This is a genomic window from Bacillus sp. ISL-4 (genome assembly GCF_018613275.1).
GTDB classification, from domain to species: domain Bacteria; phylum Bacillota; class Bacilli; order Bacillales; family DSM-1321; genus Peribacillus; species Peribacillus simplex_E.
In genome coordinates this window covers 115,343-173,013 of record NZ_JAGGQN010000007.1, presented here as the reverse complement: position 1 = coordinate 173,013, position 57,671 = coordinate 115,343, and the positions used below count along the sequence as shown (strand labels likewise).

General features: G+C 40.1%; 57 protein-coding genes, 2 pseudogenes and 1 riboswitch (2 of these 60 running past the window's edge). Of the genes and pseudogenes, 38 read left to right on the top strand and 21 right to left on the bottom strand.

Translation table 11 applies throughout. The annotated features are described in order from the left end of the window. Both J7J00_RS04225 and J7J00_RS04220 read right to left on the bottom strand, forming a co-directional pair. A protein-coding gene (locus J7J00_RS04225) for a heavy metal translocating P-type ATPase (RefSeq protein WP_214787752.1) crosses the window boundary here: on the bottom strand, positions 1-1,351 show its 5' portion. It extends 569 nt beyond the left edge of the window; the window shows 1,351 of its 1,920 coding nt (coding positions 1-1,351); the start codon lies at positions 1,349-1,351; its stop codon lies off the left edge, out of view. Between the two features lie 330 nt (positions 1,352-1,681). Beyond that, the gene (locus J7J00_RS04220) at positions 1,682-2,848 is read right to left on the bottom strand and encodes an MFS transporter (protein WP_214787749.1); all 1,167 of its coding nucleotides are present in this window, start codon (positions 2,846-2,848) and stop codon (positions 1,682-1,684) included. A gap of 192 nt (positions 2,849-3,040) precedes the next feature. On the opposite strand from J7J00_RS04220, the gene cax reads away from it, so the two are divergent. Both cax and J7J00_RS04210 read left to right on the top strand, forming a co-directional pair. Continuing rightward, the gene (cax, locus tag J7J00_RS04215) at positions 3,041-4,096 is read left to right on the top strand and encodes a calcium/proton exchanger (protein WP_214787746.1); all 1,056 of its coding nucleotides are present in this window, start codon (positions 3,041-3,043) and stop codon (positions 4,094-4,096) included. A gap of 470 nt (positions 4,097-4,566) precedes the next feature. After that, entirely contained in the window at positions 4,567-5,379 is an 813-nt protein-coding gene (locus J7J00_RS04210) for a YfkD famly protein (RefSeq protein ID WP_214787743.1), read from the top strand. A gap of 33 nt (positions 5,380-5,412) precedes the next feature. Here the strand turns inward: J7J00_RS04210 and yfkAB are convergent, their stop codons facing one another. Beyond that, entirely contained in the window at positions 5,413-6,534 is a 1,122-nt protein-coding gene (gene yfkAB / locus J7J00_RS04205) for a radical SAM/CxCxxxxC motif protein YfkAB (protein ID WP_396020486.1), read from the bottom strand. Positions 6,535-6,690: 156 nt separating this feature from the next. Here yfkAB and J7J00_RS04200 point away from each other — a divergent pair, with 156 nt between their 5' ends. Then, positions 6,691-6,876, top strand: a complete 186-nt coding sequence (locus J7J00_RS04200) for an SE1561 family protein (RefSeq protein ID WP_144527911.1) — start codon at positions 6,691-6,693, stop codon at positions 6,874-6,876. Between the two features lie 307 nt (positions 6,877-7,183). Continuing rightward, positions 7,184-8,752 carry a fumarate hydratase gene (locus J7J00_RS04195; RefSeq protein ID WP_098370502.1) on the top strand — a complete coding sequence of 523 codons (1,569 nt, stop codon included), beginning with the start codon at positions 7,184-7,186 and terminating at the stop codon, positions 8,750-8,752. Between the two features lie 50 nt (positions 8,753-8,802). Here the strand turns inward: J7J00_RS04195 and J7J00_RS04190 are convergent, their stop codons facing one another. Then, on the bottom strand, positions 8,803-8,940 hold the full coding sequence (locus J7J00_RS04190; protein WP_214787736.1) for a hypothetical protein: 138 nt from the start codon (positions 8,938-8,940) through the stop codon (positions 8,803-8,805). Between the two features lie 111 nt (positions 8,941-9,051). Here J7J00_RS04190 and J7J00_RS04185 point away from each other — a divergent pair, with 111 nt between their 5' ends. The 5 genes from J7J00_RS04185 (at position 9,052) to J7J00_RS04165 (ending at position 13,288) form a co-directional block, all read left to right on the top strand. Continuing rightward, on the top strand, positions 9,052-9,237 hold the full coding sequence (locus tag J7J00_RS04185; RefSeq protein ID WP_214787733.1) for a hypothetical protein: 186 nt from the start codon (positions 9,052-9,054) through the stop codon (positions 9,235-9,237). Positions 9,238-9,457: 220 nt separating this feature from the next. Further along, positions 9,458-10,243, top strand: coding sequence for a delta-lactam-biosynthetic de-N-acetylase (gene pdaA / locus J7J00_RS04180; RefSeq protein WP_396020480.1), 786 nt, complete (start codon positions 9,458-9,460; stop codon positions 10,241-10,243). A 122-nt stretch (positions 10,244-10,365) separates the two neighbouring features. Further along, positions 10,366-11,250 (top strand): DNA-3-methyladenine glycosylase family protein, encoded by an 885-nt coding sequence (locus tag J7J00_RS04175; protein WP_144478864.1) that lies wholly within the window; start codon positions 10,366-10,368, stop codon positions 11,248-11,250. After that, positions 11,247-12,632 (top strand): 23S rRNA (uracil(1939)-C(5))-methyltransferase RlmD, encoded by a 1,386-nt coding sequence (gene rlmD / locus J7J00_RS04170; protein ID WP_214787730.1) that lies wholly within the window; start codon positions 11,247-11,249, stop codon positions 12,630-12,632. Before J7J00_RS04175 ends, rlmD begins: the two co-directional genes overlap by 4 nt. A gap of 116 nt (positions 12,633-12,748) precedes the next feature. Beyond that, complete coding sequence (locus tag J7J00_RS04165) at positions 12,749-13,288, top strand: YehS family protein (RefSeq protein ID WP_214787727.1); 540 nt, start codon at positions 12,749-12,751, stop codon at positions 13,286-13,288. A 174-nt stretch (positions 13,289-13,462) separates the two neighbouring features. On the opposite strand, the gene J7J00_RS04160 is transcribed toward J7J00_RS04165, so the two are convergent. After that, entirely contained in the window at positions 13,463-14,347 is an 885-nt protein-coding gene (locus J7J00_RS04160) for a 3-hydroxyacyl-CoA dehydrogenase (RefSeq protein WP_214788248.1), read from the bottom strand. 302 nt (positions 14,348-14,649) lie between these two features. On the opposite strand from J7J00_RS04160, the gene J7J00_RS04155 reads away from it, so the two are divergent. Continuing rightward, positions 14,650-15,918 carry an S-adenosylmethionine decarboxylase related protein gene (locus J7J00_RS04155; RefSeq protein ID WP_214787724.1) on the top strand — a complete coding sequence of 423 codons (1,269 nt, stop codon included), beginning with the start codon at positions 14,650-14,652 and terminating at the stop codon, positions 15,916-15,918. A 573-nt stretch (positions 15,919-16,491) separates the two neighbouring features. Here the strand turns inward: J7J00_RS04155 and J7J00_RS27865 are convergent. Continuing rightward, positions 16,492-16,623 carry a hypothetical protein gene (locus J7J00_RS27865; protein ID WP_258832873.1) on the bottom strand — a complete coding sequence of 44 codons (132 nt, stop codon included), beginning with the start codon at positions 16,621-16,623 and terminating at the stop codon, positions 16,492-16,494. 375 nt (positions 16,624-16,998) lie between these two features. Here J7J00_RS27865 and J7J00_RS04150 point away from each other — a divergent pair, with 375 nt between their 5' ends. From J7J00_RS04150 to J7J00_RS04120, 7 genes are all read left to right on the top strand, one after another. Further along, positions 16,999-18,189 carry a glycine C-acetyltransferase gene (locus tag J7J00_RS04150; protein ID WP_214787721.1) on the top strand — a complete coding sequence of 397 codons (1,191 nt, stop codon included), beginning with the start codon at positions 16,999-17,001 and terminating at the stop codon, positions 18,187-18,189. Positions 18,190-18,233: 44 nt separating this feature from the next. Then, on the top strand, positions 18,234-19,193 hold the full coding sequence (locus tag J7J00_RS04145) for an L-threonine 3-dehydrogenase (RefSeq protein ID WP_098370510.1): 960 nt from the start codon (positions 18,234-18,236) through the stop codon (positions 19,191-19,193). A 332-nt stretch (positions 19,194-19,525) separates the two neighbouring features. Then, positions 19,526-20,923, top strand: a complete 1,398-nt coding sequence (locus tag J7J00_RS04140) for an amino acid permease (protein ID WP_214787718.1) — start codon at positions 19,526-19,528, stop codon at positions 20,921-20,923. Between the two features lie 383 nt (positions 20,924-21,306). Next, positions 21,307-21,600 carry an RNA polymerase alpha subunit C-terminal domain-containing protein gene (locus tag J7J00_RS04135; RefSeq protein WP_214787715.1) on the top strand — a complete coding sequence of 98 codons (294 nt, stop codon included), beginning with the start codon at positions 21,307-21,309 and terminating at the stop codon, positions 21,598-21,600. Positions 21,601-21,776: 176 nt separating this feature from the next. After that, complete coding sequence (gene coaA / locus J7J00_RS04130) at positions 21,777-22,697, top strand: type I pantothenate kinase (protein ID WP_214787711.1); 921 nt, start codon at positions 21,777-21,779, stop codon at positions 22,695-22,697. 232 nt (positions 22,698-22,929) lie between these two features. Next, on the top strand, positions 22,930-23,088 hold the full coding sequence (locus J7J00_RS04125; protein WP_214787708.1) for a hypothetical protein: 159 nt from the start codon (positions 22,930-22,932) through the stop codon (positions 23,086-23,088). Positions 23,089-23,295: 207 nt separating this feature from the next. Further along, positions 23,296-24,801 carry a malate:quinone oxidoreductase gene (locus J7J00_RS04120; RefSeq protein WP_214787705.1) on the top strand — a complete coding sequence of 502 codons (1,506 nt, stop codon included), beginning with the start codon at positions 23,296-23,298 and terminating at the stop codon, positions 24,799-24,801. A gap of 191 nt (positions 24,802-24,992) precedes the next feature. Here the strand turns inward: J7J00_RS04120 and J7J00_RS04115 are convergent, their stop codons facing one another. Both J7J00_RS04115 and J7J00_RS04110 read right to left on the bottom strand, forming a co-directional pair. Further along, the gene (locus J7J00_RS04115; protein WP_214787702.1) at positions 24,993-25,355 is read right to left on the bottom strand and encodes a hypothetical protein; all 363 of its coding nucleotides are present in this window, start codon (positions 25,353-25,355) and stop codon (positions 24,993-24,995) included. Between the two features lie 62 nt (positions 25,356-25,417). Further along, complete coding sequence (locus tag J7J00_RS04110; RefSeq protein ID WP_214787699.1) at positions 25,418-26,044, bottom strand: potassium channel family protein; 627 nt, start codon at positions 26,042-26,044, stop codon at positions 25,418-25,420. Positions 26,045-26,453: 409 nt separating this feature from the next. Between J7J00_RS04110 and J7J00_RS04105 the strand changes: the two genes are divergently transcribed. The 3 genes from J7J00_RS04105 to J7J00_RS04095 all read left to right on the top strand — a co-directional run bounded on the left by J7J00_RS04105 (position 26,454) and on the right by J7J00_RS04095 (position 28,670). Then, positions 26,454-27,230 (top strand): transporter substrate-binding domain-containing protein, encoded by a 777-nt coding sequence (locus J7J00_RS04105; protein ID WP_214787696.1) that lies wholly within the window; start codon positions 26,454-26,456, stop codon positions 27,228-27,230. A 64-nt stretch (positions 27,231-27,294) separates the two neighbouring features. Beyond that, positions 27,295-27,939, top strand: coding sequence for an amino acid ABC transporter permease (locus tag J7J00_RS04100; RefSeq protein WP_098370516.1), 645 nt, complete (start codon positions 27,295-27,297; stop codon positions 27,937-27,939). After that, positions 27,936-28,670, top strand: coding sequence for an amino acid ABC transporter ATP-binding protein (locus J7J00_RS04095; protein WP_048685183.1), 735 nt, complete (start codon positions 27,936-27,938; stop codon positions 28,668-28,670). The genes J7J00_RS04100 and J7J00_RS04095 overlap by 4 nt, the downstream gene beginning before the upstream one ends. Before the next feature lie 228 nt (positions 28,671-28,898). On the opposite strand, the gene J7J00_RS04090 is transcribed toward J7J00_RS04095, so the two are convergent. Continuing rightward, entirely contained in the window at positions 28,899-31,406 is a 2,508-nt protein-coding gene (locus tag J7J00_RS04090) for an NEW3 domain-containing protein (protein WP_214787694.1), read from the bottom strand. Positions 31,407-31,661: 255 nt separating this feature from the next. Here J7J00_RS04090 and J7J00_RS04085 point away from each other — a divergent pair, with 255 nt between their 5' ends. The 6 genes from J7J00_RS04085 to J7J00_RS04060 all read left to right on the top strand — a co-directional run bounded on the left by J7J00_RS04085 (position 31,662) and on the right by J7J00_RS04060 (position 38,876). Further along, positions 31,662-32,888, top strand: a complete 1,227-nt coding sequence (locus tag J7J00_RS04085; protein ID WP_214787691.1) for an ROK family transcriptional regulator — start codon at positions 31,662-31,664, stop codon at positions 32,886-32,888. Next, complete coding sequence (locus J7J00_RS04080) at positions 32,888-33,979, top strand: extracellular solute-binding protein (protein ID WP_214787688.1); 1,092 nt, start codon at positions 32,888-32,890, stop codon at positions 33,977-33,979. Before J7J00_RS04085 ends, J7J00_RS04080 begins: the two co-directional genes overlap by 1 nt. 15 nt (positions 33,980-33,994) lie before the next feature. Then, a complete protein-coding gene (locus tag J7J00_RS04075) occupies positions 33,995-35,107 on the top strand; it encodes an ABC transporter ATP-binding protein (protein WP_214787685.1) in 1,113 nt (370 codons plus the stop codon). After that, a complete protein-coding gene (locus J7J00_RS04070) occupies positions 35,104-36,792 on the top strand; it encodes an ABC transporter permease (protein ID WP_214787681.1) in 1,689 nt (562 codons plus the stop codon). Before J7J00_RS04075 ends, J7J00_RS04070 begins: the two co-directional genes overlap by 4 nt. A 16-nt stretch (positions 36,793-36,808) precedes the next feature. After that, positions 36,809-38,293, top strand: a complete 1,485-nt coding sequence (gene argH, locus J7J00_RS04065) for an argininosuccinate lyase (protein WP_214787678.1) — start codon at positions 36,809-36,811, stop codon at positions 38,291-38,293. A gap of 376 nt (positions 38,294-38,669) precedes the next feature. Continuing rightward, complete coding sequence (locus tag J7J00_RS04060; RefSeq protein WP_214787675.1) at positions 38,670-38,876, top strand: hypothetical protein; 207 nt, start codon at positions 38,670-38,672, stop codon at positions 38,874-38,876. A 185-nt stretch (positions 38,877-39,061) separates the two neighbouring features. Here the strand turns inward: J7J00_RS04060 and J7J00_RS04055 are convergent, their stop codons facing one another. The 3 genes from J7J00_RS04055 to J7J00_RS04045 all read right to left on the bottom strand — a co-directional run bounded on the left by J7J00_RS04055 (position 39,062) and on the right by J7J00_RS04045 (position 42,359). Next, positions 39,062-40,531 (bottom strand): sodium:solute symporter family protein, encoded by a 1,470-nt coding sequence (locus J7J00_RS04055; protein WP_214787672.1) that lies wholly within the window; start codon positions 40,529-40,531, stop codon positions 39,062-39,064. Beyond that, on the bottom strand, positions 40,528-40,728 hold the full coding sequence (locus tag J7J00_RS04050) for a DUF3311 domain-containing protein (protein ID WP_098370527.1): 201 nt from the start codon (positions 40,726-40,728) through the stop codon (positions 40,528-40,530). The genes J7J00_RS04055 and J7J00_RS04050 overlap by 4 nt, the downstream gene beginning before the upstream one ends. Positions 40,729-41,015: 287 nt before the next feature. After that, positions 41,016-42,359, bottom strand: coding sequence for an amino acid permease (locus J7J00_RS04045; protein WP_214787670.1), 1,344 nt, complete (start codon positions 42,357-42,359; stop codon positions 41,016-41,018). A 207-nt stretch (positions 42,360-42,566) separates the two neighbouring features. Next, positions 42,567-42,645, bottom strand: a riboswitch (glycine riboswitch). Between the two features lie 504 nt (positions 42,646-43,149). Here J7J00_RS04045 and J7J00_RS04040 point away from each other — a divergent pair. Beyond that, positions 43,150-44,535 carry an amino acid permease gene (locus J7J00_RS04040; RefSeq protein WP_214787667.1) on the top strand — a complete coding sequence of 462 codons (1,386 nt, stop codon included), beginning with the start codon at positions 43,150-43,152 and terminating at the stop codon, positions 44,533-44,535. Positions 44,536-44,592: 57 nt separating this feature from the next. Here the strand turns inward: J7J00_RS04040 and J7J00_RS04035 are convergent, their stop codons facing one another. The 6 genes from J7J00_RS04035 to J7J00_RS04010 form a co-directional block, all read right to left on the bottom strand. Then, positions 44,593-44,796 carry a hypothetical protein gene (locus tag J7J00_RS04035; protein ID WP_214787664.1) on the bottom strand — a complete coding sequence of 68 codons (204 nt, stop codon included), beginning with the start codon at positions 44,794-44,796 and terminating at the stop codon, positions 44,593-44,595. Beyond that, on the bottom strand, positions 44,793-45,020 hold the full coding sequence (locus J7J00_RS04030; protein WP_214787661.1) for a hypothetical protein: 228 nt from the start codon (positions 45,018-45,020) through the stop codon (positions 44,793-44,795). Before J7J00_RS04030 ends, J7J00_RS04035 begins: the two co-directional genes overlap by 4 nt. Continuing rightward, positions 44,977-45,144, bottom strand: coding sequence for a hypothetical protein (locus J7J00_RS04025; protein ID WP_214787658.1), 168 nt, complete (start codon positions 45,142-45,144; stop codon positions 44,977-44,979). Before J7J00_RS04025 ends, J7J00_RS04030 begins: the two co-directional genes overlap by 44 nt. Further along, a complete protein-coding gene (locus J7J00_RS04020) occupies positions 45,141-45,287 on the bottom strand; it encodes a hypothetical protein (protein ID WP_214787655.1) in 147 nt (48 codons plus the stop codon). Before J7J00_RS04020 ends, J7J00_RS04025 begins: the two co-directional genes overlap by 4 nt. Before the next feature lie 95 nt (positions 45,288-45,382). Next, positions 45,383-45,550, bottom strand: a complete 168-nt coding sequence (locus J7J00_RS04015) for a hypothetical protein (protein WP_214787652.1) — start codon at positions 45,548-45,550, stop codon at positions 45,383-45,385. Positions 45,551-45,626: 76 nt separating this feature from the next. Then, entirely contained in the window at positions 45,627-46,004 is a 378-nt protein-coding gene (locus J7J00_RS04010; protein ID WP_214787649.1) for a hypothetical protein, read from the bottom strand. A gap of 3 nt (positions 46,005-46,007) precedes the next feature. On the opposite strand from J7J00_RS04010, the pseudogene J7J00_RS04005 reads away from it, so the two are divergent. After that, positions 46,008-47,358: pseudogene (locus J7J00_RS04005) on the top strand (FAD-binding oxidoreductase). 109 nt (positions 47,359-47,467) lie between these two features. On the opposite strand, the gene J7J00_RS04000 reads toward J7J00_RS04005, so the two are convergent. Beyond that, entirely contained in the window at positions 47,468-47,680 is a 213-nt protein-coding gene (locus J7J00_RS04000) for a hypothetical protein (RefSeq protein WP_057278656.1), read from the bottom strand. Between the two features lie 404 nt (positions 47,681-48,084). On the opposite strand from J7J00_RS04000, the gene J7J00_RS03995 reads away from it, so the two are divergent. From J7J00_RS03995 to J7J00_RS27860, 10 genes and pseudogenes are all read left to right on the top strand, one after another. Continuing rightward, positions 48,085-48,996, top strand: a complete 912-nt coding sequence (locus J7J00_RS03995; protein WP_214787646.1) for a LysR family transcriptional regulator — start codon at positions 48,085-48,087, stop codon at positions 48,994-48,996. Between the two features lie 133 nt (positions 48,997-49,129). After that, positions 49,130-50,152 carry an LLM class flavin-dependent oxidoreductase gene (locus J7J00_RS03990; RefSeq protein WP_214787643.1) on the top strand — a complete coding sequence of 341 codons (1,023 nt, stop codon included), beginning with the start codon at positions 49,130-49,132 and terminating at the stop codon, positions 50,150-50,152. Positions 50,153-50,226: 74 nt separating this feature from the next. Continuing rightward, positions 50,227-51,561 (top strand): LLM class flavin-dependent oxidoreductase, encoded by a 1,335-nt coding sequence (locus J7J00_RS03985; RefSeq protein WP_214787640.1) that lies wholly within the window; start codon positions 50,227-50,229, stop codon positions 51,559-51,561. A 37-nt stretch (positions 51,562-51,598) separates the two neighbouring features. Then, positions 51,599-51,859: a glutaredoxin family protein gene (locus J7J00_RS03980; protein ID WP_214787637.1), complete on the top strand. Its 261-nt coding sequence runs from the start codon at positions 51,599-51,601 to the stop codon at positions 51,857-51,859. A gap of 298 nt (positions 51,860-52,157) precedes the next feature. Continuing rightward, positions 52,158-52,976 carry a transporter substrate-binding domain-containing protein gene (locus J7J00_RS03975; RefSeq protein WP_214787634.1) on the top strand — a complete coding sequence of 273 codons (819 nt, stop codon included), beginning with the start codon at positions 52,158-52,160 and terminating at the stop codon, positions 52,974-52,976. A gap of 32 nt (positions 52,977-53,008) precedes the next feature. Then, on the top strand, positions 53,009-53,716 hold the full coding sequence (locus J7J00_RS03970; protein ID WP_214787630.1) for an amino acid ABC transporter permease: 708 nt from the start codon (positions 53,009-53,011) through the stop codon (positions 53,714-53,716). Between the two features lie 20 nt (positions 53,717-53,736). Further along, on the top strand, positions 53,737-54,447 hold the full coding sequence (locus J7J00_RS03965; RefSeq protein WP_214787628.1) for an amino acid ABC transporter permease: 711 nt from the start codon (positions 53,737-53,739) through the stop codon (positions 54,445-54,447). Further along, positions 54,444-55,214, top strand: coding sequence for an amino acid ABC transporter ATP-binding protein (locus J7J00_RS03960; RefSeq protein ID WP_214787626.1), 771 nt, complete (start codon positions 54,444-54,446; stop codon positions 55,212-55,214). Before J7J00_RS03965 ends, J7J00_RS03960 begins: the two co-directional genes overlap by 4 nt. Positions 55,215-55,237: 23 nt before the next feature. Further along, entirely contained in the window at positions 55,238-55,747 is a 510-nt protein-coding gene (locus J7J00_RS03955; RefSeq protein ID WP_214787624.1) for a GNAT family N-acetyltransferase, read from the top strand. Continuing rightward, positions 55,726-55,863 (top strand): annotated as a pseudogene (locus J7J00_RS27860) (hypothetical protein); the annotation flags it as partial. The gene J7J00_RS03955 and the pseudogene J7J00_RS27860, both read left to right, overlap by 22 nt. 496 nt (positions 55,864-56,359) lie before the next feature. Here the strand turns inward: J7J00_RS27860 and J7J00_RS03945 are convergent. Then, positions 56,360-57,142, bottom strand: coding sequence for a glucose-1-dehydrogenase (locus tag J7J00_RS03945; RefSeq protein WP_214787622.1), 783 nt, complete (start codon positions 57,140-57,142; stop codon positions 56,360-56,362). Positions 57,143-57,153: 11 nt separating this feature from the next. After that, positions 57,154-57,671 carry the 3' portion of a GRP family sugar transporter gene (locus J7J00_RS03940; RefSeq protein WP_214787619.1) on the bottom strand. The gene runs 334 nt beyond the window's last position, so only the last 518 of its 852 coding nucleotides appear in the window; the start codon falls outside the window, past its right edge — the gene reads right to left on this strand; its stop codon occupies positions 57,154-57,156.

Genomic DNA, 57,671 nt, shown 5'->3' with positions numbered 1-57,671 from the left:
CATAAACGATTGTCTTACCTTGTTCAGCCAATGTCAGTGCAATGCCATTTTGGAATCGTTCTGCTTCACTGCGACCGACGAAATCAGCTTTTCCGACTTGCCAAAGCACGCCATTGATATAGGCTTGAACCCCATTACCTGAGATATCTTCCATGTTATTTGGTTTAATGATATCCTTTTGCAATTTTGATTTGGCATAACGTACGATCGATGTTGCCAAAGGGTGATTCGAATAATTTTCAACAGATGCAATATGAAATAAGAAATCATCTTCGTTTAAATCTTCGCGGATAATGACATCCGTTACCTCTGGTTTTCCTTTTGTCAATGTACCGGTTTTATCTAAAGCAATTGCCTGCAGATTACCTAGATTCTCAAGATGGATGCCTCCTTTAAATAAAATGCCATGACGGGCTCCATTTGAAATGGCAGAAAGTGTAGCAGGCATGATAGAGGCCACAAGGGCACAAGGAGAAGCGACAACGAGCAGGATCATCGCTCTGTAGAATGTCTCGGTCCAGCTCCACCCCAATAGGAAATGGGGTATGAACATCATCAAGGCGACAACCGTCAATACTACTTTTACATAAGTCCCTTCAAACCGTTCAATGAACAGCTGGGAAGGGGACTTTTCACTTTGTGCGGATTGAACGAGAGTGATTATTTTTTGAAATAATGTTTCACTTGCCGGTTTGGTGATTTCCACGGTAATCGTTCCACGGAGATTAACCGTTCCCGCAAATACTTCATCATCCAATGATTTACTGACTGGTATGGATTCGCCAGTGATAGCGGCTTCATCGATATTGGTACGGCCGTCCGTGATTTTTCCATCTGAAGGAACTCTCTCACCTGGTTTCACTAAAATCAAATCCCCGACATGCAGCTGTGAAACGGATACGGTTTCTTCATATCCATTAGTGATGCGCAGTGCTTCTTCGGGCTGTAAGTCCATTAGTGCCGAAATTTCTTTATGGCTTTTATTCATCGTGTATGTCTCAAGGGCACCGCTTAAAGCGAAGATGAAAATCAATATGGCGCCTTCCGTCCAATATCCGATGACCGCAGAACCGATTGCCGCAAAAATCATCAGCATCTCAACATTCAATTCCCGGTCGGCAATCGTATCTTCTATGCCTTCTTTCGCCTTGGCATATCCGCCAATCAAGAAAGAGGCCAAGTATATGACCATGGAAGAAGTTTCCATTCCGTTCTTTGAAAGGGCCCAGCCCAATACTATAAGTAATCCGCTGAATAATGCAGCAATAAGTTCTAGATGAGGTTTTGCTTTTTCCAACCAAGTGGTTTTGCATGCAGCCGGTTGGGTTAAATGTTTAGTATCTGTAGTCATAAGATTCCCTCCCACATTCTTCTCTATTTTGTGTAAATGATATAGATTATCATTTGTGTTATATCTAATTGAGAAAGATAATCAACGTCATTTCTCTGGATAAAATATGAAAGCTGCCACCGTAATTGCGATGACAGCAATGTTTTTAAAGGTTTATAAACGTGATGTTCCTTTTGTTATTATTATATTACCACATATCCTATTCAGAAATAAAGAAGAATGATTCTAATCTAGTAAAAAATATAAAGTATCTCCTAACCAATATAAAGTCTATTGATAAAAACCGTTCAAATTGAATAATAAAAGAAGTAGTCCAGATAAAAAACTATACTACATAACTGAAGCAGGCATTTTTTCCTTAAACAAGGCCAATGATATGAAGACAAGGAAAAGCATGATACTGATCATATAGAAAAAGTTCCCTCCATCAATGTGTTCTATAACCAGGCCGCCAAAGAATGGACCGCCGATGCTGCCGAGACTAAAGAATATACTGCATAATAAATTCCCGGCAGGTAATAGGTTTCTAGGCAAAAGATCTGCCATATAACTGATTCCCAGCGAGAAAGTCGAACCAACCATCATTCCGCCAAACATAAAGCAGATGAATAGGCCAAGCACTGAATAGGAATAAATCCCTGCAAGCGTGAATATGGCAAACCCTGAAATAAGAATCGTCAGCAAGGTCTTTCGCCGTCCAAAACGATCACTGACCATCCCCAAGGGTATCTGGGTAAGCAGAGTCCCTGCAGAAAATGCCGGAATGATGATGGATACTGCGGTTAAATCGATTCCGGAGCGCAGGGCGAATACAGGGAAATTGCTATTCAATGAGGCTTCAAGCACACCAAATGTAAACGGAAGTAAAAAAGCGACCCAGGCTATGCGGCTTACTTTCGTAAACCTTTTGAGTGTGCCAAGGAATGATGTGCTTTCAGAATCATCCTGTTCAGGAAGCTCATTTCTTATAAGGAAAACAGTGGACCAAGCCAGAAGGCTAAGTATGGATGTGATGATGAAAGGCAAAGACTGATTGATCTCGAGAAGCTTCGTCATCAGCGGGCCAATCATGAAGCCAAGACTGAAGAAAAGTCCATAAATGGCAAGATTCCTTCCGCGCTTTGCTATTGGTGAAATGGCAGTGATCCATGTCTGTGTAGCAAAGTGAAGTGTATGATCGCCGATACCAATGAAGAAACGCAGAACGAACCAAAACCAGAATGATTTCCAGACAGGAAATAAGGCAAGCGATACAATGACCGTTATCCCGCCAAATAATATCAATGGCTTATAGCCGTATTTACGGAGTGGGGCTTCCATAAAAGGAGAAATCAATAGAATTCCAATATAAAGGGCGGCTGCATGAAACCCGTTTAGGGATGAGCTAATTCCTTCATTTTCAAAAATGATGGCAATGATCGGCAGAAGCATCCCTTGAGAAAACCCCGATATGCCGACAATTAAGATTAAAACGCTTAAAAGCAATTTATTATTCATAAAATCATGTCTCCTAAGAAATGTATACCTTCTTGATGTTACATCTTAGGAAGAGGATTAAGCAATAGAAATTTGGGTAAATATTGTCAAGAAGAGAGGCGTTGATAAAATTTTCCTTTGTCATCACCCGAAGATTATGTATGATAGTTTTTGTTACATAAAAAGAACTATAGGATTGTGAGGAGAAGTATCGTGAATAAAATATTTTTGGGGCTTGTCCTGTTAGGCGTCCCTTTATCTGTCATTGGGTCATTATTGCATTGGCCGAGTGTAATCATGTTCGTAGTATATTGCTTAACAATCGTGGCGCTGGCAGGCTTCATGGGCCGGGCCACTGAAAGCTTAGCAATCGTTATGGGACCAAGGATTGGCGGTCTCTTGAATGCAACCTTTGGTAATGCAGTAGAATTGATCATATCCATCTTTTCATTAAAGGCGGGGCTAGTGGGTGTCGTGCTGGCGTCTTTGACTGGTTCCGTTTTAGGAAATTTATTGTTGGTGGCAGGACTTTCATTCTTTGTCGGAGGGACTAAATACAAACGGCAGAAGTTTAATGTATTCGATGCGAGGCATAATGCCGGACTATTGATTTTTGCAGTAATTGTAGCCTTCGTCATACCGGAAATATTCACACAAAACATGGGTGAAACAAGCACGATGTCGTTAAGCGTCGGAATTTCCATTATATTGATCTTATTATATCTTGCTGCATTATTCTTTAAATTGGTTACTCACCGCGGGGTATATCAGCATACAGAGAAACTCGAGGAACATGAAGAGGAAGTACCGGAGTGGAGCAGGAAAAAGGCTATTATAATACTTGCTGCCGCTACATTGGCTGTTGCATACGCATCGGAAAAACTTGTCCATACGTTTAGCGAGGTGGGGGAAGCCTTCGGATGGTCGGAGTTATTCATCGGTGTCATTATCGTTGCGATCGTCGGTAACGCGGCAGAGCATGCTTCCGCCGTCATAATGGCCTATAAAAACAAAATGGATGTCGCTGTGGAGATTGCCGTTGGTTCCACGCTTCAAGTAGCGATGTTCGTCGCTCCTGTACTCGTATTGATTTCGTTAATGTATCCAACCCGTATGCCGCTTGTTTTCACAATGCCAGAACTGATATCAATGGTTTCAGCAGTCTTTCTGGTGATCATGATTTCTAATGACGGGGAAACGAACTGGTTTGAAGGCCTTACCTTATTGGCCGCTTACTTCATTATGGGAATTGGATTTTATTTATTATAAGAATGCAGGCCTTCCGATGTGGGAGGTCTTTCTTTTTATAAAGTTAAAAAATAGAAATGACTCTGCTCAGGTTAGATTTAGCAGAGTCATTTCTATATTAGTAAATTACCATTCATAAGTTATTCCAAAATTTTTCATCATGCTTTTGAAAAAGTTGAGAAAATATTCTAGAGTGTCACACCATCCTTTTACACCAGATTTAAGTATAGGCGAATTCGTTTTTTGTCATCCTTTAAAAGGGTGTCATGGATTGTTCGATAAGCATACCTCCTGAAGGTTTAATAGGTATGAACGATTTCGCCTCCTTTTTATAATGTAAACTAAGTATAACTGATTTGAAAAGAAAAGTAAATATTCTGAACTTTACAAATTTATTACAAAGTTGAAATCGTAATGAAATGTATAGAATGTTGGCTAAAAACAAAATCTATAATCAATATGATTGAACCCCTCAAAAGGAGTGCGACAGCATGAGAAGAACTATTTTTATTACGATGATTGCCCTAATTGCCTTCATTCAGGCGAATGTAAGTTTTGCAGCTGATATACCAGAAGTCAAAGCAAATCCGAATAAGGTGAATATTCCACCTTCAGTATTGAATATTGCAAAGGAGAATACGTATCCGAACCCGACCCAGGATCTTCCGATGCTGCAGCCAAGTAATCTTGCCGAACAATTGATCGATTCGTCGGATATAAAGATTGAAAACCCAGAACTCATCCAAATGTTAAATGAATCCGCAATTGCAAAAGCCCCGCTTGCTTTTGGATACAGGGCGACCATTTACCTTGGCCATTGGGCCTTGAATTATGAGTCCTCGGAAACGGCACCAAACTGGGAATACCAAAAGATCAATACGAATTACTATGATAATCGCGGCGGTGAAGTTCCCTATAAGATCCGTTATGTCCAGGAAAGTCAGAAGGCAGTGAGTGGCGGACTGACAGCGAAAATCCCTAAGGCTGAGGATGTACAAAAGATGATGCTGCTAAAAGCCACTGAAAAAACGAATTTGCCATTGGCTTTTGAAACGATCATCGGAGCTGGTACGAAAAAAGATCAAGTATACAATGTTGCTTCAAATAGGATTGGTTATCTATCCAGTTTTGCTTCCGCCGTCAATGAAAAAGGAAAGGTCACATATGGGGAAGTATATTTGAACCTAAAAGGAAATAAAAGAACCATTACGATAAAGAACATCACTTCACAAGGCATCGGTGCATGGATACCGGTTCAGGACCATGTTTCCTTCAGCTTTACAGTCTCGCAGCAACCTAGGTAAATTGAAAAAACTCGCCGAATTGGCGAGTTTTTCTCATATGGTTGAATTCCTCATCCTGAAGTCCTCCTTCGGGTAGTAGGCATTTTTGATGAGAACATTCGGGCCCAGACATTTGACTGTGGGGCAGTGGCAGTTCAATTCATTGGCCAGTTTCGAATTCATCCATGTGTCATAGGAATCGGTCAAGGGCTGGTCTTTAATATTCCCTAATGTAGGCGCGTCCCCGAAATCGGTCACGATCACTTCCCCGGTGAAAATATTGATGTTCAACCTGGAACGTCCATCAGGGTCATTCCGTACAGTCACTTTATGTGAACCATAAAGGCGTTGAAGCAGCTTTATATCCTCTTTGTTGTTATTGCAAGGATAAAATGGCAGGGTACCGAAAAGCATCCAAACATTTTCATCACGGATGTCAAGCAAATGATGAATCGCTTCACGCATACTATCCAATGATAAAGTTTCTAGCGCCGAAGCGAAATCGCTTGGATACATCGGATGAATTTCGTGCCTTTGACATCCCATTTCATCGACGATCTGTCTGTGAATATGCTCAAGATGAGGCAATGTCCGTTTATTAAGCATCGTTTCTGCAGATACCAGCACACCAGCTTTTGTCAGGGCACGGGAATTTTCAATCATTTTATCAAATAATTTCTTCCGCTGTTCCCGAGATGGTTTTCGGTCCATCATGGCAAAGCCGATATCAATGAATTCATCGATCGTTCCCCAGTTATGGGAAATGTGCAGAACATCTAAATAAGGAATGATTTCCTCATACCGTTCCAAGTCAAGGGTCAAATTGGAATTGATCTGTGTCCGCACCCCGCGGCTACGGGCATATTTCAATAGAGGCAAAACATAATTCTTCACTTGTTTTCTTGAAAGCATCGGTTCCCCGCCAGTGATGCTGAGCGAGCGAAGCAAAGGGATCTCATCAAGGCGCTGAATCAGTAATTCCAGAGGCAGGGCATCCGGGTCCTTGGGCTGAAGTGTGTAACCGACGGCACAATGTTCACAACGCATATTGCAAAGGGTGGTGGTGGTGAACTCCACGTTGGTGAGGCTGAGTTTTCCATATTGTTCAACGTCCATATATGCTTCCCAAGGATCATACTTGGGTGTAATTGGTGTTAAAAGATCTTGCTTGATTATTGACATATTTAAAACTCCTTACGTAATAATGCACTAACCCATTATGAACAATGGGAACAAAAATTGTCAAATGGCGGAGAGCTGCATTTATAGCTTGCCATTGCACTTTCAAGCGGATTTCGTTACGATGAAAGAAGAACGGAAGGAGAGTGCCTCATGGGAAAATCCATTACAGGTAAAAACGAACAATTATCATACTTAAAAGAACGCCTCACGATGTTCATGGAAGTTCTTGATCATATCGAACCGGAAAATACGGAGTTGGAAGATATAGACCGTTTAATCGGCATGATAGATGATTTGGAAGGCAAAGTGGAACAATTCAAAACCCGGGAAGACTAATATCTGTTTCGATAGTATGACTTTTTCAATGTTAATATTCATGAAGGGATGACGAGAAACCTGCGTCATCCCTTTTTAATATCAAATCTTCTTGGAAATGATTGGTGATGATATTTTGACTTATGGGCTATTTAGGGCGCTTTGATCATTTCTCTCCAAATTGCTGTTCATTAAGAAAAATAATTACTTGTTTTCGAAAGATTATGTTAGATGTATAATAAAACGGGTGTTGAATCATTCGCTATTTATAGAGAAGCAGGGAAATGATTAAATCTAATCTAGGGGAAATAAGAGGGGGAAGAGAAATTTGGATATTCAAAAATTCCAAGAAAGTATGTACAGTCTTATCGTTGAAACTTCAACGAATCTTCCAAAGGATGTTCGTCGTGCGGTCAAAAGTGCAAAACAACGTGAAAATGCAGGTACTCGTTCTGCATTAAGCTTGGACACCATCACGAATAATATTACAATGGCTGACGACAACGTATCACCGATTTGTCAGGATACGGGTCTGCCGACTTTCAAAATAAAAACTCCAGTTGGCGTGAACCAACTTGAAATAAAAAAAGCAATCCGAAATGCGATCATTTTAGCGACTAAAGGCGGAAAACTTCGTCCAAACGCAGTTGACTCTTTATCGGGTGAAAATAGCGGGGATAACCTTGGGGAAGGTCTTCCTGTCATTAAATTCGATCAATGGGAAAATGACTATATTGATGTTCGTCTTATCTTAAAAGGCGGCGGCTGTGAAAATAAAAACATCCAATACAGTCTGCCTATGGAGCTTGAAGGATTGGGGAAAGCGGGCCGTGATTTGGACGGAATCCGTAAATGTGTACTTCACTCTGTCTACCAAGCACAAGGACAAGGCTGCAGTGCCGGCTTCATCGGCGTTGGTATAGGAGGGGACCGTTCATCCGGATATGATCTGGCTAAAGCTCAACTTTTCCGCAGTAATGAAGATGTGAATCCGAATGAAGACCTTCGTAAACTTGAAGATTACATCATGAAGACAGCTAATGAATTGGGAATCGGCACGATGGGCTTTGGCGGCGAAACTACACTGCTTGGATGTAAAATCGGTGTCATGCACCGTATTCCGGCAAGCTTTTTCGTATCCGTTGCTTACAACTGCTGGGCGTTCCGCCGTTTAGGAGTGAAAGTCAATCCTGAAACAGGTGAAATCAATGAGTGGTTGTATCAAGAAGGCGAGAAAATCGACTTTGCTTTAGAAGCAGAAAAAGCAGCGAAGGATGAAGTGGCAGCCGCTGCTGAATCGGACGTTAAAGCTTCCCGTGAAATCACCCTGCAAGCACCAATCACGGAAGAACAAATCCGTGAGTTAAAAGTTGGTGACGTAGTTCATATTAACGGAAGAATGTATACAGGCCGTGACGCTATCCACAAGCATTTATCTGAAAATCCTGCACCAATCGACCTAGATGGACAAATCATCTATCATTGTGGCCCAGTTATGCTGAAGGACGAAGAAGGTAAATGGCATGTGAAGGCTGCCGGACCAACAACAAGTATTCGTGAAGAACCATACCAAGGAGATATCATGAAACGATTCGGCATCCGTGCAGTTATCGGTAAAGGCGGAATGGGACCAAAAACACTAGAGGCACTAAGTGAACACGGCGGCGTTTATCTAAATGCAATCGGCGGGGCTGCTCAATATTATGCAGACTGCATCAAGTCCGTCGAAGGTGTGAACTTCACCGAATTTGGTATTCCAGAAGCGATGTGGCATCTGAATGTTGAAGGATTTACTGCCGTAGTTACCATGGATTCACATGGAAACAGCCTGCATAAAGACGTTCAGCAATCTTCGTTGGAAAAATTGGCACAATTCAAAGAACCAGTTTTTAAATAATTGTATGGAAAAAAGACGCTCACCAAACGGTTGAGCGTCTTTTTCATATCTTACTCTTCGGTTTCAGGCAGTGGATCGATCCTTGAAGCATCCTCTAAATTCAATCCACTTTTCAAAAAATGAATAAACACTCCGCCACCTAAACCAAGACAACCAACAAAGCCTATAGTGATAACCCATTCCAGCATTTCATTCCCCCCTTGCTAAATGTATATGGAAAAAAAGGCGATAATTAACTCAAAAAAGTACAATCTTTTGGAACGCTCGCACATACATTAGAAGAGAAAGGGGGGATTTTCATGCAGAATAGCTACATCTTATTCTTTATCGCCATGTTATCCGGTTTTGCTTTCATCAAACTTCCTGTGGCAAATACGATTTTCTCCGGTCTTGAAACATTCCTTGACGTAGTCGGAATTGTAATCGTTCTCATTTTTGCTATCGCCATTATTTGGAAGGCGGCACAAGCGTTATTTAAAGGATAAACAAAGCATGGGGGGCCAATCCTTTTTGGAGGATAGGCCTTTTTTTATGTGGATTAAGGTTTTGCGGGGAATACTTCTAATAATTCAGCCCGCGGTACTAAAATTGGTCCCTGAGCGTAGTGAATTAGATCCGTGACCCAATAATTCGACATTCACAATATGATGCATATAAATCTCCATGTTCCAAACAATAAGAAAAAAGGACATGGGGGATATTCCAATGAAAAAAATGGTGATTTTATCCGCTTTTATATGCTTGATATGCTCTTTGGCAAGCCCAGCCTTTGCAGAATCCTATAACTGGGGTTTCAATAAAGGGAAAAATGGGACACCTGCCGATGCCGGTAAAAAATTCAATGAGATGCTGCCTGAATATGAAGCGATTTATAAAGGGGATACAAAGAAAAAAGCCGTTTATTTAACGTTTGATAACGGTTATGAAAATGGCTATACGGCCCAGATTTTAGATGTTCTGAAAAAACATGGTGCTCCTGGAGCTTTCTTTGTAACAGGTCATTATTTAAAGACCGCACCTGAGCTTGTTGTCCGTATGGCTAATGAGGGGCATATCGTAGGAAACCATTCATGGAACCATCCGGATATGACCAGCGTGACGGACGATGTGATACGCATGGAGCTTGAGCGGGTAAAAAAAGCAACGGAAAAATTAACGGGGCAAAAGGGAATGAATTACTTAAGGCCGCCTCGTGGGGTATTTAATGAGAGAACAATGAGGGTCGCAAAAAAAGAAGGGTATTACCACATCTTCTGGTCACTGGCATATAAAGACTGGATTGTTGATCAACAAAGGGGTGCCGCGTTCGCACACGATGAAGTGCTTAAGCAGATTCATCCTGGCGCGATATTATTACTGCATACCGTATCGAAGGATAATGCGGAAGCATTGGACTCAATTCTGACGGATCTTGAAAAACAGGGGTATACATTCAGTAGCCTTGATGATTTAATGATTGAGAAACGGTTGCCGAATCGAATGCTTTATTAAAATGAGAAGCGGGTCCTGTAGTGATAATTCAGGTCCCGCTTTTATCCATTCTCTTCAATTTCAAGTAATATTTCTAGAAACATGCTATAATACGTGGAAAACTGCTAAAGGATGGATCGCTTGTGTGGACAGAAAAATTACAGGTTCAAGGACCCTATAATTTCGATCTAGTTCTCGAACGATTATCGTTAGACCCACTTCAGGTAGTTGATTTTACTAACAGGACGGTAAAAGTTCCGCTATATATAGAAAAAGAACCAATCGTTTTACAGGTTCAGGCAATAGGAAATATCGATGAACCATCATTTATCATCAAAGGTCATTCAGAGGTTTACAAGTCAAAAGCAATCGAACGGTTAAAAAAGGTTTTTCATTGGCATCAGCCATTAGAAGGCGTTTCCCGGCATTTCCGGGAATCAGATTTAAGGGAAATCTTTGAAGAGCACCGCGGTACTGCCATAGTCTTGGACTTCGATTACTACAGTTGCCTCGTCAAATGCATCATACATCAGCAATTGAACTTATCCTTTGCCCATACGCTCACGGAACGATTCGTTAAAACCTTCGGCTACCAGATGGAAGGTGCCTGGTTTTATCCGACACCGGAAACAACAGCCCAACTTCAAATCGAACAATTAAGAGCCATTCAATTCAGTGGCCGGAAAGCCGAATACGTCATCGGACTTTCCGAGCAGATCATTCAAGGCCATCTCAACCTTGATATAATGGAAAAGCTATCCGATCAAGAGGTTATGGATACACTAATAAAAATACGCGGTATCGGTAGATGGACGGCTGAAAACTTCCTGCTTTTTGGACTTGGCCGGCCGAACCTATTTCCTAAAGCCGATATTGGCATTCAAAATGCCTTGAAAATATTATATGGCTTACCGCAAAAGCCGACCCAAGAAGAAATGGAGTCCTATAGTGTGAAATGGGCCCCATATCTAAGCTACGCTTCCCTCTATTTGTGGAGAAGCATTGAAAAACGGAGTGAAAAGAAATGACAAACATTCAAGATACAAAACTGGAAGTAAATCAAACCCTTCCCCTTACGATTAAACGGCTTGGCATTAACGGGGAGGGAGTCGGTTATTTCAAAAAGAAAGTCGTCTTCGTCCCAGGTGCATTGCCTGGTGAAGAAATTGTAGCTTTGGTCACAAAGGTTCAGCCAAACTTCACCGAGGCGAAAATAAAAACCATCCGTAAAGAATCACCGCATCGCATTGCAGCACCATGTCCGGTTTACGCTGAATGCGGCGGATGTCAGTTACAGCATTTAAGTTATGCCCAGCAGCTTATTGAAAAACGCGATATCGTCATTCAAGCGATGGAACGTCATTCAGAATTCCCAGTTTCTTCATTAAATATAAAAGAAACGATTGGCATGGAAGATCCTTGGAATTACCGCAATAAAAGTCAGTACCAAGTCGGCCAAAAAGATGGCAAATTGATTGCTGGCCTTTACGGCTTGAATTCCCACACACTGATCGATATCCCGAATTGCCTTGTACAGCATAAGGCAACAAATAAGGTAACGCGTACAGTGAAAAAGATACTAAAGAACCTGAACATCTCGATTTATAACGAAAGAAAAAGAAAAGGTGTTATCCGTACGGTCATTACACGGGTAGGCTTTGAAACAGGTGAAGTACAGGTTGTCCTCGTTACTGGTGCGGAGGAAATTCCACAAAAAGATCAGTTGCTTAAACAAATTCGTGACCAACTGCCAGAAGTGAAATCGGTCGTTCAAAACATCAACAACCAGAACACATCACTTATCTTTGGCGAAAAAACGATTCACCTGGCAGGTGAAAAAGTCATCAACGAAACATTGGGTGACCTATCATACGAACTATCAGCCCGAACTTTCTTCCAGCTTAACCCGGTCCAAACTGTTCGCTTATATGATGAAGTGAAAAAAGCAGCAGCCTTAACCGGCACGGAAAAAGTTGTTGACGCTTATTGCGGTGTTGGGACTATTGGCCTATGGCTGTCCGAAAATGCCAAAGAAGTCAGAGGAATGGACGTCATTAAAGAATCCATTGAGGACGCCAAGAAAAATGCAAAAAAACATAAACGCAACAATGTATTCTATGAAACAGGAAAAGCCGAGAATATCCTTCCACGCTGGACTAAAGAAGGCTGGAAACCGGACGTACTGGTCGTCGACCCGCCAAGATCCGGCTGTGATCAATCATTACTGCAGACAATCTTGAAAGTTAAACCGAAAACCATTGTGTACGTATCATGCAACCCGTCCACATTGGCGAAGGACTTACAAGAACTGGGCTCTTCTTATCGCGTGGAGGCCATGCAGCCGGTGGACATGTTCCCGCAGACGAGCCATGTTGAAGTAGTAACCTCATTGAAGCTGATTAAAGAATAAGCAGAGTGATCCGGGAATCTGTAAAAGGTTCTCGGATTTTAATCTGCGTTTATTTCCATCCATTTGTGAAATAATGAAAGTACTGTGAAATCGAGAATTACATAGGAGGGTTTTGGATGCATAATCATGATATATTAATTCGATTAAGATATGCGCTGGATATTAAAAATAAAGATATGGTTGAGATATTTAAGCTCGGGGATATTGAAGTGACAAGAGAAGAAGTCCTGCAGATGCTCACAAAACCAAAAGATGATTATTATGATGAATATGATGAATATGATGATGATGATGATGATATGGATGAAGATGAAGTTGGGGTAAACTGCAATAACATGATGTTAGAGTCTTTTTTAAATGGTTTGATCATATTTAAAAGAGGGAGACAAGAGCCAAAACCTGGTCAGCCTCAAAGTCAGGCACTGGCTGTAAAGAATAAGGAAAGTGTGAATAATATCCTTCTGAAGAAACTGAAAATAGCATTGACATTAACCAGCGAAGATATGATTGATATCTTGGACGAAGCAGGTGTCATGATAACAAAAGGGGAATTGAGCGCTATATTAAGAAAAGTGGGTCATAGGAATTATAAAGAGTGTGGGGATCGATACGCCAGAAATTTCTTAAAAGGATTAACTTTGAGATATAGGGGATAAGGGTTCAGTACCTGTTTTTATCATGCACATCATTACAATTAGGCTTTGACTTCGTGAAAAGTACTTTTCCGATTTCAGGGTCTTTTTCTTTTCGTATGAACGTTATTGAAGTTATTGGAAAGTGCGAAACAGTTAAAAAACAGAAGGCGCCCTTAAGGCACCTTCGCACGTTCATTAACCTCTTAAAAAGTCTGGTTTTGCAAAATTGGGGTTGGTATATTTATAGAAGCCTTCTCCTGCTTCTCTACCGATTTTCCCTTTATCGATATACTCTGTTTTCAATAGGTTAGCCAGCTTTTCAACCTCTGGATCTCCTGTCGCTTTCGCTTTTGTAAGTGAAATATTATAAGCGGTATTGATTCCTACCACGTCTAAAATGGCGAAAGGGCCAAGAGGCGCTCCTGTTGCGACCATCCACGTTTTATCGATGGTTTCCGTATCTGCCACTCCATTTAATAAGAGCATTTGGGCAGCATCCAAAAGGGGGACCAATAGGGAATTTAAAATATAGCCTAGCTGCTCTTTATGTAAAGGCAGAGGAACCATTCCAATCGCTTTTGCAAAATCAATCACTTCATCGAACACTTCACTATCCGTTCCAGGATGTTTCATGATTTCTGCCGTATTGTTTTTCCAAATCTCATTAGCGAAGTGTAACGCCAGGAATTTTTTTGGACGGCCTGTTGCTTCGGCAAATTGGCTTGGCAATAATGTAGAAGAGTTCGTCGCGAAAATTGTTTTATCAGGAGCCACTTTTCCTAACTCCGTGTAAAAATCCGTTTTGATTTGAACCACTTCTGGAATCGCTTCAATCACAAGGGCAGCTTCGGCTACTGCAGCAGATAAATCACTGTGGAAAGAAATGCGGGCATAAGCAGTATGGAGATCTTTCTCCGTTGCGCCTATGTCTTCTTTATGGTATGGCTTCAAATTAGTGATCCTATCTTTTGCACGTTCCAATGCTTCACCATTGATGTCATATACAGATACGTTGAATCCTTTGAAGGCGGTTTGAAATGCGATCTGACTTCCTAAAACACCGCTGCCGGCAATCGTGATATTTTATACTTCACAGCCATTCTCCTTTATTTCTTTGGATATCTCTTCTAGTTAATTATTTCACTTATCTTGAAAATGGATGCAGGGATAGCTTAGGATATATATATTATTTTCCCTTTAAGGGATCCGATAAACGCATATTAAAACGTAACACCCCTTTCTTAGGTGCAGGAGTTTCTTCATAACCTTCCTATCATTTTGGATTGATGATAGCTTGTACGTATTGCTCATTTCCTCAGTTGCCCATTGCATTTCACCCGTAACCACATAGTTTATAATAAAAGGTTGGACGAGGTGCAAAAATGGATGATTACCAGAAAGTGATAACCATTCTTGGGAGTGCAGGAGGGGCCGCAAAATCAATACTTGCCATATTGAATAAATCAGCTATTGATAAAAAGGATCCAATCCATATTTTTATATCCAGCTGTATTATTCACTTAATTGATATTAAACAAAAGGAAGAAAAATATTATCATGAATTATTTCCATTGCTAAAAGATCAAATTGTACTGCATCAATTTGATTTAAAAGATAAAAAGCGGTTTATTAAGCATCTTGAAAGCACAAAAACATTATGTGTCATTGATCTTTCATGGGCGGATACGGTTGAAATGCTGCAATGCTGCGACGCATTAGGCGTTAATTATGTTAATTCCGCTTTAGAAAACACAATGATCGATGAAAATGAAGAATTATATTATGGGTTTCCTCTAATTGAACGGATCAGGCATTTTGAAAAGGTTAAAGATCAATTTTCCAATTCTACAGCTATAATTGGGTCGGGAATGAATCCAGGGGTGGTCCAATGGATGGCCATTGAGCTGTTAAAGAGTGATCCAGAGGAACGACCGCTTGGCTGTTACATTGTAGAGCATGACAATTCGTTTTTTAAGGACAAATCGAAGGCAAAGAATGACGTCATTTACACAACCTGGTCTCCCGAGTGCTTTCTGGATGAGGCTATTTCAAGCTATCCAATGTTTATGAATCACCATACACCGCTCTTTTTATATGAAAATGTTTATGATGTCGAATTTAAGGTCACATTAGGGGACAAACAGTTTTACGGTTGTTTAATGCCTCATGAGGAAGTATATACTTTAGGTAAATTGTATGATATGGAAGGCGGTTTTTTATATAAGATAAATGACCATACGACGGAGTTAATCCGCTCGAAACTGGATGACGCCGATCAATTATGGAACCATGAGATGAAGGTTCTCGATCCGCTTGAAGCCGAACTTGACGGGGAAGATCTAGTTGGTGTCCTTATTGTTTATCAAGATAAGGAGCGTTATATGTATAATACATTAAGTAATCGCGATATCTTTTCCAAATACAAAACCAATGCAACATACTTTCAAGTGGCCTGCGGGATATATGCTTCATTATCGGTGCTGCTAATGGATCAAGTCCCCAAAGGGGTATACTATGTGGATGAGTTATTGTTAAATACCAATAATCATTACGGTCAATATTTGACCTATTATATGACGAGTTTTGTAATTGGGGAAAACAATCATTCAGATGGTCCTTTACTTCACAGAATGAAAAAGATGAATCAATAATGTGAATTTTAAGTCGGCATCAATGAAGGGAGCTGGCTTAAATTTTCAACTATATAAAGTTGTGCGCAAGGTGGGGTAAAGGAAAAAGGAGAAATCCTTATTCTTCAAATTTTCCTTCTGAATGTGCATAACTTTTTGTTTTATTGATCTTCTTTTTACGTAACGTTACGTCAATATACGGAGCTGATCAGCAGCTCTTTTTTTATTGTTGTAATGGACTTTAGCGTCCATTAGTACAATGTAAAACAGACAAAAAAGAGGATTATTAATCCCCTTGCAGACTATAGACAATTTCAGTTTTTTCTTTGAAAAAAGTTCCAGCTTGATTGAAGAAATTCGCTCCCTTTCCGCCGACTGTCTGCCAAGCCTCATCTGGAAGGGGGGCGCAAATTTCTTCAATTCAGTGAGTTTTCGTCTCATTTAAAACAGTAAAAAATCATAGAGTATAACCAAGTATTGTTTTAAAAATATGGTAAAAATCACTTCGGTAAAATCGTGGAAGGGATTCGGCAGGAGAGCATTCCGGACTACCTTTTGTCGACAAATTGAAAGAGGATAATCAATCCCTTTGGTTTACTTGTCTTCATTTGTTTGTTCATCAGGTTTTTGGACGATTTCTTTTAGTTCCCCAATGTCACCTTTTGCATTGATAATCTCAAAAATCTCATTTAGGCCTTCCGAGGTTTTTTCATCTTCTGTTTTCACAATACCCCTCCTTATTTGTAGTTATTTGTTAATGTCTCCAAAAAACAGAAGATAAAACATCGTTCACATTGAAAAGTGATGATTATTTTCTCTTCGTATTTCCATTGATATAAGTGCATTTTAGGCGGATGTTTATTGTGAAACTATAAAAATTCCGATTTTTTTGTCCACACAATATGGACAACATTAAAATTATCTATTATTATGATTGTTATAACACTTAGTATAAAGGGATTTAGGTTAATCCTGTGTGTGTTTTTGGAGAAGACAGCTGTATTTTTAGAAAAAAGGAAATAAATACAATATTTTTAAAATAGGGGTAAAACATATAAAAATCCTGCATTTATTCCAGCCATCAATGAGGGGGTATATTAAATGTCAAGTGAAGTATTAAATCAATTTTTGAAAGAAAATTTGGAAGATTTAAAAGAAAAGGGACTATACAACGTTATTGATCCGGTGGAAGGTCCAAATGGTCCGGTAATCACCATTGCAGGCAGGGAGCTAATTAATTTATCATCCAATAATTATTTAGGTTTAGCAACAGATAGACGATTAATAGAGGCTTGCATAGAAGCGACGAAAACATATGGTGTCGGTGCCGGTGCCGTTCGTACAATCAACGGAACATTGGATATTCACGTCAAATTAGAAGAAAAGCTTGCCGAGTTTAAACATACAGAAGCAGCCATTGCTTATCAATCTGGATTTAACTGTAATATGGCAGCGATTTCAGGAGTGATGGATAAACACGATGCCATTCTTTCAGATGAACTGAATCATGCTTCAATCATTGATGGATGCCGATTATCCAAGGCTAAAATTATTCCCTTTATCCATTCCGACATGGACGATTTACGGACAAAAGCACGCCAAGCAAAGGAGTCCGGATTGTATAACAAAGTCATGGTTATTACCGATGGAGTGTTCTCGATGGATGGGGATATTGCCAAGCTTCCTGAAATTGTGGAGATAGCAGAAGAGTTCGATTTAATTACGTATGTTGATGATGCGCATGGTTCGGGCGTATTAGGTAATGGTGCAGGAACGGTAAAACATTTTGGGTTATCGGATAAAGTCGATTTCCAAATTGGAACATTATCCAAAGCCATTGGTGTTGTTGGAGGGTATGTAGCAGGAAAGAAAGATTTGATTGATTGGTTAAAGGTGAGAAGCCGTCCATTTTTATTTTCAACGGCTGCCACACCGGGAGCAGTTGCAGCTAGTATAGAAGCCATCCATATTTTGATGAGTAGCTCAGAACTTCAAAATAAGCTGTGGGAAAACAGCGATTACTTGAAAAAAGGCCTAAAGGAATTAGGGTTTGATATCGGGGAGAGCGAAACACCGATTACGCCTTGCATCATAGGGGATGAAGCAAAAACGCAGCAATTCAGCAAGAGGCTGAATGAAGAAGGTGTGTATGCTAAATCCATCGTATTCCCTACCGTTCCAAAGGGTACAGGAAGAGTGAGGAATATGCCTACTGCTGCTCATACAAAAGAGATGCTGGACCGTGCAATAGCCATTTATGAAAAAGTAGGAAAAGAGATGTCGATCATATAAGAGATTGCTTGTTTCAGAGTTTAAAACATAGGGAGGGATTTTTGATGAAAAAGGTACTGGTAACGGGGGCTTTAGGTCAAATTGGTTCAGAACTTACGCTGAAAATGAGAGAGATTTATGGAGCTGACAATATCATTGCAACAGATATTCGAAAAACGGACAGCGATGTTGCCCAATCAGGTCCATTTGAGATTTTAGATGTTACGGATGAAAAAGCGATGTTTAACATGGCAAAAAAACATGAAGTGGATACAATTATACATTTAGCCGCTTTATTGTCAGCAACAGCTGAAAAGAAACCTCTTTTAGCTTGGCATTTAAACATGGGCGGATTGGTCAATGCTTTGGAATCGGCACGGGAACTCGATTGCCAATTATTCACACCTAGTTCGATTGGTGCTTTTGGTCCAACCACTCCTAAAGATTGGACACCGCAAGACATCATTCAACGACCGAATACGATGTACGGAGTGAATAAAGTATCCGGAGAGTTATTATGTGATTATTATCATCATAAATTTGGGGTTGATACGAGGGGGCTTCGATTCCCAGGGCTGATTTCGTATGTCACACCTCCTGGCGGTGGAACTACCGACTATGCAGTTGAAATTTACTATGAAGCGATTAAAAACAAGCGATATACTTCTTACATTGATAAGGGAACGTATATGGATATGATGTATATGCCTGATGCTTTAGCTGCCATCATTAATCTAATGGAGGCAGATGCCTCAAAATTAAAACATCGCAATTCTTTCAATGTGTCAGCCATGAGCTTTGATCCGGAGCAAATTGCTGCCGAGATCAAAAGGCATATTCCGGAATTTGTCATGAATTATGAGGTCGATCCTGTAAGACAATCCATTGCCGATAGTTGGCCAAATACAATAGATTCAACTTGTGCAAAGGAAGAATGGGGATTCAAGGCGGAATATGATTTAGAGAAAATGACGAATGATATGTTGTTGAAGCTGAGATTAAAATCCCTTTTAGTAACAGCATGAATTAACCTGCCAGCCGAATAAAAGAGTTGCAATACTCTTTTATTCGAGTTACTTTATACAGAGGAATTTTAACGTTTAAGGGGTAGGCTGTTATAAACGATAAAAAGTAAGCGCTTTCTATGAAACCTTGAACAGAATCAAGATATAACATGAAATTTGATAGTAATCTTTCTAACTGTCAGGAATGCTTAAGAGTGAAGGATGATTTTATGAGGCAGCTTTAAGAAAGATTAAAAAAAGTGGAGCCTGCTATATCATTTCTATACTAAATAGGGAGTGTATTAAGCATCTTGTATAAAATTTCGACTATTAGTAGTGTAGGGGGAAATGGAATGGCAAACAAAGATTTGAATAGGGGCTTGAAAGGTCGTCATATTCAGATGATCGCTTTGGGTGGAACTATTGGTGTCGGTTTATTTATGGGTTCAGCCAGCACGATTCAATGGACAGGTCCGTCAGTAATGTTAGCTTATGCGATCTCTGGGATTTTTATATTCTTAATCATGCGTGCAATGGGGGAAATGTTGTATTTAGAGCCAAGTACAGGTTCATTTGCAACATTTGGTTATAAGTACATTCATCCATTGGCAGGGTATATGACTGCATGGAGTAACTGGTTCCAGTGGGTTATTGTCGGGATGGCAGAAATAATTGCAGTGGGTACGTACATGCAGTATTGGTTCCCTGATCTCCCGTCTTGGATTCCAGGTTTAATCGCAATGGTGATTCTTGGAGCAGCGAACTTAATTTCCGTTAAATCCTTTGGGGAAATTGAATTTTGGTTTGCACTGATTAAAATCGTAACGATTATATTAATGATCGTTGCAGGATTTGGACTTATTTTCTTTGGAATCGGTAACGGAGGGGAAGCCTTAGGATTATCGAATCTTTGGGAACATGGTGGTTTATTTACAGGTGGTTGGAAGGGCTTCTTCTTTGCTCTCTCACTGGTGGTTGCCGCTTATCAAGGTGTAGAATTAATCGGGATTACGGCTGGTGAAGCAAAAGATCCGCAAAAAACGATAACCAAAGCGATTCAAAGTACCATTTGGCGTATTTTAATTTTCTATATCGGTGCGATTTTCATTATTGTAACCGTTTACCCTTGGGATCAATTAAGTGCGATTGGCAGTCCATTTGTTGCCACTTTTGCGAAAGTTGGTATCACGGCAGCAGCTGGAATCATTAATTTTGTCGTAATCACGGCTGCTATGTCTGGCTGCAATAGTGGTATTTACAGTGCAGGACGTATGCTTTACACATTAGGGGTGAATGGCCAAGCGCCAAAATTCTTTGCGAAAGTATCTAATAGCGGTGTACCTTTATTCGGTACGTTCGGAGTGATAGTCGGGTTAGCAATTGGGGTTGTTTTAAGTTATATTGCACCAGAAAATTTATTTGTGCATGTATATAGTGCGAGTGTACTTCCTGGTATGATTCCGTGGTTTGTCATTCTGATCAGTCAAATTCAATTCAGGAAAATTAAAAAAGCAGAAATGCACAATCATCCATTCAAAATGCCTTTTGCACCTGTTACAAACTACCTGACCATCGCTTTCTTGATTATGGTATTAATCGGTATGTGGTTTAATGATGACACACGTATATCACTAATGGTTGGAATAGGTTTTCTGGCGATCGTTGTAATAAGTTATTTCGCTTTTGGAATAGGCAAGCGTGTACAAGCCGATGCTCAGACAACGGCTCAGAAGGAAGATAAAGTGGGTTAATCTATAATTCACTTCGGATTTTGCAAAGGGTTGCTTCGGCAGCCCTTTTCCAATGAAACTAAAAGGGCAGTTTAGTTTTAACAAGAGATGATAAAATGGTACTTGAAGATGAAAGTTGTGCTGTAGATATTGCTTGTTGGATATATGAGGTGTATAGTGACCTTGGATATCCCGATAAACAACTGAAAACAGTAAGTAATGGTTCTTGTTGAGCACCCTTAGTTAATTAAAAGTTTTCTGGGCTATGATGAATGGAAAAAGTCAGGGCAATCTAGTTAATGACATCAGGATACGTATCCGCCAAAGTTTAGCGTAAGATAACTGCGATGTTATTACTTCTTAAGATAGAATGTTAAAAATCATAAGAAAAGGAGACATTGGCTATGACAACTTCAAAGAAGAATTTGAGGACTTGCGAAAAGGGTCACAAATACTATAAATCCAGCGACTGTCCGACCTGCCCTGTATGTGAGCAAGAACGCAAACCTGACACCGGATTTCTTTCATTGCTTTCGGCACCAGCCAGACGGGCATTGGAAAATAACGGGATAATCTCTTTGCGTCAGCTATCAACATATAGTGAAAAAGAGATTTTGAAGTTTCACGGTATGGGACCAGCTTCTTTACCTAAACTTAGGGATGCTCTAGAGGCAGGTGGGTTATCATTCAAAGGTTAACCACCTAGAAAGTTTAATCTTGCAGGAACGCCTTTTATGCCAGTTGGTTCCATACATTCATTTTCTTTATCAAGTCATAGGGTCTTTATGTAAATAAGGGGTCAGGAACATCTTTTTTTATGGACATCATCCTTGTTAAACTGATAGTAACTCTAAAAAGTGAGGTAGCGAAAAACATGAGTTCCTATACTCCCTATTATGAATTCAATCGAAAAAAGTGGGCATCTTTGCGAAACCATACCCCTCTTCCTTTAACTGAAGAAGAATTGGATAACTTAAAAGGTATAAATGAAGAAATATCCATTCAGGAAGTAGAAGAGGTTTACTTGCCCTTGACTCGTCTAATCAATTTATATGTTGAAGCATCTCAGCAGCTTAATACATCCACTTCTTCATTTCTAAAAACTAATGATAAAAAAGTACCTTATATCATTGGAATTGCAGGGAGTGTTGCTGTAGGGAAGAGTACGACAGCAAGGTTGCTTCAGACCTTATTATCTAGATGGGATAATCATAGAAACGTAGGTCTTGTCACTACCGACGGTTTTTTGTACCCAAATGATCTTTTAGAAGAAAAAGGACTGATGAAAAGAAAAGGGTTTCCTGAAAGTTATGACACTCAAAAATTAATTAATCTTATCGGGGATGTAAAAGCGGGAAAAAATAAAGTGGAAGTTCCAATTTACTCACATTTGAAGTATGACATTTTGCCAAATGAAGTGCAGACTATCTGTAATCCGGATATTTTAATAGTGGAAGGTATTAATGTTCTTCAAGTTGATAAGGAAAATCAAGTATTCGTCAGTGACTTTTTTGATTTCTCACTTTATGTAGATGCAGACGAAAATGACATAGAGCGGTGGTATGTTGAAAGGTTCCTTTTACTTCAAAAGACCGCATTTCAAAGTCCCGAATCCTATTTTCATCGTTATATTGACTTGTCTAAAGAACAAGCCATTAAACAAGCGACCCAAATTTGGGAAGAAATTAATCTGAAAAATTTACATGAAAATATACTGCCGACAAAAGGACGGGCAAAACTCGTTTTAAAAAAAGGATCAGATCACAAAGCTGAAAATATCTATTTGCGAAAATGATAACTTAAATAATGTTTTTTTGTAATAACAATAAAGGATAAAATTTCATTTATAAGGGACTATGCAATAAGTCTTAAAATTAGGAATAATTTCAATGACCGTACCTAATATTGGTTTAATTATCAGTAATTATTGGTATTGTTATAATATCTAATTATTGGGTGAAATTTATGATCCAAGTTAAAAAGGTAGTAGTTTGGCAATTTCAGGAAGGTCCTTGTTTTTTCGGGAAATGGTTACAGAAACTTCTAATTCCACTTCCGATTTTGTCAATAAATGTGTATTTTCGTTACTTTTTCTGATGTGTCAATATTATTCCACTAACAGTTTCTTCCTTCAAAAAGGGAAAGCTGCTGAAGAAATCTTTTTCTTCGACTATCATGGCGGATAAGTTTAAGCTAATTTCTTCACAAAATCAATTTTTTAACAAAAAAAGTAATAGTAGAATATTTTAATCTATGAAATAATAATAATAGATTATGATATAGTTATAAGGAGACAGAAAAGGTGTGTTCCTAGTTCATGCCTGGCTTTTGGTGACACCTAAACAGGAGCGCCTACATCTTTTTTGCAAATATAGGGGATAAGGAAGGTTATAATGAGCAACATACAGAAACAAACAGACGTTATCTTAATTGGCGGCGGAGTCATGAGCGCGACTTTGGGATCATTACTGAAAGAGTTAGCACCGGAATGGGAAATCAAAGTATTTGAGAAGCTTGCAAACGCAGGAGAAGAAAGCTCTAACGAATGGAATAATGCGGGTACGGGACATTCTGCACTGTGCGAGCTTAACTATACATCCGAAAAATCTGACGGATCTATAGATATTAGCAAAGCAATTAAAATTAATGAACAGTTCCAAGTTTCATTGCAGTTTTGGTCGTATCTTGTAAACTGTAAGCTGATTGATAATCCGCAAGACTTTATCATGCCATTGCCTCATATGAGTATGGTACAAGGGGATAAAAATGTAGCATTCTTAAAGAAACGTTTTGAAGCGCTGTCAAAAAATCCTCTGTTCCAAGGTATGGAGTATTCCGATGACCCAGCAAAACTGATGGAATGGATTCCACTTATTATGCAAGAACGTCCATCGAATGATTCTATAGCGGCAACAAAAATTGATTACGGTACAGACGTTAACTTTGGTGCTTTAACACGCATGTTGTTTGACCATCTAAAGACTAAAAACGTCGATATCAAATATAAACATAGTGTTGATAATGTTAAACGTGCCAGCGATGGCTCATGGGAATTAAAAGTGCGTAATGTCGATACTGGTAGCGTAGAACGCCATAATGCTAAATTCGTCTTTATCGGAGGCGGGGGCGGAAGCTTGCATTTGCTGCAAAAATCCGGTATTCCTGAAGGGAAGCATATCGGCGGATTCCCAGTAAGCGGATACTTCATGGTATGTAATAATCCTGAAGTTGTTGAACAGCATCATGGAAAAGTATACGGAAAAGCTAAAGTTGGTGCACCGCCAATGTCTGTTCCGCATCTTGATACACGTTTTATCGACAATAAAAAATCGTTGCTATTTGGACCATTTGCGGGCTTCTCACCGAAGTTCCTAAAAACAGGTTCAATGTTCGATTTAATAACTTCCGTAAAACCGAATAATGTTTTAACTATGTTGGCGGCAGGCGCAAAAGAGATGCCATTGACAAAGTACCTGATCCAGCAGGTTATGTTATCGAAAGAACAGCGCATGGAAGAGTTACGAGAGTTCATCCCGAACGCTAAGAGCGAGGATTGGGATTTAGTAGTAGCTGGCCAACGTGTACAAGTTATCAAAGATACTGCAGAAGGCGGCAAAGGTACACTTCAATTTGGTACGGAAGTTGTCAGTGCATCCGATGGCTCGATTGCAGCATTGCTAGGTGCATCTCCAGGTGCTTCTACTGCTGTTCACGTTATGCTTGAAGTAATTAATAAATGCTTCCCGCAACGTATGAAAGAGTGGGAACCAAAAATTAAAGAAATGATTCCTTCTTATGGAGAGTCACTATTGGAAAATCCAGAGCTTCTGAAAGAAATTCAAAATTCAACTTCAGGGACACTTGGTCTAAGCAAAAAAAAAGAGCTAGTTTATAGTTAATTTTTGGAAGTTGTGTTGAAATTAAAAACAACAGAACCTTTAATCTATCTTTGATTAAAGGTTCTTTTTTTTGTCTTGAAGCTTATTCAAATAAGGATGCTTACTTCGAAAGGGAAGGTTAGACTAAAGGGCGCAGTATAGTTTAATAAGAAGAATCAATAAGGGATGCTATTATAGCATCCCCAAAGATTCTAATGTGTATTTGAATTTATTTGGGAAATGGTCTCTTTATCGCAAATGACGAAAAGCTGTGCATCGTCAGGAATTCGTTCATCTAATTTTTGGTTTATGTTAAGATCACCACGATCTGCTACCAGTGTGGCTCCTTTATTAAGAAGATCTATGAACGCATCACGATAGGTTCGCCATTCATCTTGTTTAGAAATCTCATACATGGTTTCTTCATACTTTGTGCTCATAAGTTCAGAATACATATGGATGACTCCATGAGAAAATAATGATCGTACTGCTGCGTGGGAGATCATTTCTTGTGTAGGAATAAACTCATCCACCTTTACACGCTCGAATAAACGAATATGCTTTTGATTGATCACTTCGGCGGTGACATGAATGGACGTACTCGTTTTTTCCTCAATGGCCGTTATGGCAGTGGCAACTAATAATGTCTTTCCATCGACGAGTAACGGATCTTTTGTAGCATAATTCTCTGGGTTATTTGGTCAGCAAAAATGATAACGCCTTTTGCTCTAGGCAGATTTGCACGGAGTAATGTTTCTTCATCGGTAGCATCCCCGCGAACATAAAACAGACGCTCCTCCAACATAGGAGCTTTTTCCAAGTTATCGATGATTACAATGTCAATGGATTCATCAGATTTAAATATTTCTTGGAGTGCTGATTTTGATTTATCACTCCATCCAATCAAAATGATATGATTTTTACCTGTATATTTCATTTTTCCACCAACTTTACGCTTTTCGATAAGATAGACAGATTTAATGATTTTTCCAATAAAAAGACTAACAAGCCCAATACCCGTGATGTAAAGACCAATGGTAAATGCTTTTCCAAGATCGGTGACCGGTGCATAGTCTCCAAAACCAACCGTAGCAAGCGTTGTAAGAACCCAGTAAACTGACGTTAAATATGATTCGAACGTCTGTGGCTCTATAGAATAAGCAACATACGCAGCAAGTAATATATATATAATCGCAAATGGTATAAAGATTCTACTTCTTAATTTAATCAGGTAATATATTATTTTTTTTACCGTAATCCTCATCATACCCATCCTAGTTTTCAAGTCATCATCGATTAAATTTATGTTTCCCCAATTTAACAATTAATTAAACGTAAGTTAGTCATCCCTAATAAGAAATCCCCCTTTAGTTGCATAAGAAAAAACCTAAATCAAATAACTTTTGGACGCTCATAAACTAGAATATAACCGCCCTCTAATGGTCTTGTTTTACAGGTATTGATGGCATGATCGGCTATTCTTATAGTGAAGGTTTCCATATCCTTTTTTGATTTTCCATCACTGAAACAATATTAGGAAAAACATCCATAAAAATTATTTAAAGAAAATAATATATATTCTAAAAATTCATATTATAATACTTTATTCTTATGCTATATTATAGGGAGAATTATTTATTATCACGTATAATTTAAGAATTGGAGTGATTTGAATGAAGAAACTTGGTTTATTGAGTATGTTTTTGATTCTAACTATCTTTATCTCGGCTTGTGGAACCAATGAAGAAAAAAATGCAGGTGAGAAAAAGGAACCTGAAAAGGTATATAAGGTTGGTGTGGATACAACTTATCCTCCTTTTGAATTTAAAGAGGGGAATGAATATAAAGGCATTGATATTGAATTGATCAATGCAATTGCGAAAGACCAGGATTTTAAAATCAAATTGTCTTCGATGGACTTTGGCGGCATCATTCCGGCTATGCAAGCCAATCAGCTTGATGTGGCCATTGCAGGCATGAGCATTACAGAGGAAAGAAAAAAGGTAGTAGATTTCTCAACACCATATTTTGATGCAGGATTATCAATAGTTGTTAAAAAAGATAATACAAGCACTAAAACTGTTAAAGATCTTAAAGGAAAAACCATTGCAGTCAAAAAAGGGACAACAGGTGCTAAGTATGCACAGGATAATGCTACTAAGCTAGGAATTAAAGTAGTTCAATTCAATGATAGTCCAGCGATGTTCCAGGAAGTGGCCAACGGTAATGCGGATGCTCTTATAGAAGATTACCCGGTAATCTCCTATGCAATCGCTCAAAAAGATCTTGGGTTGAAAATCGTAGGTGACCGTTTGAATGGTGACCAATATGGAATTGCTGTATTGAAAGGGCAAAACGAGGATTTATTGAAGAAAATAAATGATGGTCTTGCCAATCTGAAAAAAGACGGCACGTATGATGAAATAATTAAAACTTATCTTGGTGAATAAACAATAGATTAAAGCTCGATAGGCGCGCTTATGGCGCGCTTTCTTTTTCAAAGGGGTGAAAGAAATGGATATAATTGTTGCGGCATTGCCTATTTTATTAAAAGGACTTCAGGTGACACTTTATATCTTTGTGATTGCCATTATCCTAGGTTTTTTGATTGGTTTAGTGGTGGCTTTGCTGCGACTTGCCCCCATCAAAATCTTGAACTGGATTGCAAAGGTTTATGTGGATGCGATACGAGGGACACCGTTCATCGTGCAGTTGTTCTTTATCTATTTTGGTGTGAATTCACTGAACTTGATTTCTTTGGACAGTACAACAGCTGGAATAATTACCGTTGCAATCAATGCAGGGGCATATTTTGCTGAAATAATAAGGGCGGGGATACAATCCATCGATAAAGGACAAACGGAAGCGGCAAGATCCATCGGGTTCACCGGTACTCAAACAATGAGGTATGTCGTGCTGCCGCAAGCCTTTAGAAGGATGCTCCCAACCATTACGAATCAATCGATCATCAGCTTGAAAGACACTTCGCTATTATCCGTCATTGGTATAGCCGATTTAACCCAGCAAGGTCAGATTCAAGCTTCGGCAACCTTTGAAGCATTCAAGATTTGGCTGGCCGTTGGTGTGATTTACTTTATCATCATCTATTTGTTAACCCTAATTGCTAATTTCATAGAAAGGAGGGTACAAGTTCGATGAGCATCATTACTGTAAAAAACCTGAGAAAATCATTTGGAACTGTCGAGGTTTTAAAAGATATTAATGCAGAAGTGCAGGAAAAGGAAGTAATTTGCGTAATAGGCCCTTCTGGATCTGGAAAGAGTACATTCCTGCGTTGCCTGAATCTCCTTGAGGAAGTTACGGGCGGTGAGGTGGTCATTAACGGACATGATATAACCGACCCTAAAAGGAAAATCAATATAAACAAAGTCCGGCAAGAAGTCGGAATGGTTTTTCAACATTTCAATCTATTTCCTCATAAAACCGTCCTTGAGAACATAACCTTGGGCCCTATTAAAATTCGTGCCACCGATAAAGCGGAAGCAGGAAGGTTGGCGCTTGAGTTATTGGATAAGGTTGGCCTTAAAGAAAAAGCAAATAGCTATCCAGGGGAACTTTCCGGCGGACAAAAACAGCGGGTCGCCATCGCAAGGGCATTAGCGATGAATCCGAAAATCATGCTATTTGATGAACCGACTTCAGCCCTTGACCCTGAAATGGTCGGCGATGTTCTGGAGGTAATGAAACAACTTGCCAAGGAAGGCATGACAATGGTCGTCGTTACGCATGAAATGGGCTTTGCCCGGGAAGTCGGGGACCGGGTCATATTCATGGATGGAGGGTATATCGTGGAAGAAAATGAGCCGAATGAATTATTCGGGAACCCTCAGCACGAAAGAACGAAAGCATTCTTGAGCAAAGTGCTTTAACGGGATGACTGTAAGAGACCATGGTACATCATGAATGAAGTTGTGCATAAAGTGTGGACAAAGGAATGCGGGAAATGAGGGGAAACCCAAACGCATCACCCTTTCCCTTAACTTTGTGCATAACTTTTTTGTTTTTTAGAGCAGGAATCAGTCAGGCATGTTTATGAAATCATCGGGCAAGCATCAAAAAAACCTATGCATTTGCCACATGCATAGGTTTTTTCTTATTTACTTGGCACCGTAACTAATCAAGTTCGTCATGATTCGATATCCGCCTGGAACCTGGCCTTGAATTTGCCTGTATAGGACAAGGTTTGTGTAGAGGTAGGTGCCATTACCGTATTTAGCCATGAGGATTCCGCCATCAAATGGTTCTTCATTTGGATCGGCCATGGAAATGAATGTTTCAAACCGTTCATCCCATTCCATTGGGAAGTACAATCCTCTTTCTTGGACCCAATTGTTCCAGTCATCACTTGTTATTTTATTTGGATAGTTAAAGAGAGCGGATTCTGGTTTCGAGACGTTTACCGTGGCCTTTTCATCGGTTACCCGCCAGCGAATGGAAGGATTCCCGAGGGTAAGGGGATATGGAGCTGTCTTCAGGGCATCCCATCCATCACCCGGTTTATGGTATTGAACGACGAGATGACCGCCGTTTTCCACATATTCAAGTAAGCGCGCGTTATTTGCCTTTAAATCTTCCCTTGATAGATAAGCACGGATGCCTGTAACGATCGTGTCATATTGACTTAAATCGCCTTCAGCTAAATCGGCTGCAGTTAACTTCGTAATGTTCAGGCCTGCATTGCTCAAATAATCTGCCACTTTATCGAATCCGCTTTCAATGTACCCCACTTTTAATGAAGCTGGCTTCAAAAGCTCAAATGCAACGGTGTTGATTGCTGCGGGGTATTGGTAATAGAATGTTCCGATATGGTCATAGGAAATTTCCTGAATGGTCGAATCAAAGGTTTTCCCATTGACAGTAGCAGCTGCCTTAACATGATATTCACCTTTTTGAATTGTCTTCGGCGGTCTGAGGGTGAACTTCACTTGTTTTTCTTCTGATTTTTCTTTAAATGATACAGTGGCATTTTTTGGTTGAACTCCCCAGTTTTCAGGGACTTTTAAAGCGACCTTTGCTGATGCTTTTCCTTCTGTGTAGTTTTTCAAGGTTACGGTCACTGGGACTTTTTCTTTTACATCAGCTGTATTTACGACGATATCTTCAGGAGATAGGGTAAGGCCAACGTCGGGAAGGACAGCGATCGTTCCGTCCAATTCTTCCTTGATGGCTGTTTTTGTGCTGCCGTATTTATAAGAAATGCTCGTTGTAATGGTTGAATCATCATAGGCATGGTAATAGGCTGCATCTTCAGGGACTTCAACCTTGTAGGTGATCGTTGCTGATTTATTTGGTGCCAGATTGACATCTTTAGATTTTGTTTTGGTCTGCCATCCTTTAGGCACGTTCAATGTAGCAGCGACTTTTTTCAATGTTTGTTTCCCATTATTCTTAACCTTTACGGTTACGTTAGTACTTTGCCCTTTCGTAAGAATGTTTGAGGCTGCTTTAGCTTGAACATCCAGTCCTGAAGAGACATAACTGACGTTTTGTAATTGCTCTTCTTTTAATGAGAGTTTATGGAGCAAGTCGTTCTTAATGGCAGGGCTTAGCTTTGCCTTTTTGACTTGCGCAGTAATTGAACGAACTTTGGAAAGAGCATTTTGGGATGTTGAAAAAACACGTTTTTCATTGGGATAAGCCGCAATAACGGCGTCCAAATTCCTTTGCAGGTATTTAAATTCTGCCTTTAATTTTGAAGCCGATTGAGGGAGTTTTTCAGCCCATTCAGCGAAATTATAAGGTACACCTGCAAAAAGATCCGACTTGTTTTTTGTATCAACGGCACTTTGCTTTAAATCCAGATGGACCTGGCGAGGTGCTGCAGGGATATCGGAACCCATGCCTTGGCTTTTATGCAGATAGCGGGATTGTTCTCCAAGCTGAGGGTAAGTCATGCCGTATATTGGATCATATTTACCGATTTCAATGGAAGTGGTTGCTTGATCTGCGGAGGAAACAGGTAAATATAATTTTTTCACTTGCCATACCGATAGACCTTGTTTCAATTGTTTCGGGAAAACAGTTGGATCTGCGGCATCCTTAAAAGCACGTTCACTTAAGATTGTCATTGTTCGATGATGTCCATGCTGGGTATCATCATTTTGAAAGGATGGCATCAATATATCCGGCTGATACGTTCGAATAAAGCGGATAAGGCGTTCATATGTGAGTTCCTCGCCCCATTTTTCCAATGTTTCCTCTGGTGTTTTCGAGAAGCCGAAATCATAAATGGGATCACTGGTTGTTTCACTTAGATGATAGGCCTTAACCCCGGTAATTTTTGCAGCTTCTATCATTTCCCTCGAACGGATGATTCCAAGGGCATTGTCCAGTTCATCCCCAATTTCATTTTGTCCTCCTTCACCACGGTTTGCAATCAGGCTGGATGTCTTAACCCCTAACCCTCTCGATAGATAAGCGAGAAAGTCACTGCGTTCATCATCCGGATGGGCACCGCTGTTCAAGAATGTCACGGTCGTCTCGAGCGGCTTGACCGCATTCCATAACTCAACGTTGGCTTCCTCAGAAATTGCAGCGCTACCTCCAAGCGGCAATAATGCAAGGACCAACAAAAGGGAAAGCAACGATAACAAAGCTTTTTTCATTATTCTTTTAACCCCCTTCAATTTTATAAAAGACCTAAAAAAAATGTAGGTTAGTAATATTTGCTAACTAACCAGATGAAAAAACTTATCTAATAAATAGCACTAATGGGTATAAATGTAAATGATGCGAAGTAACTATTAAAAATTGAACATTTTAAAGGTTCTGAAAAATAACTTGTGTGCCGGATTTTTTTAAGTTATATTTTTACTTAATTAGTAAGATTTACTAACTAAATGATGTAAGGCCGTGATGTGATGAGTTTTAAAAGACCACCCAGTCATCAAAAATATGTCAATAAAAAAAGAATCATTCAATGCATCCAGGAATGTTCGCCCATTTCAAGAGCAGAAATCGCTGTTAAGCTTCAGCTAAGCAAACCAACTGTTTCTCTGGCTGTGGATGAACTTATACAGGAGAAATGGGTATTTGAGAAAGGAATAGGAGAATCCTCCTCTCAAGGAGGGAGAAGGCCTATCCAGCTATTTTTTAATGAAAAGGCTGCCTATATCATCGGGGTCGATATAGGCGGGACGAAAGTGAAAATCATTTTAAGTGATTTAAGCGGCAACATCCTTGCCGACACTAGTTTTTCAACTAACATCTATTTACAATCAGGGCTTCTTAAACAAATGGCGATTGAAACGGAACGGTTAATTGCAAAGAATCAGATTGCAAAAGGCAGGATATTGGGGATGGGAGTCGGGATCCCTGGTATAACGCAAACGGCAAGCGGATTAGTAATAGAGGCACCGAGTTTAGGCTGGGTACAATATCCGTTCATAGCCGAAGCGAAACGGTATTTTGATTTCCCCATTTTTCTAGATAATGACGTAAACGCGGCTGCGCTAGGTGAACAGTGGCTGGGTAATGCCCAAAATAAGCGGAATTTGCTGTTCATTGCGGTTGGCACGGGGATAGGAAGCGGCATTATCTTGAATAACCAGTTATACAGAGGGGCTTCAAGTGCAGCTGGGGAAATAGGATATATGGTAACGGACAAAGAGGATATGAAGCGTGAATTCAAGCCGATTTTCCATAGATACGGCTATTTGGAAAGTGTCGCAGGAGGAAAGTCGATTGGCAGTCATTTTACAAGTGAGGTTCTCAAGGATCCTCATCATTCTTTATTCGAACGGGCCAAATCTTCCGAACTATCGGGGGAGGATGCTTTTTTGTCAGCAAAAAAAGGAGACACTGCAGCTATGACCGTCATAAATGAAGCCATCGAGCATTTAGCCTGCGGCATTGTCAATGCGGCCAGTTTACTAAATCCAGAGGTGATTATTTTAGGAGGTGGTGTTTTAAATTCATCTGAATACATTTTACCTAGAATTCAGGAGATCGTTGATCGATATCTTCCTAGTTTAGTAGAAATGAAAACTTCACAACTAGGAGAAAACGCAGGAGTACTTGGAGCGGTTTCCCTTTTCTTAAGGGAACATGATGGCATTTTGAATTTTCGTGATGAGGGGGAGTATTAATGAAAAATAGGAAAAGGTCGCTCGTTTCAGTAATGGCCTTAACGGCAGCACTATTGATTTCGGGATGTAACGGTGGCGAGACGAAAACGAATTCCGATGCTGGTGGTGCCAAAGGAAAAAAGGGTGAGCTGGAAGATAAGATCGTTGTTTATTCACCGCATGGAAAAGATATTTTATCAAAATTCGAAAAACAGTTCGAAGATGAGTATGGTATTGATGTTGAGTGGCTTGATATGGGGTCTCAGGAAATCCTTGACCGCGTTCGATCAGAGAAAAGTAATCCACAGGCAGACGTTTGGTGGGGGGCACCTTCCACGAACTTCAATCAAGCAAAGAGTGATGGGCTGCTGGCTGCTTATAAGCCTAGCTATTCCGATAGTCTCGATGAAGGATTCCACGATCCGGAATGGTATTGGACGGGAACGAGCCAGACACCGGAAGTCATCATGTATAACAGCAAAGAACTATCAAAAGACGAGGTACCAAAAGATTGGGATGAGCTGCTTGATCCGAAGTGGAAGGACGAAATCATCATTCGCTATCCGTTAGCCTCCGGAACGATGAGGACGATTTTTTCTGCGATGATCTATCGTACGTATAAGGATACAGATGATCCAAAAGAAGGGTATGACTGGTTAAAGAAGCTCGACCAAAACACAAAGGAATATTCAGCAAACCCGGAAATGATGTATAACAAGGTGGCCAAAGGAGAGGGCTCACTTTCCGTTTGGGCAATGCCGGATGTTGTCATGCTTAAGGAAAATAAAAATTATCCATTTGAGTTTGTCATTCCAGAAAGCGGAACACCAGTATTGACTGAAGGTATCGCCATCGTTGAGGGTGCCAAGCATCCAAAAGCGGCAGAAGCCTTTTATGAGTTTGTGAATTCACCGGAAGCCGCAAAAACTTTGGCAGAAGAATTTTACAGGATTCCGACCAGAAATGATGTGAAGGATTTACCTAAATGGATCACGGAAACAGAAATTAAAGCGATGGATATTGATTGGAATGCATTCGAGGAAAAAAGTGACGAGTGGATGAAATATTGGGACGAAAATATTAAAAGTGGAGATAAAGAAATTAAAGAATAAGGAAGTGTCGTTGGGATGGCGTCAATAAAAATAGAGAATGTCCAAAAAGCCTTCGGGAAAACGATAGCTGTCGACCATTTAAATCTGGAAATCAAAGAAGGTGAGTTTTTTACCTTTCTTGGTCCAAGTGGCTGCGGTAAAACGACAACGCTTCGGATGATTGCCGGTTTTTATTATCCGACAAAAGGTGTCGTCCGATTTGGCGACAAAGATATGACGCGTGTACCTCCGGAGAAAAGAAACACAGGCATGGTTTTTCAAAACTATGCCCTCTTTCCCCACATGACTGTTTTTGAAAATGTAGCGTTTGGCTTGCGTGTGAGAAAAGTTTCTTCTGCTGACTTAAAGAGGAGAGTGCTGGATGCCCTCCAAAAGGTCAGGCTGGAGAGCTACTCGAATCGTCAAGTGAGCCAGTTAAGCGGAGGACAGCAGCAGCGGGTGGCCCTTGCGAGAGCACTGGTCATCGAACCGGAAATATTACTGCTGGATGAGCCATTAAGTAATCTGGATGCCAAGCTTCGTGATGAAATGAGGGTGGAAATCCTAAGGCTGCAGCGCGATTATAAGATTACCACCATTTATGTCACACATGATCAGGCCGAGGCATTATCGATGAGTGATCGGATCGCTGTGTTCAATTATGGTGTATGTCACCAGGTCGGGACGCCTGCAGAAATTTATAATCAGCCGGCCAATGATTTTGTGGCGCGTTTTATAGGCGAGATTAATCTATTGCCCGTTCAAGTCGAAAAGGTTCAACAAGAGAATATAGTGGTTGCCCTTAAAAATAGTGAACAACCGATTAAATTGAATGTAGAAAATCAAGCTAGAGAAGGAATTTCAATCTTACAGACTGATGATGACCTTGCTGTTTCGATTCGTCCTGAAGCAATCAGAATTCTGGATGTAGCCGAAGAAGGAATGAATATCTTTAAAGGTAAAATAAGTTCCGTCCAATTCTTTGGATCTGTTGTGAATGTCATCGTGGATGTTCAAGACGTGTTACTAAGGGTCGACGTATTCAACACTCAGGATTTTGGATACTTTCATCAAGGAAAGGAAGTGTATGTCCAGCTTCCTGAGAAACAGCTGCGTCTTATCCCTATCATAAGCGGTGAAGTTCCATGATTAAAAATCGTGATACGAGATTGACGATTTGGCTACTTATACCAGTTGTATTAGTGCTCGTAGCGTATGTTCTCTACCCATCGTTGAGGACCTTTATCGAAAGTCTGCAAAAAGACGGAACGATATCCCTTGGAAATTATCAGGACTTCTTCGTGCAGGAATCGAAAACGAACCTAGAGGCGCTATGGAATTCCGTTTATATATCCTTATTGAGTGTATTGGTCAGTGCCTTGATTGGCATTCCGCTCGCATTCATTTTTAGCCGTTATGATTTTCCCGGCAGAAGCTTCTTTTCATCAGCAGCGATTTTGCCGATTGTCCTTCCATCATTGGTAGGGGTCATGGCTTTTATGTTTTTATATGGAGAATCGGGATTGATTCCAAATGCCATCAAGGATCTGTTTGGTCTCGATAAAGTTCCATTTAAAATTGGCGGGGTATCGGGAATCCTTATCGTGCATGCCTATACGATGTATGTCTATTTTTATATGACCGTATCAGCTGCAATCAATAAAATAGATCCGTCCCTTGAAGAAGCTGCTTATAACTTAGGGGCAAATAAATTCAAGGTTTTTTGGCAGGTGACATTTCCATTATTGACACCTGCCATCGTTGCCGCTTCTTTGCTTGTCTTCATGATATCAATGGCTTCATTCAGTGCCCCGTTTTTATTGGCTGGCGGATACAGGGTGTTGAGCCTGCAAATTTATTTTTCAAAAATAAATGGTGATATGGAAATTGCCGCTACTCAATCCGTCATTCTATCCATCGTTTCGATTTCTTTTCTATTATTCATGCGTTGGTATCAGAATAGGAAAGATTATCGAATGGCTTCGAAAGGGATTGGGGCACACAGGAGTGAAGTGAAGAACCCGATTATGAAATGGGTGATGGTCGTAACGGGCATCATTGGCGTAATTATTTTGCTTTTACCGCACTTTACGATTCTTTTGCTTTCACTTGTGCCGGATGGAACCTGGACATTTCAAACGTATCCAACAGTATTTAATGTGGAAAATTACAGGCTTTTGTTTGAAGATCCTAATATCTTCAAACCGTTACGAAATAGTTTACTGATGGCAGTTATTGCAACGTTGGCAAATCTGGTGTTTGGGGTCATAGCGTCCTATGTGCTTGTCAAACGGAAATTCGTCGGGAAAAGCTTTGTCGATATTCTAGTCATGATTCCTTGGGCGTTGCCTGCAACGGTAATAGGGATGAACTTGATATTCGCATTCAATGAACCTAGCGTTTTTTCCTTTGGTCAAATATTGGTAGGAACATTTTGGATTTTGCCTCTTGCCTATTTCATCAGACATATTCCACTCGTTGTCCGCTCGACTAACGCCGTTCTGGAGCAGCTCGATGATTCGATTGAAGAAGCAGCCAGAAACTTGGGGGCAAAGTGGTTTTATACCTTCAGAAAGGTCATATTTCCAATTATTATGCCTGGCGTTTTATCAGGGACATTATTGGCATTTATCGAATCTGTGGGGGAATTCCCGACCTCGGTCCTGTTGTACACGATTTCAAACAGACCCATATCGATTGAAATCATGAATCAGCTTCGAATGTTCAATATGGGGCAGGCAGCTGCCTATGGGATGATTCAAATCACGCTGATTGTAATCGTTCTCTTTATTTCGAACAAGTTTTTTGGAATCAAAGCGGAAAAAGCTTTATAAATTTGGAGGTTTAAAGATGAGCAGGCTTGAAGAATTTATCAAAAATGAAGGTAGTGTCTTTCCCGGAAAAACATATGCTAGAGAGCTTCTGATGCCTGTTTTTAATGATCAAAGAGATTACTTATTTCATGCAATGTTCGATATTCATCGGGCGCATGTCATCATGCTTTCGGAACAAAAGATCATTAAAGAAGAAGAGGCGAAAACCATGCTTGATGGGATTCGGAAAGTGGCCCAAACAGATCTCAAGCAGTTGACCTATCAGCCCCAATTCGAAGACTTATTTTTCATGATGGAGGCAAAGATCGGTGAGGAAATCGGTGATGAACTTGCAGGAAAGATTCATATCGGCCGCAGTCGTAATGATATGGGAGTCGCGATGTACCGGCTTGTTTTGAGAGGCCATCTGCTCCAAATGATTGGCTATGCAAGCCATTTGAGTGAGGCATTCTTGGTGCAGGCTGAAAAACATACAGAAACTTATATAACTGGTTACACGCATACACAACCGGCTCAGCCGACTACGATAGGACATTACTTTTTAGCCATTTATGATGTGCTTCAAAGGGATATTGGCCGGTTATGGGCAGCCTATGAAACGGTTAACCAATCGCCTTTGGGTGCTGCCGCGTTAACGACCACCGGTTTTCCGATCAGCCGGAACCGTACTGCTGAACTGCTTGGGTTTGATTCGGTGATCGAGAATTCCTATGACTCGATAGGCGGGGCGGATTATTTATTGGAAACCGCAACGGCCATCATGACGTGCATGGTCAATGCAGGAAGATGGATTCAAGATTTCCTGCAGCATGTGACAAGGGAGTTTGGTACATTTCATGTGGCCGATCCTTATGTTCAAGTGAGCAGCATCATGCCGCAAAAAAGAAATCCAGTTTCCATTGAACATTCCCGTTCGATTGCAAGCAGTGCGTATGGTGATGCACTCGCTGCAATGAATATGATCCACAATACACCATTTGGTGATATCGTCGATACGGAAGATGATTTACAGCCGCATCTATATCGAGCTTTTTCGAATGCAGGACGTGTCATGAAACTAATGTATGCCGTCATATCGACTTTGAAAGTAAATGAAGAACATACAAAAAAAATGGCCGCAAAATCCAGTATAACGGTTACTGAATTAGCGGATACCCTATCAAGAGATTACGAGATATCATTTAGAAAGGCTCATTCCATAGCCAGTCATATTGCAAAACGGTCGATTGGTGAAGGAAAGGAGCTTTATGATTGGGACACACAAGACATCAACAAGATCATCAATGAATCCGTTGCAGTGAATTTAACTGAAGATGAATGGAAAAAGATCATCTCTCCCGAATACTTTGTGGAGATTAGAAGCATTCAAGGCGGGCCCAGTCCGAAAGAGGTTACGAGGATGATCGTAAATAGAAAACAAAAACTGGAGCAACAGTTGCACGAATATAAGGGAATCGTTAAAGCAATGAATGATGGCAGGAAGGCTTTAGTGGATTACTGAAGGTACGGGAAAAAAGGAAATGAATTTTAACGGGCATGAAATTCACGAGTAAAAGCGTGAAATTCACGAGTATTTGCGCCAAACTTAAGGGTATTTGCTCGAAGCTCACGAGTAAAAGCGTGAAACTTATGAGTATTTGCGCAAATCTCACGAGTAAAAGCGTGAAACTCGAGTAGTTGGCTTGGACGCAATACGATGCATTTTATCTGTTAAATGAGAAAGCTCATATTTTATAATATATAGTCATTCTTTATTAGGGTGGCTATTTATTTTGAATTTTTATTGCAACTGAGATATCCCCAACGACAATAAATGTAGATTATTTCCAAAGGCAATGTTATTATTTGTAAAATACATAATATGAGGCGGAATTTTAATGTCAAATAGATCACAGTTCGGTTTTATCCTGATTTTAATAGCTTTCGTAATATCGATTACTTTTTGCTTGAATCCGGAAGCCTTATTAAGAGGTGGATATGATTTAGCTATTGATGGTCTGGTAGTATCCAGAACCTTGATGATTATTTTTTCGTTGTATTTATTAGTTAAAATAGGGGATTTGATTATAAACAAAAAAGAATAGTAGTTTCATATGAGACATTGTTTTTTGTCCGCTATTAACTTTCTATAATCACTCTTAAGGAAAAGGACATTATGACTTTGGATGTCGATTATAAGAAAGGCTCAGTCTTTTGACTGAGCCCTTTCGATGTTCTTTTAATGTTTCTTTATCCAAAATAACCAGCATCAAGAGTGTTTCAAATATCGTTAACGGATTTTAGGTTCCAACTGAACCGCGTGCTTTCTGAAAGTAAGACTTACCGTGATCATCACAATGAAATTGACCGCCAAGGCGATGATTCCCACATTCAAATCTTTCGCGGCTTGCGGCAAGGATGGAAACAAGGTTCCTATAGTTGAAGAACTGAGTGTAATGCAGATTACGATGAATAATCCGGTGATGATGCCGGCGATTGCACCATATTTATTGATGGGATTATTCTTCTTCAGACTAAAGAGCAGGGACGGGAATAGCTGTGTAATGAGACTGTATCCCATTAGAATTAATGCTGACATCGTTTCGCCGCCGTTTAAGGTGAAGTAGACGGCTATAAGGGTAATGACTGGAACAAGGAATTTTGCCAATCGTACAACGTGGCGATCGGACACTGCAGGTGCAAATTCCTTATAGACGTTTTTCGCGAGCAGTGTAGCGACGCTCATCAAAAGCATGGATCCCGGCACCAATGCGGTCAACAATCCAGCTCCGCCGATTATGCCTATAAACCATGGATCAAAGGTCTCGATCGAAAGGCGCAGCAATGAGAGGTCTGCATCTGCCCCAACAAGTCCGGGCACTTTCAATATAGCTGTAAACCCAACGAAAAAGACGAATAACAGCATGAGTGTATATAAAGGGCTGATGATGGCATTTTTTCGAAATACCTTGCCGCTGCGTGCTGAATAGACAGCGCTGAAAACTTGTGGCCACATATAGAAACCGAATACGAGCAATATTACCGTGGAGATAAACCATGATACGCTAAGTCCCTGGTCAGGGAACTTTAGAAAACCAGGTTTGGCCGCATCAATCGCTTCAAACATCGGCTGAAAACCGCCAAAGTAATGGATCGGCAGATAAATCCCCAAAAAACCTATTATGGCGACCATCATGATATCTTTAATGACCGCTATCCAAACAGAACCGTGTATACCGGAGATCATCACATATATGGTAAGGCTGATCGCCCCCATCCAAACTGCCTCGGACATTGAGATGGCACCATAAGATGCCTCTGAGACAATGATTCCCAACCCTTTCAGCTGCACGACGATCACTGGAATCATCGACACCACACCGACAAGTGCAGCCAAAATTCCTAAACTGGGACTCTTATATTTGCTCACAAAGAAATCGGATTGAGACATCAGTTTATTATCTTTGGCATATTTCCATATTTCCGGAAGGAGCCAATAGGATAATACGTAAGACAGAGTAATGTAAATTAGAACATATAGAGCGGGTGCGCCCTTGCCATATGCCCAGCCGCTGCCGCCAAGGAAGGAGAAGGTCGTATAGATTTCCCCGGCCATCAGCAGAAAGACGAAAATCGCACCAAAACCACGTCCGCCCACCGTCCATTGTTCCAAGTCCATATCTTTTCCTTTTGAAGAGCGTATCCCTAAAAATATCGATAGAAGTAAAAATGCTAAAATGATTATGAGAGCAATATTCATTTCTGGTCACCTTCCCGATTCCTGGGATCGAGCTTATACATGATGCCCAATATAGCAGAGGTAAGGACAACCCACATAGCCATCCAGAACATATTGAAAGGCATCCCTAATACGTATGGTTCTATTTTATTAACAAAAGGTAGAAATCCTAGTATGCCTATAAAAGGAACTAGAGTAAGGATATATATAATCTTCATTAAACAAACCCCTCCGTTTTAAATAAGTGAAACGTCCATCAATGGGGTTTATTTTTCAATGCCACTGATGGCTGAGTGAACCAAACCGGGAAGGAAAATTCATGCAAGACGGATTTACCTTCTTTTAAAAAGGTCCGATGATATATAATAGCTTACACTATTTTGATATAAAATTTAATGGAGTTGGGTGATATATTTTAGCAAAAACGCGCCAACTGCCTAATCTTGATATGTTTCTTAGATGGATAAAGCCTTGAATTCGAATCGAATTCAAGGCTTTATTTCCTTTAGCTATTTTTTTTCCGATAGTTATATAGTATCACCAAGAGTATGAACCAGATTGGGGTCAAGAGCAGTGATAGTCGTGTAGCTTCAGCAAATAGCATAACAATAAGGATGAATAGGAATAATCCTAGAATGGCGTAATTGACAAAGGGTGTAAAAGGAGCCTTGAAAGTCGATTCGGCTCTTAGATCAGGCCTTGTTTTCGAATATTTGATATGGGAGATCAAGATAATGCTCCATACCCAAATGAAACAGATGGCACTGATGGTCGTCACGACGGTAAATGCCTGTTCCGGTATCAGCTTGCTTAATAATGCCCCTATTGATACAACGATTGTGGATGTAAATAAGGCATTGCTTGGAACAGCCTGTTTATTTAATTTTTCCAGTTTAGCAGGGGCTTCGCCATTCCTGCTTAACGTATAGAGTATTCGGCTTGTTGAAAATAAACCGCTGTTACATGCAGAAGCAGCGGATGTCAACACGACGAAGTTGATGATTCCTGCAGCGACAGGAATGCCGATTAACGCAAAGACCTCTACAAATGGGCTGCTTGAGGCATCAAGTTGTGTCCATGGGTTGACACAGAGAATGACGAATAGGGCACCAACATAGAAAAGTAAAATCCGGACAGGGATTTTATTGATGGCAGAGGGAATGTTCTTTCTCGGGTTCGCCGTTTCCGCTGCGGAAACCCCGACCAATTCGACACCGACAAATGAGAAGACGACCAACTGTAATGATAATAGGAATCCGGAAATGCCATTGGGGAACATGCCCCCATGATTCCATAGGTTCGTTACGGAAACCGTTCCGGTATTGGTGTTGAAGCCGATGATCAAAAGAATGATTCCTACGATGATCAAGGCAATGATCGTGATTACTTTAATGATGGCAAACCAGAATTCCAATTCGCCAAATAACTTAACGGTCAATAGGTTCAACCCTAACAGAATGACTAGACATATTAGAGCCGGAATCCATTGGGGGATATCGAACCAATATTGTATATAGACACCGACAGCTATGATATCGGCCATTGCGGTCATGATCCAACAGAACCAATATGTCCAACCTGTCACGAATCCAGCCCATGGACCGACATATTCGGTTGCAAATTCAGTGAATGATGCATAACCTGCATTGGATAATAGCAATTCGCCCAGCGCCCTCATCACAAAAAACAAAGCAATCCCTACTATCAGATAGGAAAATATAATGGAAGGTCCAGCCAATTGTATGGCTTTTCCGGATCCTAAAAATAAACCGGTGCCAATGGTTCCTCCTATTGCAATCAGTTGTACATGTCGATTCTTTAAATCTCTTTTTAATTCCTGTTTAGCCAATTCTTACGCCCCCGTTTTTTATAGTCTTGTTAGTGAATGATTTCAACCTGCATGGTCTTGGAGAGAGGGACGTGATTTTTTGCCCTGCTTGCCTATTCCATTGGTTTTCAAGAGTGTAGTTTTAAGTCCAATCACAAAATGGACAATAAAAAAAGAGATTGGATAATACCAATCTCTTAAAGGGTTCAGAATAACAATTCTATCATTCGTTACTCTTCTGTCCTTTTGCCTGAGATTGTGAATCCTTCGGCGCTGCATCTTGTACAGTCTCTCCAGAAGCTGCTCCTGCTATAGTGTCATCCATAGCATTCATCGCTTGCTTGTATGCGGTTGTGAAGAAATGTCTGTCAGTGTTAATCTTCCACTGTTGGATCATTCATTATGCTTATAAAATAATATTGGAATTCTATCATCTATTTTTCGGTAGGTCAACAAATTTTTTTGAAATGAAACAGGCATTATCTGCAGTTTAATAGTGGCGTATTTAACTTAAGGTTTAAGCAGAAGTGATAGTTTTCTGCTCTTTTTGAACGATCACTATTATAAAATACTGAACATCATTTTTTTAAAATGATATTTTTAAATTAGAAAAATCGACAAGATATTATTGGTAACTGTTTATTTCAAAAATACAATTGTATTTTTACAGAATATTTACTATTATAAGATAAGAAAACATAATTGAAGTGTTATGTAATATTGATTACGATAAAGCATTCCTAATTAAAAGAGAGTCGTTCGTGGCAAGGATGGAAAAGCATTACCGATATTGCATCTGGGGGAGTTAATCATGTCGAACAAGGAATTAAAGAGAGGGCTGGAATCAAGACATATTCAAATGATAGCTTTAGGCGGAACCATCGGGGTCGGTTTATTCATGGGTTCTGCGAGCACGATCAAATGGACCGGGCCCTCTGTTATGCTTGCTTATGCAATCGCAGGTATTTTTATATTTTTCATCATGCGTTCCATGGGTGAGATGCTATATTTAGAACCGACTACAGGTTCTTTTGCAACCTTTGCAAGCAGCTATATACATCCCTTGGCAGGTTATATGACTGCTTGGAGCAATTGGTTTCAATGGGTAATCGTCGGAATGTCCGAAATCATCGCAGTTGGGTTGTATATGCAATATTGGTTCCCGGAATTACCTGCTTGGATACCAGGTGTGGTCGCCATGATCATCTTGGGGGCGGCAAACCTTATTTCGGTTAAATCCTTCGGGGAATTTGAATTTTGGTTTGCGCTTATAAAAATCATAACGATTATATTGATGATCATTGCCGGCCTTGGCCTTATCTTCTTTGGAATAGGGAATGGCGGGGATGCTATTGGATTATCGAATCTTTGGGCAAATGGCGGCTTCTTTACGGGAGGCTGGACAGGATTCTTCTTCGCGCTTTCCCTAGTCGTGGCTTCCTATCAAGGCGTTGAGCTTATCGGAATCACAGCAGGAGAAGCGAAAAATCCAACCAAGACCATAACAAAAGCGATCCAATCAATCATATGGCGCATTTTAATTTTCTACATTGGTGCCATATTCGTCATCGTGACCGTCTTCCCTTGGGATCAACTGGATGACTTAGGCAGTCCATTTGTTTCAACCTTTGCCAAAATAGGTATCACTGCAGCGGCAGGCATCATTAATTTTGTCGTAATCACTGCAGCAATGTCTGGATGCAACAGTGGGATTTTCAGTGCAGGACGTATGCTTTACACACTGGCATTGAATGGCCAAGCTCCGAAAGCCTTTGCTAAAGTATCAAAAAATGGAGTGCCGGCATATTGCACGATCGCTGTACTTTTAGGATTGGGCATCGGGGTTATCCTGAATTACCTTGCACCGCCGCAATTATTCCTTTATGTGTACAGTGCGAGTGTATTGCCTGGGATGATTCCATGGTTTGTCATACTTATCAGTGAGCTTAAATTCAGAAAGGTGAATGCTGCCGAAATGGAGAAACATCCGTTCAAAATGCCGTTGGCCCCTTTCAGTAACTATGCGACAATTGCCTTTTTACTGATGGTGCTGGTCGGTATGTGGATCAATCCTAGCACAAGGATTTCCTTGGTTGTCGGGATCGTTTTCCTAGCCTTGGTCGCAGCAAGTTATTACATGCTGAAAATGGATAAACGAACACCATTGGATGTTAAATCCGATGATGAGATTTCCTGATAAGGTAACAAAAAGCCCTTCTCTTAATTCGAGAAGGGCTTTTTTTGTTTTTTTAGATCAATTGTGGAATTCAGGAGTAAAACAGCGAAATTCACGAGTAAAGCTGTTGAATTCACGAGTAAAGCCGTGACATTCACGAGTAAAGTAGTTGAATTCACGAGTAAAGCTGGAATTCACGAGTAAAACAGCGAAATTCACGAGTAAAGCCGTTGAATTCACGAGTAAATGCGTAAAATTCACGAGTAAAACCGATGAATTCACGAGTAAAGCTGGAATTCACGAGTAAATGCGTGGAATTCACGAGTAAAACAGCGAAATTCACGAGTAAAGCTGTTGAATTCACGAGTAAAACCGTGAAATTCACGAGTAAAACTGGAATTCACGAGTAAAACCGTGAAATTCACGAGTAAACAGCGAAATTCACGAGTAAAGCCGTTGAATTCACGAGTAAAGCTGGAATTCACGAGTAAATGCGTGGAATTCACGAGTAAAGCCGTGAAATTCACGAGTAAAGCCGTTGAATTCACGAGTAAAGCTGGAATTCACGAGTAAATGCGTGGAATTCACGAGTAAAGCCGTGACATTCACGAGTAAAGTAGTTGAATTCACGAGTAAAGCTGGAATTCACGAGTAAAACAGCGAAATTCACGAGTAAAGCTGTTGAATTCACGAGTAAAACCGTGAAATTCACGAGTAAAACTGGAATTCACGAGTAAAACAGCGAAATTCACGAGTAAAGCTGTTGAATTCACGAGTAAAGCTGGAATTCACGAGTAAAGCCGTTGAATTCACGAGTAAAGCTGGAATTCACGAGTAAAGCTGGAATTCACGAGTAAATGAGTGGAATTCACGAGTAAAGCTGGAATTCACGAGTAAAACCGTAGAATTCACGAGTAAATGGGTGAAATTCACGAGTAAAACCGTAGAATTCACGAGTAAAGCTGGAATTCACGAGTAAATGCGTGGAATTCACGAGTAAAACCGTTAAATTCACGAGTAAAGCTGTTGAATTCACGAGTAAAGCTGGAATTCACGAGTAAAGCCGTTGAATTCACGAGTAAAGCTGGAATTCACGAGTAAATGCGTGAAATTCACGAGTAAAACTGGAATTCACGAGTAAAACCGTAGAATTCACGAGTAAAGCCGTTGAATTCACGAGTAAAGCTGGAATTCACGAGTAAACAGCGAAATTCAAGAGTAAAGCTGTTGAATTCACGAGTAAAACCATGAAATTCACGAGTAAAGTAGTTGAATTCACGAGTAAAGCTGGAATTCACGAGTAAAACAGCGAAATTCACGAGTAAAGCCGTTGAATTCACGAGTAAATGCGTAAAATTCACGAGTAAAACCGTTGAATTCACGAGTAAAGCTAAATTGACCCCATTACAAGGGAGGGCCAGCAAGAGGAATGTATCTTCCTGCCAGGTTTTTTCATAGGATGTAACATATTTACCCGAGGAAGGGGTCATCTTTTGGAAAGAACAAAGCTTACCGGGCGTATCGTTACACCTAATGATGCTGAGTATGAGCGTGCCAGGATAAATAATAACTTAAGTTTTTCTAAATTCCCAAAGGTCATTGTGTTTTGTCAAAATTCCGATGATGTGTTGAATTCATTGAAGTGGGCCCGGGAAAATCATGTACCTTTCCGGGTTAGGAGCGGCAGGCATAGTTATGAAAATTTTTCATTAGTGAATGGCGGTCTGGTCATTGATATTAGTGAAATGTACAATATCAAGGTCAATCGTGAAAAAATGATCGCAAAAATTGAAGCCGGAGCTGATTTAGGGCGAGTATATAATACGTTATGGAACTATGGAACGACGATTCCAGCAGGGACCGAAAGCAGTGTTGGTGTTGTAGGTCTTACGCTCGGCGGTGGAATAGGTATGTTAACAAGGCGCTTTGGACTTACTTGTGACAATCTACTTGAAATAGAAATGGTAAGGGCGTGTGGAAAGAGGGGCGCCAAACTCATTAAAGCAAATAGGAAAATCAATAGTGATTTATTTTGGGCATGCTGCGGGGGCGGAGGGGGAAACTTTGGCATAGTCAGTTCTCTTTTACTTTCAGGGTAACCCCCGTATCAAGGGTATCCGTTTTCTCCGTCACATGGGAGTGGGAAGATTTCGAAGCGGTGTTTGAAGCCTGGCAGGATTGGGCCCCTCAAGCTGATGAATGCTTAACTTCAGAAATAGAATTCAAGGCAAAGGAAGCAAACGAAATTTTTGCTAAAGGTGAATTTGTTGGAACGTCACATAGATTGAAGCAGCTATTAAAGCCTTTGACAAAAACTGGTTCACCAATAAATGTCATGATAAAGGAAGTCCCATACATTGAAGCCGGAAGATTCTTTGATTATCCAGCTGGAAATCAACCGGCGCATCGAAAGAGGTCAGGATCTTTCATTGAAAAAGCTTTACCGCAGCAAGCAATCATGACTATGAAACATTTTTTGGGAAATGCTCCAAATGAAGATGCAGCCATTTGGCACCAATCCTTAGGAGGAGTGGCGGGCCTTAAAGATCCAAAGGAGACAGCTTTTTATTATCGCGATGCCATCATCGCCCAGGAGTATCAGGCAACATGGACCAATCCAGAAGAAGAGCGGCTAAACATTCGTTGGATCAAGGACCTGAAGCATGCCTTGGCGCCATTTACTACCGGTGACTATGTGAATTGGCCGGATACTCTAATCAAAGATTGGCCAACTGCGTATTATGGAGAAAATTTCAAACGGCTTAGGGAAGTGAAACGAGGTATGATCCATACAATGCGTTTAAGTTCCCTCAAAGCATACCGCCATTAAATAAGTGGGGTTAAAAAGCTTGGATTCACCAAAAACATTCGTTATATAAAGGCCTATTCCTAAATTTGGATATAGGCCTCTTTCTTCTTGTTTTGAATCAATTAATCGAGATAATACTCAAAATCATTCCGCTTGCTGAGCTTGTACTGTATTGTAAACCTGATTTACGGAAGATTGGGCTTGGGCGATTTCTTGAGCAGCTTGTTTAATGGCTTCTTGTGCCAAAGTTGGATCAGAGGAAGATTTTTCAATTGCTTGTGAAAGTAAGGTTTGTGTAAGGGTAACGTTTGCTTTTGCTTGATTTAATTGATTGATATCAATTTGTTGCTGAGGCATGTAGTTTCTCTCCTTATGTCATTATTGGAATTACTCCATTAGGATGACCGTTCTTTTCTATTTTATAAGGAGAAAAAAATATAACGTTGACAGGATGGACAGCTTGGAAAAGTTTTGAAACGGCAAAAAAAGTAATCGTTTTATTTACTTAGAATCCTGAAATTTTCATCTGCATAATTACTATTACGTTTCTTGAATATCATAATGTATGGAAACGCAAAAAATATATCGTAATTTTTGGTTGTTCCGTTAATTAAATTATACTTTACTTATTGGTTTTATCAGATTAAAATCGGAGAAAGAATTATTATAAGAGGATGAGCTGATTGGACAACCGAAAGCTCCTGGACGCGATAAGCGAACAGGAGCTTTTTGCGTTTATTTTGGAAAAAGGAGTTGGCAAGATGAATATTGATCATATTGAAGCTTTTATGTATGTTGTTCACCTTAATAGTTTTCATAAAGCCGCAGAGGCAATGTTTTTATCACAGCCAACGGTTTCGGCAAGAATTAAGACGCTTGAGAGTGAACTCGATTCAGTACTATTTGAGAGGCAAGGAAGAGGGATTATTTTAACCGAAAAAGGGAAAGCCTTCATTCCATTTGCGGATCAAATTATTCGTACCTTTCACCAGGGGAAAAAGCAGTTGAAAACAGGAAGCGAACTGGAGGAAATAACGATAGGGGCTAATATCATTACATCGCAATACTTTATTCCATTTGCTCTTCCTCTATGGAAAAAGGAAAACCCAAATTTACGCTTTAAATTTATTTCAGCAACAAATGAGGCATTAATGGAAAAATTGCTTCAGAAACAGGTTGATATAGCCTTTATGAAGGATGTTACACATAGTGGTCTGCAAAATTACAAAACCCTTGATAATTCGATTCGTTTAGTCGTGTATCCAGGACATCCATTTCAACTTCGAACTGGGCTAACAGTACAGGAATTAGCAATGGAGCCGTTGGTATTTTTTGAGTGTGGTGCGCTTGACTGGAACCACGTGCATAAAATTTTTGAAGTATCCAATGTAGAGCCGCGCATTGAATTTCAGGTTGATCACCTGGAAGTGGCGAAGTCGCTAATTCTTAGCAGAAGCTGTATTGGATTTTTACCGTACTTATGTATTAAAAAAGAGTTAGAACAGGGAAATTTGATTGAAGTGGATGTGTCACATTTAATCAAGATAAAGCAGCACATCTATCTGACGCATTTAAATCACGGGATGGAATCCCCTTTATTATGGAAAGACATTCTTTTATCGATTCGGAAATTTGAGAAAAACCATCAGCAATTACAGATACAATCGAATTGATAGATATTTTCTATCAATACAATATTTTTTTCTATTAGTAAAACCATTGCCATTAGCATGTTTTAGGTGATAGGATATGTCAAAATATAATTATTCGCATAAGAAAACTTTGAATTAAAGCGGAGGAGAGAATATGAGTTATAAGCTTGGCATTTTAGACCAGAGCCCGATATTTCCAGGAGCTTCAGCATTTGATGCACTACAGCAAACCATTAATCTGGCTAGGCATGCAGAAGAGTGGGGTTATACCCGTTTCTGGGTATCGGAACATCATCATGCTGAACAGTTGGCGGGGTCCTCCCCGGAAGTATTGGTTTCTTATTTATTAGCCCAGACAAAATCGATTCGGGTAGGGTCCGGAGGTGTTATGCTTCAGCATTATAGTCCATATAAGGTGGCGGAAAACTTTCACGTATTATCGAATCTTTCGCCAGGCAGGGTAGACCTTGGCATCGGAAAGGCACCAGGTGGCCTCCCCTTATCAACGAAGGCGCTACAGTTTGGAACTGTGAATGATGGAAAAGATTTCGAAGAGCGGTTATCTTTCCTGCGAGAAATAATCGAAAATTCAGTGAATGAAACTCACCCGCTTACAGGCATTCAAGCGACACCACTCCCTTCCAAAAAGCCAAAGATGTTTCTGCTTGGTGCAAGTGCTGACAGTGCCAGGCTAGCAGCCGATCTTGGTATAGCTTATGTATTTGCTCGATTTATCAATAGCAATGAGACTGTACTCGAAGATGCTTCACGCATTTACCAAAGTATCTATCCAACTGGGAGCTTTAAGGTATCGGTTTCAGTGATTGCTGCTCCTTCACAACAAGAAGCAGAACAGTTAACAGGTGACCAGAAGATTGTGAAAGTTTATCTCAAAAGCGGTCGTTCAGTCACGGTCCAAACACTAGCGCAAGCAGAGTTATTCGGGAAGCAGTCTGGGGAGCCTTACGAAATAGAAGAACAAGATTCCAATATTATTGCTGGAACTCCTTCTTATGTAAAAGAAGTCTTAGCAAATTTACATGAAAAGTACGGAGTAGATGAGTTTATCCTACATTCGCCGATTTTAAAGGAAGCAGAAAGGTTCAGATCTTTTCGATTGTTGAGTCCACTTCAATTAGTCTTATCTGAAGAGAAACACGTTACGAGCCAAAATTAAAAAGGCTTCAGCAATTAGGGAAGATGGCGGATGTCAGCAAAGCTGAAAACCGATTAATTAAAGGAGGAGTATTAATGTCTGAGCAGAGAAAGTTGAAATTTGGAGCGCTTATTCATGGAGTTGGAGGGAGTATATCTGGTTGGAGACATCCAGACATTCAAGTAGACGCCAGTGTTAGTCTTGAATTTTATAAGGAGCAGGCACAGAAGGCTGAAGAGGGAAAGTTCGATTTACTTTTCATTGCTGACGGATTGTTTATCAATGAGAAGTCAATACCGCATTTCTTAAATCGATTTGAACCACTTACCATTTTATCCGCACTCGCTGCTTTCACATCAAAAATAGGGCTTGTCGGAACAGTTTCCACCTCATACAGTGAGCCATTTACTGTAGCTCGGCAATTTGCTTCACTTGATCACATTAGTCAAGGCCGTGGCGGATGGAACCTTGTTACTACCCCTCTTGAGAGTACGGCCTTGAACTATAACAGAACGATTGAAGAACACCCTGATCATGCCAAACGCTATCGGATAGCATCAGAATATATACAAGTCACCAAAGGACTTTGGGATTCATGGGAGGATGACGCGTTTACTCGGGATAAAGAGTCCGGTGAGTTTTTTGATCCTTCTAAAATGCATCAATTAAAGCATAAAGGAGAATTTTTCTCCGTGCAAGGACCACTCAACATTGCCAGATCTAAACAGGGGAGACCTGTCGTTTTTCAAGCTGGTTCATCAGAAGCTGGCAAAAATTTTGCGGCTAAAGAAGCGGATGCAATCTTTACAGGTCAACCAACATTGGAAGATGCAAAGATTTTTTATCAAGATGTAAAAAATAGGGCTATTGCATTCGGGAGAAATCCTGATGAAATTGTTATTCTGCCAGGTATCGCGCCAATCATTGGTGCAACTGAGGAAGAGGCGGAGCACAAATATCAAGAACTCGCTAACCTAGTTTCTATAGATAAGGCGCTGGACTATTTGGGACGTTACTTCGATCATCATGATTTTTCCCAATATGAACTGGATGCCCCTTTCCCAAATCTCGGAGACATCGGAAAAAACAGTTTCCGAAGTACGACTGACCGAATTAAACAGGAAGCGAAGGAGAAACAGTTAACGCTCCGTCAAGTAGCACTTAAGGAGACAACACCCCGGACTTCCTTCATTGGAACTCCTGAGAAAGTAGCGCATCTGATTCAGCAATGGTTTGAAGAGAAAGGGGCGGACGGATTCATCTTTTCTTCAAGTGTTCCAAATGCTTTAAGTGACTTTGTAGACTATGTGATCCCTATCCTTCAAAAATGGGGAATATACCGTACTGAATATGAAGCAGAAACCTTAAGAGGCAACTTGGGGCTTCCATTCCCGGAAAATCGTTATGCGAAAGAAAGCATTAATCAATGATTGAAGAATCATTTAAAATATGAAGGAGGAATAAGAAATGGGAGAAGCGTTATCTGTCGTCGTTTGGTCAAAACAAGGATGTCACTATTGCGAAGAGGTTAAACAATACTTAAAAGAAAAGGAGATCGCTTATCAAACAGTGGATGTTACCAATCATGATGAACGGCGAGATATTTTAGAAATCAAATATGGTGTTCGGTATGTGCCCATTATTGAAATTGGGCGAGGTAGCGTATATGAGAGCGTTACAGAGGTTGGAATTCATCATCTTGAAAAAGTACTTAAACGTGTACAATAACAAAAAATCACGCGTTAAAATCTAAGTCTATAAGTATGACTGATTGAATTAAGGAAAGATTGCAGAAATAAATCCGACTATTCTTGTGTAAATTATATGTTATAGAAACGTACGACAGCTGATCGTCATCCTTGGCTTGTTTCCGTTTATGAAAGAAGAGGTTATGAGATTTTTGCTGAACGGGACCACGATGGAGAAAAAATTGTGTACCTTCGTAAAATTCTAGATGAAACGCTGTATCGCATTATTGAAAATAAAGAACCAGATGTTAGTAATTAAAATGTACGGGGGAATTGAGATGAAAAAAACATTACTAATTGTTATGGCACTGCTACTAACATTTTTAGGAGCTTGCTCTTCGAAAGAAACAACGAGTACAGCAAAATCTGGGGATTCAAAAGACAAAAAAGTTCAGAAAATCATTGTTGGAACAGGGACGCAATTCCCTGATATTTGCTTTTTGGATAATAATGGTAAGTTGACAGGGTATGATGTCGAGTTGGTTCGTCAAATCGACGAAAAGCTGCCTGAATATGAATTTGAATTTAAAACGATGGAATTTTCTAATCTATTATTAAGTTTAGAAACGAACAAAATAGATTTTGTTGCTCATCAAATGGAAGTGAATGATGAACGGGAAGAAAAATTTCTATTTAATAAAGAACCCTATAATGTCTTTCCGCTTCAAGTTACAGTACATCAGGACAATAATGATATCCATTCCATTAAAGATCTAAAAGGGAAAAAAGCAATAGTGAGTGCAACGAGCAATTCTGCTGTTTTTCTTGAAAAGTATAATAAAGAAAATAATGCCGGTATTAAAATTGTCTATTCTGGCCAAGGCGCAGATGATACGAAGAATCAAATCAAAACTGGTCGGGCGGATGCTACCATTACTACACCATTTGCAGTCGACTTCTTAAATAAACAAGCAGATGCACAGCAAAAGGTTGTCGGTGAGCCGCTTCTTAATTCAAAAGTATACTTTTTGCTAAGAAAAGACGAAACGCCTTTACAGAAGAGAATGGATGAAGCACTTGTGGAACTGAAAAAAGAAGGGGTAGTTAGCGAACTAAGTAAAAAGTGGCTGGGTGGCGACTATTCAGTGGGATTTTAATTAGATAGTATTAAGCGCGGAGGTGCTAAAGCATGGGGAAAGCATTTGATCCTTCATTAATCGTCGATTTCATTCCGACGTTAATATATTATCTTGGAGTAACATTGCAAATTCTGGCAGCATCCGTTTTATTAGGAATGGTCATCGGGATAGCGGCAGCCATCCTGAGATCATTTCGTATCCCTGTTTTGAAGCAATTAGTCATTTTGTATATTTCATTCATTCGGGGAACGCCTATTTTAATACAATTATTTCTAGTTTTTTATGGACTGCCTGCAATCCTTTTATTCATTAATATTGATATTTCAAGAATGGATGCTCTGTATTTTGTCATTATTACGTATGCATTAAGTAATGGGGCGCATTTCGCAGAAATATTCCGAGGAGCGATTAAGGCTGTCGATTATGGGCAAACGGAAGCAGCCTATTCTGTTGGCATGAATAATAGTCAAAGCTTTTTTCGAATTGTGCTTCCTCAGGCAATAAGGATTGCTTTTCCGAATATCGCAAACTCTATTATAGGATCCTTGAAGGATACCTCACTTGCCTTTACCATCGGCGTAATGGATATGATGGGTAGGGGAGAGACATTGATTGCCGCAACTGCACATGCACTCGAAGTCTATCTCTCATTAGCCGTTATCTATTATGCAGTCGTGCTATTGTTGGAGAAAATATTCAGACTTTATGAAAACCGCATTAATCGGCATCAATCTGTTGATGTGTCTGTTACTGGATAACAAAGGGAGGAGGGAAGGACTTGACGATTGATATATTATTCATTTGGACTGCTTTTAAGGAGATTATTAGGGCACTTCCGATCACACTTATCTTAACCATTCTTCCTCTTCTTGCAGGTTTTATTATCGGTCTCGCTGTTGCCTTGATTAGGATATATAAAGTGAAATTTCTAAGTAGAATTGCAAATGGCTATGTTTCCTTCTTTAGAGGAACACCGATTATCATGCACATCATGCTCATTTATTTCGGTTTTCCATTATTAATCGATCAAATTTCTAAAAAGTTTGATTTGGGTATTCAATCTAATTCCATTCCGATCATTTTATTTGTCTTAACTGCCTTATCGTTGAGTGCGGGTGCCTATTTATCGGAAATATTCAGATCGGGAATTATCAGTGTCTCCAATGGCCAAATGGAGGCAGCCTATTCCGTGGGGATGAATTCGTTTCAAGCCATGACGCGAATTGTTTTGCCACAGGCCATTGCTCAGTCCATCCCGAATTTCACGAATATTTTCATTGGATTCTTGCATACGTCATCCATTGCTTTCATTGTATCGCAAAAAGAAATGACAGGAGCAGCCAATATAGTTGCATCCTCCAATTTGAAATTTTTGGAGTCTTTTATCGCTGCTGGTTTAATTTATTGGGGCCTCACAATCATTGCAGAGGGGCTTTCGTTTTTAATTGAGAAAAAGGCCACTGCCTATAATCGAGGAGGAGTGCAATGATTTATTTAAAAGATATACAAAAATCATTTAACCAGCAGCCTGTTTTAAAAGGGATTAATTTGAAAATAGGAAAGGGAGAAGTAGTTACCATACTTGGACCGAGTGGATCAGGGAAAACGACCCTGCTTAGGTGCTTGAACTTTCTCGAGAAACCAGATGAGGGAATTGTTCAAGTCGGAGATATCCAGGTGAAGTCTAAGAAGGCGACCAAAAGGGAAGTCTTATCCCTTAGGAGACAATCGGCAATGGTTTTTCAGCATTATAATTTATTTGCTCATAAAACTGTTTTGGAGAATGTAATGGAAGGGTTGATTGTTACAAAAAAATATAAGAAAGCTGAAGCGAAACGGGAAAGCGAGCTGTTATTGGAAAAAGTAGGTTTGGGAGATAAGCATAACTATTTCCCTTCGCAATTGTCAGGAGGTCAACAGCAACGTGTTGGAATTGCTAGGGCACTTGCTTTAAATCCGGAGGTCATTCTATTTGACGAGCCAACGTCGGCACTCGACCCTGAGTTGGTTGGGGAGGTGCTTTCTGTCATAAAAGCAATTGCCCAGGAAGGCATCACGATGGTGATTGTAACCCATGAAATGAGTTTTGCTAAAGAGGTCTCGGATCGTGTTCTTTTCATGGATGGCGGGGTGATTGTTGAAGAAGGTTCACCATTGGAGATTTTCAATGCTCCAAAGGAAGAGCGAACACGACAATTTTTAAACCGGATATCAAGAGATTTTTCCGTATCGTTTTTAGAAGAAAGGGCCAATTAAAGGAAGGGGCAAAAGGAGGATGTATGATTAATACAATCGTAGTCGATGAATTGATTGAAGAAGATAAAGAGACGGTGCGCCGCTTATTGGTAGAAAGTTATCAACAATATGAACATGAATATTCGAACCCGGAAGCTTGGGAAGGATATTTAAAAAATATTGAATCCTCGGTGGATAATCCACATGTTGATAAGGTGATGGTAGCAAAGTGCAATCAGGATATCCTTGGCACATTACAGCTTTTTCAGTCATCTGAAAAAGCATATGAAAAGCCGGAACTTGGGATTTTTTCACCAATCATTCGGTTGTTGGCCGTTCATCCCGAATCAAGGGGACGCGGTATCGCTCAGGAATTATTAAAAGCTAGTGTAAATTATGCAAAATCGCAAGGTGCGTCCAGTTTGTATCTACATTCTACTGATAAGATGCATAAGGCCATTAAACTATATGAATGGTTTGGCTTTAAACGGGATCGAACGAAGGAATTTCAAAATCATGATATTTTAGTAAAATGCTATCGCTTAGATTTATAGAAGGAGGCGACTGTATGAGTCGAGAGCTGGAAAAGCGCTTAATATCGATACGGCGCCATTTACATCAATATCCTGAGTTATCAAATGAAGAATTTGAAACGACAAAATCCATACAAACGTTTAAAGCCGCTCATTTTTTATTTGAAAGTGCCATGGATATATTATCCAACCATGGTAAGTAGTGAATATTTGACTTAGGTGCCAGACACGATTTCGTGCCTAGTACCTTTGTTGTCGTAATTCCAAAGATATCGGTGCAACTTAATTTCATGCAAAGGCATGATAAATCCACGCTCACAAGCCATAATCATCAGAGAGTTTTTGGCACAAACTAACTATTCAGATGTTGAGTAGGCTTCGTGAATGCCTTGCGGTGTTATGCAAAATAAGAATCCAAAAAGTCGTTTTGTTAATGAAGAAATTACAAATCAATATAAAAATATGGATATATTTCTTTTTTTCTTAGATCCATAAACTAAAGACATAAATATATATATAGGAAGGGGCCAAAAGAAGAGAGACCAGTCCCTCAAATTCTGTTCTCCTATCCATATACATAAATGTCTCTTGTTTATAGAAGGGAAATATCAACAGCTACTAAACAAGTTAAGTTCAGCCTTTTCCTGCTTGGAATCCTGGATATTTGGTCATTCCGCCATCAGCATATAAGGTCAATCCCGTTACGTAGCTAGATTCTGCGGACGCCAGCCAAGCGGCACAAGCGGCAATTTGTTCCGGTTTTCCGATGTATCCCATCGGTATCAGGTCGATGACTTCCTGTTTAGCTTTTGGGTCATTGAATTTTTCGGCATTGATGGGTGTGTCGATTGCGCCAGGTGAAATATTATTAATGCGAATCCCTTTGGGAGCATATTCAAGTGCAAGAGTTTCAGTCATCATCTTCACTCCGCCCTTACTTGCTGCATAGTGGACAAAATGAGGCCAAGGTATCCGATCATGAACGGATGACATGTTAATGATATTGCCCTTGATACCATGATCGAGCATGTAACTGATTGCTTCCCTGCTTGCCAGGAACATCCCTGTTAGATTTACATCGATGACTTTCTGCCAATCATCCAGCGTCAATTTTTCGCTGGGCACTTCATTTTCAATACCAGCATTGTTGATCATGATGTCGATCGTACCAAAGGTGTCCGCAGCGAATGAAAGCAATTTCTTCACATCAGCTTCCTTTGAAACGTCGCCTTGAATGGCTGCTGCTTTCCCGCCTGCTGCTTCAATCGTTTTGATGATTTCCTCATGGTCGCCATTTTCAGTGTGATAATTTAATACGACATGTGCTTTTTCTTTACCGAACCTTTCGGCCATGGCTTTTCCTAACCCTTTTGCCGCCCCAGTAATGACTACCACTTTTTTCTCTACATCATTCATCGCTCCTTTGACTATTCTTTTGTGAAGCCGATCATGACTCCGCCAGCAATTACGAGTACACACCCGATGATGACGAAGGCCATTTGCTTTTTGGATTTTTTCTCTCCTAAAAGAAAGATGCCGCCTAAAGTAGAAATGACGATTCCCATTTGGGAAAATGAGAATGCGATAGCAACGCCCACTTTTGGATTGGCGAGCAGGAGACCGATATTACCGACCGCCCACATCAATCCGGTTAGAATATTCCGCCTAGCATACTTATTAAACGGTTTATGTTTAATGGAAAGGAGCAGGGCAGCCAGGAACATGCCGATTGCTTGCGGCAGGATCGCCGACCATCCGTCAACTTCATTCCATCTGACAACAATGACATATGTAACATAACCCACCGTTGAAATGGCAAGGTAAAAAACCCCTTTTTTCATGCTACCTGCTTTTTTGTTATCACCATCGCCGTAGCTCGTCAGCAAGACACCTGTAATCAAACAGATTATTGCAACAATGCCGATGATGATTGTAATCCTGTCAT

Excerpts from the sequence above, each read along its gene's own strand:
- J7J00_RS04220 (WP_214787749.1), bottom strand. The coding sequence starts at position 2,848 with ATGAATAATAAATTGCTTTTAAGCGTTTTAATCTTAATTGTCGGCATA.
- J7J00_RS04210 (WP_214787743.1), top strand. The coding sequence starts at position 4,567 with ATGAGAAGAACTATTTTTATTACGATGATTGCCCTAATTGCCTTCATT.
- J7J00_RS04200 (WP_144527911.1), top strand. The coding sequence starts at position 6,691 with ATGGGAAAATCCATTACAGGTAAAAACGAACAATTATCATACTTAAAA.
- J7J00_RS04190 (WP_214787736.1), bottom strand. The coding sequence starts at position 8,940 with ATGCTGGAATGGGTTATCACTATAGGCTTTGTTGGTTGTCTTGGTTTA.
- J7J00_RS04185 (WP_214787733.1), top strand. The coding sequence starts at position 9,052 with ATGCAGAATAGCTACATCTTATTCTTTATCGCCATGTTATCCGGTTTT.
- pdaA (WP_396020480.1), top strand. The coding sequence starts at position 9,458 with ATGAAAAAAATGGTGATTTTATCCGCTTTTATATGCTTGATATGCTCT.
- rlmD (WP_214787730.1), top strand. The coding sequence starts at position 11,247 with ATGACAAACATTCAAGATACAAAACTGGAAGTAAATCAAACCCTTCCC.
- J7J00_RS04165 (WP_214787727.1), top strand. The coding sequence starts at position 12,749 with ATGCATAATCATGATATATTAATTCGATTAAGATATGCGCTGGATATT.
- J7J00_RS04155 (WP_214787724.1), top strand. The coding sequence starts at position 14,650 with ATGGATGATTACCAGAAAGTGATAACCATTCTTGGGAGTGCAGGAGGG.
- J7J00_RS04150 (WP_214787721.1), top strand. The coding sequence starts at position 16,999 with ATGTCAAGTGAAGTATTAAATCAATTTTTGAAAGAAAATTTGGAAGAT.
- J7J00_RS04145 (WP_098370510.1), top strand. The coding sequence starts at position 18,234 with ATGAAAAAGGTACTGGTAACGGGGGCTTTAGGTCAAATTGGTTCAGAA.
- J7J00_RS04140 (WP_214787718.1), top strand. The coding sequence starts at position 19,526 with ATGGCAAACAAAGATTTGAATAGGGGCTTGAAAGGTCGTCATATTCAG.
- J7J00_RS04135 (WP_214787715.1), top strand. The coding sequence starts at position 21,307 with ATGACAACTTCAAAGAAGAATTTGAGGACTTGCGAAAAGGGTCACAAA.
- coaA (WP_214787711.1), top strand. The coding sequence starts at position 21,777 with ATGAGTTCCTATACTCCCTATTATGAATTCAATCGAAAAAAGTGGGCA.
- J7J00_RS04125 (WP_214787708.1), top strand. The coding sequence starts at position 22,930 with ATGGTTACAGAAACTTCTAATTCCACTTCCGATTTTGTCAATAAATGT.
- J7J00_RS04120 (WP_214787705.1), top strand. The coding sequence starts at position 23,296 with ATGAGCAACATACAGAAACAAACAGACGTTATCTTAATTGGCGGCGGA.
- J7J00_RS04110 (WP_214787699.1), bottom strand. The coding sequence starts at position 26,044 with ATGAGGATTACGGTAAAAAAAATAATATATTACCTGATTAAATTAAGA.
- J7J00_RS04105 (WP_214787696.1), top strand. The coding sequence starts at position 26,454 with ATGAAGAAACTTGGTTTATTGAGTATGTTTTTGATTCTAACTATCTTT.
- J7J00_RS04100 (WP_098370516.1), top strand. The coding sequence starts at position 27,295 with ATGGATATAATTGTTGCGGCATTGCCTATTTTATTAAAAGGACTTCAG.
- J7J00_RS04095 (WP_048685183.1), top strand. The coding sequence starts at position 27,936 with ATGAGCATCATTACTGTAAAAAACCTGAGAAAATCATTTGGAACTGTC.
- J7J00_RS04090 (WP_214787694.1), bottom strand. The coding sequence starts at position 31,406 with ATGAAAAAAGCTTTGTTATCGTTGCTTTCCCTTTTGTTGGTCCTTGCA.
- J7J00_RS04085 (WP_214787691.1), top strand. The coding sequence starts at position 31,662 with ATGAGTTTTAAAAGACCACCCAGTCATCAAAAATATGTCAATAAAAAA.
- J7J00_RS04080 (WP_214787688.1), top strand. The coding sequence starts at position 32,888 with ATGAAAAATAGGAAAAGGTCGCTCGTTTCAGTAATGGCCTTAACGGCA.
- J7J00_RS04075 (WP_214787685.1), top strand. The coding sequence starts at position 33,995 with ATGGCGTCAATAAAAATAGAGAATGTCCAAAAAGCCTTCGGGAAAACG.
- J7J00_RS04070 (WP_214787681.1), top strand. The coding sequence starts at position 35,104 with ATGATTAAAAATCGTGATACGAGATTGACGATTTGGCTACTTATACCA.
- argH (WP_214787678.1), top strand. The coding sequence starts at position 36,809 with ATGAGCAGGCTTGAAGAATTTATCAAAAATGAAGGTAGTGTCTTTCCC.
- J7J00_RS04060 (WP_214787675.1), top strand. The coding sequence starts at position 38,670 with ATGTCAAATAGATCACAGTTCGGTTTTATCCTGATTTTAATAGCTTTC.
- J7J00_RS04055 (WP_214787672.1), bottom strand. The coding sequence starts at position 40,531 with ATGAATATTGCTCTCATAATCATTTTAGCATTTTTACTTCTATCGATA.
- J7J00_RS04050 (WP_098370527.1), bottom strand. The coding sequence starts at position 40,728 with ATGAAGATTATATATATCCTTACTCTAGTTCCTTTTATAGGCATACTA.
- J7J00_RS04040 (WP_214787667.1), top strand. The coding sequence starts at position 43,150 with ATGTCGAACAAGGAATTAAAGAGAGGGCTGGAATCAAGACATATTCAA.
- J7J00_RS04010 (WP_214787649.1), bottom strand. The coding sequence starts at position 46,004 with ATGACCCCTTCCTCGGGTAAATATGTTACATCCTATGAAAAAACCTGG.
- J7J00_RS04000 (WP_057278656.1), bottom strand. The coding sequence starts at position 47,680 with ATGCCTCAGCAACAAATTGATATCAATCAATTAAATCAAGCAAAAGCA.
- J7J00_RS03995 (WP_214787646.1), top strand. The coding sequence starts at position 48,085 with ATGAATATTGATCATATTGAAGCTTTTATGTATGTTGTTCACCTTAAT.
- J7J00_RS03990 (WP_214787643.1), top strand. The coding sequence starts at position 49,130 with ATGAGTTATAAGCTTGGCATTTTAGACCAGAGCCCGATATTTCCAGGA.
- J7J00_RS03985 (WP_214787640.1), top strand. The coding sequence starts at position 50,227 with ATGTCTGAGCAGAGAAAGTTGAAATTTGGAGCGCTTATTCATGGAGTT.
- J7J00_RS03980 (WP_214787637.1), top strand. The coding sequence starts at position 51,599 with ATGGGAGAAGCGTTATCTGTCGTCGTTTGGTCAAAACAAGGATGTCAC.
- J7J00_RS03975 (WP_214787634.1), top strand. The coding sequence starts at position 52,158 with ATGAAAAAAACATTACTAATTGTTATGGCACTGCTACTAACATTTTTA.
- J7J00_RS03970 (WP_214787630.1), top strand. The coding sequence starts at position 53,009 with ATGGGGAAAGCATTTGATCCTTCATTAATCGTCGATTTCATTCCGACG.
- J7J00_RS03960 (WP_214787626.1), top strand. The coding sequence starts at position 54,444 with ATGATTTATTTAAAAGATATACAAAAATCATTTAACCAGCAGCCTGTT.
- J7J00_RS03955 (WP_214787624.1), top strand. The coding sequence starts at position 55,238 with ATGATTAATACAATCGTAGTCGATGAATTGATTGAAGAAGATAAAGAG.
- J7J00_RS03945 (WP_214787622.1), bottom strand. The coding sequence starts at position 57,142 with ATGAATGATGTAGAGAAAAAAGTGGTAGTCATTACTGGGGCGGCAAAA.